Source organism: Streptomyces sp. NBC_00009 (assembly GCF_045040855.1).
Taxonomy (GTDB): Bacteria; Actinomycetota; Actinomycetes; order Streptomycetales; family Streptomycetaceae; genus Streptomyces; species Streptomyces aureus.
Genome location: NZ_CP108312.1, coordinates 7,128,382 through 7,185,399, shown reverse-complemented (window position 1 = coordinate 7,185,399; position 57,018 = coordinate 7,128,382). Strand labels below are relative to the sequence as shown.

Annotated in this window: 50 protein-coding genes and 1 pseudogene (2 of these 51 cut by a window edge); 27 read left to right on the top strand and 24 right to left on the bottom strand. The window is 71.5% G+C overall.

Annotated elements, in window-relative coordinates; genetic code table 11:
- On the bottom strand, positions 1-63 hold the start of the coding sequence (locus OHA58_RS32550; protein ID WP_405483195.1) for an FUSC family protein. Its footprint begins 1,686 nt before the window's first position; only the first 63 of its 1,749 coding nucleotides appear in the window; the start codon lies at positions 61-63; the stop codon falls past the left edge of the window.
- A 218-nt stretch (positions 64-281) separates the two neighbouring features.
- Between OHA58_RS32550 and OHA58_RS32545 the strand changes: the two genes are divergently transcribed.
- The 3 genes from OHA58_RS32545 (at position 282) to OHA58_RS32535 (ending at position 2,675) form a co-directional block, all read left to right on the top strand.
- Complete coding sequence (locus tag OHA58_RS32545; RefSeq protein WP_405483193.1) at positions 282-830, top strand: DUF5134 domain-containing protein; 549 nt, start codon at positions 282-284, stop codon at positions 828-830.
- A gap of 160 nt (positions 831-990) precedes the next feature.
- Positions 991-1,926, top strand: coding sequence for a M56 family metallopeptidase (locus OHA58_RS32540; protein WP_405483191.1), 936 nt, complete (start codon positions 991-993; stop codon positions 1,924-1,926).
- Positions 1,927-2,000: 74 nt separating this feature from the next.
- A complete protein-coding gene (locus OHA58_RS32535; protein WP_405483189.1) occupies positions 2,001-2,675 on the top strand; it encodes a phosphatase PAP2 family protein in 675 nt (224 codons plus the stop codon).
- Positions 2,676-2,787: 112 nt separating this feature from the next.
- Here OHA58_RS32535 and OHA58_RS32530 read toward each other — a convergent pair whose 3' ends face one another.
- Entirely contained in the window at positions 2,788-3,033 is a 246-nt protein-coding gene (locus OHA58_RS32530) for a DUF2630 family protein (RefSeq protein ID WP_356288891.1), read from the bottom strand.
- Positions 3,034-3,151: 118 nt separating this feature from the next.
- Positions 3,152-3,730 (bottom strand): GNAT family N-acetyltransferase, encoded by a 579-nt coding sequence (locus OHA58_RS32525; RefSeq protein WP_405483187.1) that lies wholly within the window; start codon positions 3,728-3,730, stop codon positions 3,152-3,154.
- A gap of 258 nt (positions 3,731-3,988) precedes the next feature.
- Here OHA58_RS32525 and OHA58_RS32520 point away from each other — a divergent pair, with 258 nt between their 5' ends.
- Positions 3,989-4,684 carry a TetR/AcrR family transcriptional regulator gene (locus tag OHA58_RS32520; RefSeq protein ID WP_405483186.1) on the top strand — a complete coding sequence of 232 codons (696 nt, stop codon included), beginning with the start codon at positions 3,989-3,991 and terminating at the stop codon, positions 4,682-4,684.
- Here the strand turns inward: OHA58_RS32520 and OHA58_RS32515 are convergent.
- Positions 4,672-6,174, bottom strand: a complete 1,503-nt coding sequence (locus tag OHA58_RS32515; RefSeq protein ID WP_405483185.1) for an LVIVD repeat-containing protein — start codon at positions 6,172-6,174, stop codon at positions 4,672-4,674. The genes OHA58_RS32520 and OHA58_RS32515 overlap by 13 nt on opposite strands.
- Positions 6,175-6,291: 117 nt before the next feature.
- Between OHA58_RS32515 and OHA58_RS32510 the strand changes: the two genes are divergently transcribed.
- From OHA58_RS32510 to OHA58_RS32500, 3 genes are all read left to right on the top strand, one after another.
- The gene (locus tag OHA58_RS32510) at positions 6,292-6,936 is read left to right on the top strand and encodes a DUF305 domain-containing protein (RefSeq protein WP_405483184.1); all 645 of its coding nucleotides are present in this window, start codon (positions 6,292-6,294) and stop codon (positions 6,934-6,936) included.
- Between the two features lie 95 nt (positions 6,937-7,031).
- On the top strand, positions 7,032-8,381 hold the full coding sequence (locus tag OHA58_RS32505; RefSeq protein ID WP_405483183.1) for an FAD-dependent oxidoreductase: 1,350 nt from the start codon (positions 7,032-7,034) through the stop codon (positions 8,379-8,381).
- 162 nt (positions 8,382-8,543) lie between these two features.
- The gene (locus tag OHA58_RS32500) at positions 8,544-9,905 is read left to right on the top strand and encodes a nucleobase:cation symporter-2 family protein (protein ID WP_405483181.1); all 1,362 of its coding nucleotides are present in this window, start codon (positions 8,544-8,546) and stop codon (positions 9,903-9,905) included.
- On the opposite strand, the gene OHA58_RS32495 is transcribed toward OHA58_RS32500, so the two are convergent.
- Positions 9,861-10,250, bottom strand: a complete 390-nt coding sequence (locus OHA58_RS32495; protein ID WP_405483179.1) for an ArsR/SmtB family transcription factor — start codon at positions 10,248-10,250, stop codon at positions 9,861-9,863. The genes OHA58_RS32500 and OHA58_RS32495 overlap by 45 nt on opposite strands.
- 166 nt (positions 10,251-10,416) lie before the next feature.
- Here OHA58_RS32495 and OHA58_RS32490 point away from each other — a divergent pair, with 166 nt between their 5' ends.
- Positions 10,417-11,496, top strand: a complete 1,080-nt coding sequence (locus tag OHA58_RS32490; RefSeq protein ID WP_405483178.1) for an NADH:flavin oxidoreductase/NADH oxidase — start codon at positions 10,417-10,419, stop codon at positions 11,494-11,496.
- Positions 11,497-11,555: 59 nt separating this feature from the next.
- On the opposite strand, the gene OHA58_RS32485 is transcribed toward OHA58_RS32490, so the two are convergent.
- Together OHA58_RS32485 and OHA58_RS32480 are read right to left on the bottom strand one after the other, a co-directional pair.
- On the bottom strand, positions 11,556-11,810 hold the full coding sequence (locus OHA58_RS32485) for a type B 50S ribosomal protein L31 (RefSeq protein WP_116500281.1): 255 nt from the start codon (positions 11,808-11,810) through the stop codon (positions 11,556-11,558).
- Positions 11,811-11,946: 136 nt separating this feature from the next.
- Positions 11,947-13,500, bottom strand: coding sequence for a M81 family metallopeptidase (locus OHA58_RS32480; RefSeq protein ID WP_405483176.1), 1,554 nt, complete (start codon positions 13,498-13,500; stop codon positions 11,947-11,949).
- Between the two features lie 16 nt (positions 13,501-13,516).
- On the opposite strand from OHA58_RS32480, the gene OHA58_RS32475 reads away from it, so the two are divergent.
- The 5 genes from OHA58_RS32475 to OHA58_RS32455 all read left to right on the top strand — a co-directional run bounded on the left by OHA58_RS32475 (position 13,517) and on the right by OHA58_RS32455 (position 19,473).
- Positions 13,517-15,448 (top strand): dipeptide ABC transporter ATP-binding protein, encoded by a 1,932-nt coding sequence (locus OHA58_RS32475; RefSeq protein ID WP_405485297.1) that lies wholly within the window; start codon positions 13,517-13,519, stop codon positions 15,446-15,448.
- A gap of 92 nt (positions 15,449-15,540) precedes the next feature.
- Complete coding sequence (locus OHA58_RS32470; protein ID WP_405483174.1) at positions 15,541-16,629, top strand: WD40/YVTN/BNR-like repeat-containing protein; 1,089 nt, start codon at positions 15,541-15,543, stop codon at positions 16,627-16,629.
- A gap of 34 nt (positions 16,630-16,663) precedes the next feature.
- Positions 16,664-17,341, top strand: a complete 678-nt coding sequence (locus OHA58_RS32465; protein WP_405483172.1) for a uracil-DNA glycosylase — start codon at positions 16,664-16,666, stop codon at positions 17,339-17,341.
- Between the two features lie 62 nt (positions 17,342-17,403).
- Positions 17,404-18,390: an N-acetylglucosamine kinase gene (locus tag OHA58_RS32460; protein ID WP_405485295.1), complete on the top strand. Its 987-nt coding sequence runs from the start codon at positions 17,404-17,406 to the stop codon at positions 18,388-18,390.
- Between the two features lie 132 nt (positions 18,391-18,522).
- Positions 18,523-19,473, top strand: coding sequence for a sirohydrochlorin chelatase (locus tag OHA58_RS32455; RefSeq protein WP_405483170.1), 951 nt, complete (start codon positions 18,523-18,525; stop codon positions 19,471-19,473).
- An 85-nt stretch (positions 19,474-19,558) separates the two neighbouring features.
- Here the strand turns inward: OHA58_RS32455 and OHA58_RS32450 are convergent, their stop codons facing one another.
- The 4 genes from OHA58_RS32450 to OHA58_RS32435 form a co-directional block, all read right to left on the bottom strand.
- Entirely contained in the window at positions 19,559-20,620 is a 1,062-nt protein-coding gene (locus tag OHA58_RS32450; RefSeq protein ID WP_405483168.1) for a lactonase family protein, read from the bottom strand.
- Between the two features lie 51 nt (positions 20,621-20,671).
- The gene (locus tag OHA58_RS32445) at positions 20,672-22,069 is read right to left on the bottom strand and encodes a nitric oxide synthase oxygenase (RefSeq protein WP_405483166.1); all 1,398 of its coding nucleotides are present in this window, start codon (positions 22,067-22,069) and stop codon (positions 20,672-20,674) included.
- A 300-nt stretch (positions 22,070-22,369) separates the two neighbouring features.
- Entirely contained in the window at positions 22,370-23,881 is a 1,512-nt protein-coding gene (locus OHA58_RS32440; protein WP_405483165.1) for an FUSC family protein, read from the bottom strand.
- A 160-nt stretch (positions 23,882-24,041) separates the two neighbouring features.
- Positions 24,042-24,206, bottom strand: a complete 165-nt coding sequence (locus OHA58_RS32435) for a hypothetical protein (RefSeq protein ID WP_405485438.1) — start codon at positions 24,204-24,206, stop codon at positions 24,042-24,044.
- Positions 24,207-24,474: 268 nt separating this feature from the next.
- Between OHA58_RS32435 and OHA58_RS32430 the strand changes: the two genes are divergently transcribed.
- The 5 genes and pseudogenes from OHA58_RS32430 (at position 24,475) to OHA58_RS32410 (ending at position 30,399) form a co-directional block, all read left to right on the top strand.
- The gene (locus tag OHA58_RS32430) at positions 24,475-25,944 is read left to right on the top strand and encodes an aldehyde dehydrogenase family protein (RefSeq protein WP_405483163.1); all 1,470 of its coding nucleotides are present in this window, start codon (positions 24,475-24,477) and stop codon (positions 25,942-25,944) included.
- Positions 25,945-25,986: 42 nt separating this feature from the next.
- A pseudogene (locus OHA58_RS32425) lies at positions 25,987-27,088 on the top strand (APC family permease).
- Between the two features lie 20 nt (positions 27,089-27,108).
- Positions 27,109-28,653, top strand: coding sequence for a GMC family oxidoreductase (locus OHA58_RS32420; RefSeq protein ID WP_405483161.1), 1,545 nt, complete (start codon positions 27,109-27,111; stop codon positions 28,651-28,653).
- Positions 28,654-28,781: 128 nt separating this feature from the next.
- Positions 28,782-29,669 carry an LLM class F420-dependent oxidoreductase gene (locus OHA58_RS32415; protein WP_405483159.1) on the top strand — a complete coding sequence of 296 codons (888 nt, stop codon included), beginning with the start codon at positions 28,782-28,784 and terminating at the stop codon, positions 29,667-29,669.
- A gap of 154 nt (positions 29,670-29,823) precedes the next feature.
- Positions 29,824-30,399, top strand: a complete 576-nt coding sequence (locus tag OHA58_RS32410) for a dihydrofolate reductase family protein (RefSeq protein WP_405483157.1) — start codon at positions 29,824-29,826, stop codon at positions 30,397-30,399.
- 88 nt (positions 30,400-30,487) lie between these two features.
- On the opposite strand, the gene OHA58_RS32405 is transcribed toward OHA58_RS32410, so the two are convergent.
- The gene (locus tag OHA58_RS32405; RefSeq protein WP_405483155.1) at positions 30,488-32,710 is read right to left on the bottom strand and encodes an NADP-dependent isocitrate dehydrogenase; all 2,223 of its coding nucleotides are present in this window, start codon (positions 32,708-32,710) and stop codon (positions 30,488-30,490) included.
- A gap of 221 nt (positions 32,711-32,931) precedes the next feature.
- Between OHA58_RS32405 and OHA58_RS32400 the strand changes: the two genes are divergently transcribed.
- The 4 genes from OHA58_RS32400 (at position 32,932) to OHA58_RS32385 (ending at position 35,905) form a co-directional block, all read left to right on the top strand.
- Entirely contained in the window at positions 32,932-33,414 is a 483-nt protein-coding gene (locus OHA58_RS32400) for an Lrp/AsnC family transcriptional regulator (protein ID WP_405483153.1), read from the top strand.
- A 25-nt stretch (positions 33,415-33,439) separates the two neighbouring features.
- Positions 33,440-34,138 carry an HAD family hydrolase gene (locus tag OHA58_RS32395; protein WP_405483151.1) on the top strand — a complete coding sequence of 233 codons (699 nt, stop codon included), beginning with the start codon at positions 33,440-33,442 and terminating at the stop codon, positions 34,136-34,138.
- 85 nt (positions 34,139-34,223) lie between these two features.
- The gene (locus OHA58_RS32390; RefSeq protein WP_405483150.1) at positions 34,224-34,847 is read left to right on the top strand and encodes a transcriptional regulator; all 624 of its coding nucleotides are present in this window, start codon (positions 34,224-34,226) and stop codon (positions 34,845-34,847) included.
- An 80-nt stretch (positions 34,848-34,927) separates the two neighbouring features.
- Positions 34,928-35,905 carry a threo-3-hydroxy-L-aspartate ammonia-lyase gene (locus OHA58_RS32385; RefSeq protein WP_206301765.1) on the top strand — a complete coding sequence of 326 codons (978 nt, stop codon included), beginning with the start codon at positions 34,928-34,930 and terminating at the stop codon, positions 35,903-35,905.
- An 82-nt stretch (positions 35,906-35,987) separates the two neighbouring features.
- Here OHA58_RS32385 and OHA58_RS32380 read toward each other — a convergent pair whose 3' ends face one another.
- The gene (locus tag OHA58_RS32380) at positions 35,988-36,632 is read right to left on the bottom strand and encodes a hypothetical protein (protein ID WP_405483149.1); all 645 of its coding nucleotides are present in this window, start codon (positions 36,630-36,632) and stop codon (positions 35,988-35,990) included.
- An 88-nt stretch (positions 36,633-36,720) separates the two neighbouring features.
- Positions 36,721-37,812 (bottom strand): chemotaxis protein, encoded by a 1,092-nt coding sequence (locus tag OHA58_RS32375; protein ID WP_405483148.1) that lies wholly within the window; start codon positions 37,810-37,812, stop codon positions 36,721-36,723.
- A gap of 186 nt (positions 37,813-37,998) precedes the next feature.
- Here OHA58_RS32375 and OHA58_RS32370 point away from each other — a divergent pair, with 186 nt between their 5' ends.
- Both OHA58_RS32370 and OHA58_RS32365 read left to right on the top strand, forming a co-directional pair.
- Positions 37,999-39,459 (top strand): basic amino acid/polyamine antiporter, encoded by a 1,461-nt coding sequence (locus OHA58_RS32370; protein ID WP_405483147.1) that lies wholly within the window; start codon positions 37,999-38,001, stop codon positions 39,457-39,459.
- Positions 39,460-39,499: 40 nt separating this feature from the next.
- Positions 39,500-40,762 carry an arginine deiminase gene (locus OHA58_RS32365; RefSeq protein WP_405483145.1) on the top strand — a complete coding sequence of 421 codons (1,263 nt, stop codon included), beginning with the start codon at positions 39,500-39,502 and terminating at the stop codon, positions 40,760-40,762.
- A 21-nt stretch (positions 40,763-40,783) separates the two neighbouring features.
- Here OHA58_RS32365 and OHA58_RS32360 read toward each other — a convergent pair whose 3' ends face one another.
- The 3 genes from OHA58_RS32360 to OHA58_RS32350 all read right to left on the bottom strand — a co-directional run bounded on the left by OHA58_RS32360 (position 40,784) and on the right by OHA58_RS32350 (position 42,935).
- The gene (locus OHA58_RS32360; RefSeq protein WP_405483143.1) at positions 40,784-41,647 is read right to left on the bottom strand and encodes a 3-hydroxybutyryl-CoA dehydrogenase; all 864 of its coding nucleotides are present in this window, start codon (positions 41,645-41,647) and stop codon (positions 40,784-40,786) included.
- A gap of 66 nt (positions 41,648-41,713) precedes the next feature.
- A complete protein-coding gene (locus OHA58_RS32355) occupies positions 41,714-42,097 on the bottom strand; it encodes a Zn-ribbon domain-containing OB-fold protein (protein ID WP_405485293.1) in 384 nt (127 codons plus the stop codon).
- Positions 42,098-42,266: 169 nt separating this feature from the next.
- Positions 42,267-42,935, bottom strand: a complete 669-nt coding sequence (locus OHA58_RS32350) for a TetR family transcriptional regulator (protein ID WP_405485291.1) — start codon at positions 42,933-42,935, stop codon at positions 42,267-42,269.
- Positions 42,936-43,077: 142 nt separating this feature from the next.
- Here OHA58_RS32350 and OHA58_RS32345 point away from each other — a divergent pair, with 142 nt between their 5' ends.
- Both OHA58_RS32345 and OHA58_RS32340 read left to right on the top strand, forming a co-directional pair.
- Positions 43,078-43,863, top strand: coding sequence for an electron transfer flavoprotein subunit beta/FixA family protein (locus OHA58_RS32345; RefSeq protein WP_405483142.1), 786 nt, complete (start codon positions 43,078-43,080; stop codon positions 43,861-43,863).
- A 50-nt stretch (positions 43,864-43,913) separates the two neighbouring features.
- On the top strand, positions 43,914-44,876 hold the full coding sequence (locus tag OHA58_RS32340) for an electron transfer flavoprotein subunit alpha/FixB family protein (protein WP_405483140.1): 963 nt from the start codon (positions 43,914-43,916) through the stop codon (positions 44,874-44,876).
- A gap of 68 nt (positions 44,877-44,944) precedes the next feature.
- On the opposite strand, the gene OHA58_RS32335 is transcribed toward OHA58_RS32340, so the two are convergent.
- The 4 genes from OHA58_RS32335 to OHA58_RS32320 all read right to left on the bottom strand — a co-directional run bounded on the left by OHA58_RS32335 (position 44,945) and on the right by OHA58_RS32320 (position 49,703).
- On the bottom strand, positions 44,945-46,480 hold the full coding sequence (locus OHA58_RS32335; protein WP_405483139.1) for a DEAD/DEAH box helicase: 1,536 nt from the start codon (positions 46,478-46,480) through the stop codon (positions 44,945-44,947).
- A 331-nt stretch (positions 46,481-46,811) separates the two neighbouring features.
- Positions 46,812-47,015: a cold-shock protein gene (locus tag OHA58_RS32330; RefSeq protein WP_100598391.1), complete on the bottom strand. Its 204-nt coding sequence runs from the start codon at positions 47,013-47,015 to the stop codon at positions 46,812-46,814.
- A 289-nt stretch (positions 47,016-47,304) separates the two neighbouring features.
- Positions 47,305-48,402, bottom strand: coding sequence for an alkene reductase (locus OHA58_RS32325; protein WP_405483137.1), 1,098 nt, complete (start codon positions 48,400-48,402; stop codon positions 47,305-47,307).
- Positions 48,403-48,455: 53 nt separating this feature from the next.
- A complete protein-coding gene (locus OHA58_RS32320; RefSeq protein ID WP_405483135.1) occupies positions 48,456-49,703 on the bottom strand; it encodes an MFS transporter in 1,248 nt (415 codons plus the stop codon).
- A gap of 82 nt (positions 49,704-49,785) precedes the next feature.
- On the opposite strand from OHA58_RS32320, the gene OHA58_RS32315 reads away from it, so the two are divergent.
- Positions 49,786-53,037 (top strand): BTAD domain-containing putative transcriptional regulator, encoded by a 3,252-nt coding sequence (locus OHA58_RS32315; protein ID WP_405483134.1) that lies wholly within the window; start codon positions 49,786-49,788, stop codon positions 53,035-53,037.
- Positions 53,038-53,090: 53 nt separating this feature from the next.
- On the opposite strand, the gene OHA58_RS32310 is transcribed toward OHA58_RS32315, so the two are convergent.
- The 3 genes in view from OHA58_RS32310 to OHA58_RS32300 are tightly spaced (each overlapping or abutting the next) and all read right to left on the bottom strand, a layout consistent with a single transcriptional unit that may run on beyond the window.
- Positions 53,091-54,245 carry an XdhC family protein gene (locus tag OHA58_RS32310; RefSeq protein ID WP_405483133.1) on the bottom strand — a complete coding sequence of 385 codons (1,155 nt, stop codon included), beginning with the start codon at positions 54,243-54,245 and terminating at the stop codon, positions 53,091-53,093.
- Positions 54,238-56,376, bottom strand: coding sequence for a xanthine dehydrogenase family protein molybdopterin-binding subunit (locus OHA58_RS32305; protein ID WP_405483132.1), 2,139 nt, complete (start codon positions 56,374-56,376; stop codon positions 54,238-54,240). Before OHA58_RS32305 ends, OHA58_RS32310 begins: the two co-directional genes overlap by 8 nt.
- Positions 56,373-57,018, bottom strand: partial view of an FAD binding domain-containing protein gene (locus OHA58_RS32300; RefSeq protein WP_405483130.1) — the 3' portion only. It continues 347 nt past the right edge of the window; 646 of the gene's 993 nt are visible here — the last part of the coding sequence; its start codon lies beyond the right edge, outside the window — the gene reads right to left on this strand; it ends in the stop codon at positions 56,373-56,375. Before OHA58_RS32300 ends, OHA58_RS32305 begins: the two co-directional genes overlap by 4 nt.

The following is a 57,018-nucleotide window of genomic DNA, read 5'->3' as shown; positions in this document are numbered from 1 at the left end:
CGGGGACTGCGACGGTGACAGGGACGGGGACGGGGTCGAGGTTGGGGTTTCCGCGCTGCTCATACAGAGAAGTTTAGCAAGTGTTTTACCTGGAAACTTCCTCCCGGAGCTGCACCCGGTCACCGCACCCGCTCACCGACCGGCGGGCCGCGGGCCGCGCACCACCCGCGCACGGTCGCACTGCCGAACGCGCCCAGTGCTCCCCTGCGCTCGATTGCGCCCCGCCCCGCACGGGCATCTCGTCCCCGACGCGGTACGGCGTCCGACTGGGGGAGGTTCGCGTGCACGGACCGGGCTCGGCCGCCTGGCTGCTCGTCGCGCTGTGCGCGGCGACGGGGGCGTACTGCCTGCTGCGGATGCGCAGCGGAGTCGAGGAGCAGCGCCGCACGGCGGGCAGCGAGGCCCTCATGGGGTTCGGCATGGCGCTCATGGCGATACCCGCCGCGGTGATCACGCCGCCGCGCGCCGCCTGGGCGTTGTACGCGGTCGTGTTCGGGGCGGCGGCGCTGCGCGCGCTGTGGGCGTCCCGTTCGAGCGCGCACCACCTGCACCACCTGGTGGGCACGTTCGCCATGGCGTACATGGCGGTGGGGATGGCCGCGGCGCCGAGCGGGCACGCCGGCCACGAAGGGGCGGGCGCACCTCTGGTGACCGGACTGCTCCTGCTCTATTTCGCGGGGTACGTGCTGTGGTCGGGGGCGCGGCTGGTGCCGGTGGCGACGGCCGGGGGCGGCCCGCCGGCGTCCGGGTGGGGCGACCGCCCGGAGCTGGCGCGGGCCTGCCGCCTCTCGATGGGCATCGGGATGGTCGCGATGCTGCTGACCATGTAGACGCGCGGGCGGGGCCCTGGAGGTGCCGACGCGAGCCCGCACGGACAGGGGGCCGGGGAAACTGCTCCATTGCGGACAACTGCCCGCTCAAAACCGTGGCGTACGTCACTTGACGCGACAGCCCGTACCCTCGGGTAGCCCCGGCTCATAGGCTGAGGCCATGACGGTCCCCGTAGCACTGCTGCTGCTCGGCACCCTCGCCGCTGTCGTCGCCCCGCGCCTTCTCGCGCGGGCCGACTGGCCGGAGCGCGAGCCGGTGGTCGCCCTTTGGGTGTGGCAGTGCGTGGTGGCCGGTGTCCTCCTGTGCTGCGCGCTGTCGATGACGCTGAGCGCGGCCGCCGCCTGGCAGGCCGTCCGCGGCCATGTGTTCGCGTCCGCCCCGCACGCCGTCGTCGACGCGTACGCGCTGCGGGCGGCCGGCGGATGGGCGGCGACGCTGGCCGTGACGCTCGCGCTCGGCGGGCTGTGGACCGCGGCGATGCTCGCCCGGGAGATCTTCCGCTCGGGGGCCGGGCGCAGGCAGCGGCGCGCCGAACTCCTGGTGCGTTCCCCGCTGTTGCCGGGCGAGGAGCCGGGCAGCGACCGACTCGTCGTCCTCGAAGGCGAACGCCCCGACGCCTGGTGGCTGCCGGGCGCCGCGCCCCAACTGGTCATCACGACGGCCGCCCTGCGCCGCCTCAAGGGCCGCCAGCTGGACGCGGTCCTCGCGCACGAGATGGGTCACGCGCAGTGGCGGCACGACTGGTTGCTGCACTGCTCGGGGGCACTGGCCACGGGCTTCCCGCAGGTTCCGGTCTTCGCCGCGTTCCGCGACGAGATGCACCGGCTCGTCGAACTGGCCGCCGACGACATGGCGTCACGCCGCTTCGGGCGCCTGACCATCGCCCTCGCCCTGGTCGAACTCAACGAGGACCGCGGGGTGTTCGGCCCCTGCCCCACGCCGCAGGCCCATGTGCCACAGCGCGTGAACCGGTTGCTGACCCCGCCGCGGCGCCTCACCCCGGCCCGGCGTCTGCGCCTGACCGCGGCGGCCGCCCTCGTACCGGTGGTGCCGCTCCTGGTGACCTTCGTGCCGGGCCTGCGCGCGCTGGGCTGACCCGACGGCCGGAGCCGGACGCGTCCGCTCCGCCTGATGGCCGCCGGCGCCGTCCATGGGTGAGGATCTTCCCCATGCACCCGGCACCGGTCGACTCCCCGCCCCGCCCCCGGCATCCGCGGCGCGCACGCGCGACGGCGGTGCTCGCCGCCCTCAGCGCGCTGCTGCTGATCGCGGTGGCAACGCGCTGGGAACCACTGATGACGCTGGACGGCGAGCTGGCGCGCACCGCCCACCGCTGGGCCGTGGACGATCCCGGACTGACGCAGGTGAACCGGGTTCTGACGGACTGGTTCTGGGATCCGTGGACGATGCGCGCCCTGTGCGCCGTGGTCGTCGTCTGGCTTGTATGGAGACATGACGCCTGGTGGCTCGCGCTGTGGGTGGCCGCCACATGTGCGGTGGGCACACTGATCCAGCAGGGCCTCAAGGCGGCCGTCGGCCGTGACCGCCCGGTGTGGACGGACCCCGTGGACTCCGCTCACTACGCGGCCTTCCCCTCCGGGCACGCGATGACGGCGACGGTGGTGTGGGGGCTGATCCTCTGGCTGCTGGGCCGCTACGGCGCAGGCCGCGTCCTGTGGCGCACAGCGTGCACGCTCGCGGTGGTGTCGGTCGTCGGCGTCGGCCTCACGCGGCTGTGGCTCGGCGTGCACTGGCCCTCGGACGTACTCGGCGGCTGGCTGCTCGGGGCGCTGACGGTGACTGTGTCCGTGACGGCCTACGAGCGGCTCACCGCGAGCAGGTGACCCGTCAGGGCAAGACCGTCAGGGTGTGCCGTCACGACTGGACGTCACGACTGGACGTCACGACTGGACGTCACGACTGGGCCGTCACGACTGGGCTGTCACGACTGAGCCGTCACGACTCATAGCCCTCGACCTGGGACTCGGGCCTGGCCCTCGCCTCGTCGGGGTTCTCGCCGAACTCCGTCTTGGCCCGGCGCTGGCGCAGCAGGTCCCAGCACTGGTCGAGTTCGCGTTCGACGGCCGCAAGGCGCTCGTGCTCGGTCGCCCCGTCGATCTCGCCGGAGGCGAGCGACGCGCGGAGCCGCTTCTCGTCGTCGACCATCGCCGTGATCCGGGCCAGGATCTGCTCTTGGTCCATGTCGGTACGCCTCCTAGGGTCCGAACGGGAGGCCCGAGGTGGCCTGCCGTCACCCCTAGGGCCTTTCGTTTGGATCATGCCGGGCTCGCGGGGTCTGGCCTGATCCGAACGAAAGGCCCTAACCCACTGTAGGGAGGGTTCGCCCGGTGTGCGATCCGGCTCCGGTGGGCGCCCAGTACCGCAGCACCCCGTCGTCCTCGCCTGCTTCGTCCGCTACTCCACCGCAGGCCTCGATGACGCGCCGGGAGGCGGCGTTGTCCGTGTCGCAGGTGATCAGCGCCGGGTCGACGCCCAGTCGCGCGGCAAGCGGGAGCGCGGCGCGGAGCATCGCGGTGGCGTGTCCGCGGCCGCGGGCGCCGGGCCGTACGTCGTAGCCGATGTGCCCGTCGCGCAGCCAGGCCTCGGTGAGGCGGTGGCGGATCGCGAGGCGGCCGAGGTAGGCGTCCCCGTCGACGTACCAGAGGGTCGTGCACGCGACGTCGTACTGCAGGATGCTGCGCGGTCCGTGGGTGAGTCGCATGCGGGCGACGTATTGCGCGAAGACCGCCGGGTCCTGCCAGGTGTCTCCGTACGCGCGCAGGCTGAGCCCCGCGGTGGAGTCGTCGTCGGGTCCGCCGTGGCCCTCGGCGCGGGCCTCGTCCATGGCGGCGAGGAAGGAGGCGTGGACGCGGACGTCAGGAGCGATCAGCTGCGGCATCGGGCCAGTGTGCCCCTGGAGGAGTCCGCCGCGGCGGGAATTTCCGGCGCCGGCGGCCGGACCGGAATCCCCTACCGGGCGGGTGTCCGGACGGCGCCGACGCCGTCCGGACACCCGCCCGGTAGGGCCGGGCGTATCCGACGATCCCCCGCGTCGCCGGATACGCCCAGGAGGCCTGACAGAGGTTCCGCAAAGGGCCCTCTGTCAGGGATGCGCTGAGTATACTGGCTACGAGCCAGTCAACGCAGGAGTTACAGGATGTCCCCGCGCAGCGCATCGGTCAACGAGGAGTTGCGACGGCGATCCCGCGAGCGGCTTCTCCAGGCGACGGTCGAGCTCGTCGGGGAGCGCGGGTACGACGCGACGACACTCGGCGACATCGCGGACCGCGCCGGTTCGGCGCGGGGCCTGGTGTCGTACTACTTCCCCGGCAAGCGGCAGCTGCTCCAGTCCGCGGTGCACCGGCTGATGCACCGGACGCTGGAGGCGGCCCTGGAGCGCGAGCCGCACACCGAGGACGGGCCGGAGCGGCTGGCGCGGGCCGTCGACGCGATCCTTGGCCTGGCCGTCGACCACCCCGTCCTCATGCGGACGCACATGGCGGGGATCCTCCAGGCCGAGGGCTTCGTGCAGTGCCCCGAGCAGCAGCGGCTCGCCGAGCTGCTGCGCGACACCGTCCAGCGGAACGGCTCGCTCAGCGTCGAACGCGACTATCCGCTGCTGCGCTCCCAGCTGATGGGGGCGGTGTTCGCGGCGCTGGTCCCGGGGGCGCCGATGCCGCTGCCGACCCTTCGGGCGGAGCTGTTCGCCCGGTACGGGCTCGCGTGGGAGCTCGGAACCCCGCCGGACGCCCCGGCGCCCGGCGGGAGAAGCCCGGGGAGTGCCCCGGACCTCTCCCAGTACTTCGAGCCCGGAGGTCCCGGGTCCCGGTCGAACGGCTCTCAGTCGAAGTAGTCCGGCTGCGTCTGGACGTTCAGCTCGCCCGTGCGGACCCGCTCGGCCGGGTCGGTGCGCCGGTCGCTGAGCTTCAGGACGTCGAAGCCCTTGGCGATGTCGTTCGAGTAGATGTAGCCGTTGTAGTAGTACGCGGACCAGGAGCCGCCTACCCGCAGCGCGTCCGTGGTGAGCGGGCCGCGCTCGAAGTAGCCGATCTCCTTGGGCTTCGAGGAGTCGGTGAAGTCCCAGACCGAGACGCCGCCCTGGTACCAGGCCTGGACCATGATGTCCTTGCCCTTGACGGGGATCAGCGAGCCGTTGTGGGCCACGCAGTTCTCGGTGTCCGCCTGGTGGCGGGGGATCTTGAAGTAGTTCTTGAAGACCAGCTTGCGGTGGTCGCCCTTGCCGACGATGGCGTAGATGCCGTCGGCGCCGCGGTTCGGCCCGACGGCCTCGTTGCAGGTGGCCGCCCCGCCGCCGCCCAGCTCGTCCGTGAAGACGACCTTGTCGGCCTTCTGGTTGAACGTCGCCGAGTGCCAGAACGAGAAGTTGGTGTTGTCCTCGACCTGGTCGATGACCTTGGGGTTCTCGGGGTCCTTGATGGAGAACAGGATGCCGTCGCCCATGCAGGCGCCGGCAGCCAGGTCCTTCGAGGGCAGGACCGTGATGTCGTGGCAGCCGGTGGTCTTGGAGACGCCCGGGTTGGTGGGCCCGCCAGGGTTGCCGCCGCCGTCGGGTCCCTCACCGGGGAACAGGACGGGGAAGTTGACCATCGCGGCCTTCTCGGGTGCCTTGCGCGGCACCTTGATGACGGAGATCCCGTCGTGCGGTGGCTGGCAGTCCGGGAACGTCGCGCTCGGCGAGTACGAGGAGACGTACACGTAGACGTTCTTCTTCTCCGGGACCAGCGTGTGCGTGTGCGAGCCGCAGGCGGTCTCGACGGCTGCGACGTACTTCGGGTTCTTCTTGTCGCTGATGTCGAAGACCTTCATGCCCTCCCAGGAGGACTTCTCCGTGGCGGGCTGCGTGGTGCTGGCACAGGAGTTGTCGCTGCGCGACGAGTCGGTCGACAGGAAGAGCAGGTCACCGGAGACGGAGATGTCGTTCTGCGATCCGGGGCACAGGACCTGCGCGACCGTCTTGGGTGACTTCGGGTCGCTGATGTCGAAGATGCGGAAGCCGTCGTAGTTGCCCGCGAAGGCGTACGAGCCCTGGAACGCGAGGTCCGAGTTGGTGCCGGGCAGCACGTCCTTGGGGATGTTGGCGAGATGTTCGATGTTGTCGGAGTGGACGACCTCGTCCTGGGCGGGTATCGCGCCGCTCGCGATCGCCGCCCGGGTGTCGGCCGCCGCGCTCTTCGAGAGCCGCTCGGCCTTGGCCGGGGCGTCGCCCGGGTCGGGGGTCGCCGCCGCCGGACCGGCCATGAGCAGCGCGGCCAGCAGCCCGGCCGCGGTCGCGGCAACTCCCAGGCGTCTGCGGCGCGTGCGGGACTCGTTCAACAGGATCACTGCTGTCTCCCTCGTCGAGGACTTCCCCGCTTCCCCCGTTCATGCGGGAGCGGAGCACGGACCCCCACGAGTATCGTCTTCATCATGCACAGATCAACAGATGGCAACGTACTCGTCATGAAAGTTGTTCTGCCGTTGACGGTCGCGGTCGCCGCGCTCGTACTCGGCGGCTGTGACACGGCGCCGGACGGCGGGGGCGCTGACGCCAACTCCCGTGCGCAGCCCGGGCCTTCGGTGATCGCGCCGGGCAAGCCGGGCGAAGGCGCCGAGACGCTGTCGGCCGAGGACGCGCAGAAGCGCAAGCCGGACGACAGCCCCAACTCGGCCGACTTCAGCTACGCGCAGATGATGATCGCGCACCACACGCAGGCCCTCCAGATGACCGAACTCGCCCCGAAGCGGGCCGAGTCGGGCCAGGTCAAGCGCCTCGCGGAGCGCATCGCCGCGGCGCAGGGCCCGGAGGTCGGGGCCATGGAGGGCTGGCTCAACTCCCACGGCAGAGAACGCGAGAGCGGCGGGCACCACGGGCACGAGGCGATGCCGGGGATGGCGACCGAGGCACAGCTGAAGACGTTGCGCGCGGCGCACGGCGCGGCCTTCGACGAGCTCTTCCTGAAGCTGATGATCACGCATCACACCGGGGCGGTCACCATGGCGACGGACGTGCTGTCCGAGGGGAACAACGTCCAGATCGAGGAGATGGCGAACGACGTGATCGCGCAGCAGACGGCCGAGATCGGGCGCATGCGGAAGATGTCGTGACGCCCGGCGGGTGAGCTCCGTGCGCGTCACACCCTCCCGGCCCGGCCCCCTCGGTGTCATGCTGGAAGTCCGTCGGCCTGCGGAAGGAGTCCGCCGTGCTGCGCGTCGCCGTTGTGGGGTCGGGGCCGAGCGGGGTGTACACCGCGCAGAGCCTGGTCCAGCAGGAGCGGGTGCCGGACGTCCATGTGGACGTCCTGGACCGGCTTCCCTGCCCGTACGGCCTGGTGCGCTACGGCGTGGCACCGGACCACGAGAAGATCAAGTCGCTGCAGAACAATCTGCGCACGGTCCTGGAGCACGAGCGCGTCCGCTTCGTCGGCGGCGTCGAGATCGGCCCCGGCCTGCCGCCCGACCGGCTCCTGGAGATGTACCACGCGGTCGTGTACTGCGTGGGCGCCGCCACCGACCGCCATCTGGGCGTGCCGGGCGAGGAGCTGCCGGGCAGCTGGTCGGCGACCGACTTCGTCTCCTGGTACAGCGCGCATCCCGACGCGGTGGCCGAGGCGTTCGTACGGGACGTGGAGTCGGCCGTCGTCATCGGCGTGGGGAACGTCGCCGTGGACGTCACCCGGATCCTGGCCCGCGGCGCGGCCGAGCTGGCGCCCACCGACATGCCGCAGGCGGCACTCGGCGCACTGGCCGACAGCCGGGTGCGGGACGTGTACATGGTGGGGCGGCGCGGCCCTTCGCAGGCACGCTTCACGACCAAGGAGCTGCGAGAGCTCGGCACGCTTCCCGGGGTCGAAGTGGTCGTGGATCCGGCCGAGTTGGCGCTCGATCCCGCTTATCTCGACCCCGCGGGGCTGCCGGCGGCGAACCGGCGGAACGTCGAGGTGCTGCGCGGCTGGGCCGAGCGCCCCTCACCGGGTCTCCCCCGCCGCATCCATCTGCGTTTCTTCCAGCGGCCGGCGGCGCTCCTGGAGGGGGCGACGGGCCGGGTGTCGGGCGTGCGGTTCGAGCACACCGCACCGGACGGCTCGGGCGGCGTGAGCGGCACCGGCCGGTTCGACGACATCGACGCGCAGCTCGTCCTGCGGTCGGTGGGATACCGCGGAGTGCCCCTGGACGGGCTGCCGTTCGACGCGGCCACCGGAACCGTGCCGCATCGCGAGGGGCGCATCCTGCGGGCGGGCGAGGTCTCGCCCGGCGAGTACGTCGCGGGCTGGATCAAGCGCGGCCCGACGGGCGTGATCGGCACCAACCGCCCGTGCGCCAAGGAGACCGCGCAGTCACTGCTCGACGACGCCGCCGCGCTGGCCGCCCGGGACGTTCCCGGTGACGCGCTCCGCGGGCTCCGCGCGGCGGGCTGCGCGGCCGTCGAGTGGCCCGGGTGGCTCGCGATCGAGCGCGCGGAGGCGGAGCTGGGCCGGTCCCTGGGGCGCGGCCCGGTGAAGATCCCGGACTGGGCGGGCCTGCTGGCGGCGGCCCGCGACGGGACGACGTAGCGCCTGAGCAGCGACAAGCTCCGACGCAGGACGCCCGGGAGGCGCGACACATCCCGGCAACAGACGCGAAATCAACAAATCGTTTAAGCCCCCTACGGTCTCGTGCTGTCCACCCCGCCCCCCGCACCCACGTTCGCGTTCCGACATCCCCTTGGAGTGCCCATGGCAGCCCCGGCCGCCCCACCGTCCGTCCACCCCGTCGACGAGGTGCCGCCCGTGCGGCAGCTGGCCGCGTTCGGCCTTCAGCACGTGCTCGCCATGTACGCGGGCGCGGTGGCCGTGCCGCTGATCGTGGGCGGCGCGATGAAGCTGTCGCCGGCCGACCTCGCGTATCTCATCACCGCGGATCTGCTGGTGTGCGGCATCGCGACGCTGATCCAGTGCGTCGGGGTATGGCGGTTCGGCGTCCGGCTGCCGATCGTCCAGGGCTGTACGTTCGCTGCCGTCTCGCCGATGGTGATCATCGGAACGACGGGCGGCGGGCTTCCCGCGATCTACGGGGCGGTGATCGTCGCCGGGCTCGCGATGATGCTGCTCGCGCCGGTCTTCGGCAGGCTGCTGCGCTTCTTCCCGCCGCTGGTCACCGGCACGGTCATCCTGATCATCGGCGTCTCGCTGCTGCCGGTGGCGGGCAACTGGGTTGCGGGCGGCGCGGGTTCGAAGGACTTCGGCGCCCCGAAGAACGTCGCACTGGCTGCGTTCGTCCTCGTGGTGGTCCTGGCGGTGCAGCGGTTCGCGCCGCCGTTCCTGAGCCGCGTCGCCGTGCTCGTCGGCATCGTCGTCGGCACGGCCGTCGCCGTGCCCACCGGTTTCACGGACTTCAGCGGTGTCGGTGACGCGCACTGGGTGGGCATCAGCACACCGTTCCACTTCGGTACGCCGACGTTCCACGGCGCGGCGATCGTGGCGATGCTGATCGTGGCCCTGGTGACGATGACCGAGACCACGGGCGACTTCATCGCGGTGGGCGAGATGACGGGGCGGCCCGTCCAGCCGCACTCACTGGCGGACGGCCTGCGCGCGGACGGCCTCTCCACGGTCCTCGGCGGCGTGTTCAACACGTTCCCGTACACCGCGTTCGCGCAGAACGTCGGGCTTGTGGGCATGACGCGGGTGCGCAGCCGCTGGGTGGTCGCCACGGCGGGCGGGATCCTGGTGCTGCTCGGCCTGCTGCCCAAGCTGGGCGCGGTCGTCGCCGCGATCCCGGCGCCGGTGCTCGGCGGCGCGGGCCTGGTCATGTTCGGCACGGTCGCGGCGAGCGGCGTGCGGACGCTGGCCCGGGTCGACTTCGCCGACGGCCACAACCTGACGGTCGTCGCCGTGTCGGTGGCGATCGGGGTGCTTCCGGTGGGCGTGCCCGGGATCTACGCCGAGTTCCCCCACTGGTTCCAGACGGTCATGGACAGCGGGATCAGCGCGGGCTGCATCACGGCGATCACACTCAACCTGCTGTTCAACCACCTTCGGGGAAGCGGGAGTTCAGCCCCCGAGGCCGCCGGCACCGTCGGATCCCCCGTCACCTAGCCGGTCGTCCTGCCGGGCGGCCGCCGCGAGGACGCTGTCGAGAAGGCCGGGGAAGAGCACGTCCAGGTCGACGCGGCGCAGCACGCTCATCTTGGCGGTGCCCCGGTAGATCTGCCGGATCACGCCGCTCTCGCGCAGGACGCGGAAGTGGTGCGTGGTGGTCGACTTCGTGACCGGGAGGACGAAGTGCGAACAGGAGAGCTCGCTGTTCTCGCCCTCCTCCGCCAGCTCCCGCACCACCCGCAGGCGCATCGGGTCGGCGAGCGCGTGCAGCACGGACTCCAGCCGGATCTCGTCACGCGTGGGGTGAGCAAGCGCCCTGCTGCTCGGTGCGGCGGTCGTCACGGCGGCTCCACTTCGTTCGGCCCGGTGTGCGGATGGGGGGTGGCGGGTGCGTTGCGGTTGCGTCAGGCCCATTGTACGAGACCCGTCGTAGTTTGACAGGTGCCGTACTACGATGCCTATCGTACGAGGACCCGCCACGCCCGTCGTGAACGTATAGGAGTCTGCCGTGAGCGCGCTGTTCGAGCCCTACACCCTTCGGTCGCTGACCATCCCCAACCGGGTCTGGATGCCGCCGATGTGCCAGTACAGCGCCGCCCCCGAGGGCCCGGACACCGGCGCCCCGAACGACTGGCACTTCGCGCACTACGCGGCCCGTGCCGCCGGCGGCACGGGCCTCATCATCGTCGAGGCCACCGGTGTCAGCCCCGAGGGCCGCATCAGCCCGTACGACCTCGGGATCTGGAACGACACGCAGGTCGAGGCGTTCCGCCGGATCACCGCCTTCCTCAAGGCGCACGGCACCGTCCCGGGCATCCAGCTCGGTCATGCCGGCCGCAAGGCGTCGACCGACCGGCCCTGGAAGGGCGGCGGCCCCGTCGGAGCCGACGCGCACGGCTGGGACTCGGTGGCGCCGAGCCCGCTCGCCTTCGACGACAAGCACCCCGCCCCGGCCGAGCTCACCGTGGAGCGGATCCGCGAGATCGCCGCCCAGTTCGCCGACGGCGCCCGCCGCGCCCTGGACGCGGGCTTCGAGGTCGCCGAGATCCACGGCGCGCACGGCTACCTGATCGGCCAGTTCCTCTCGCCGCACTCCAACGTCCGCACGGACGAGTACGGCGGCTCCTTCGACAACCGAGTGCGCTTCGCCCTCGAGGTCGTCGACGCGGTGCGCGAGGTGTGGCCCGACGACAAGCCGCTCTTCTTCCGTATCTCCGCCACCGACTGGCTGGAGGAGAACGGCTGGACGCCCGAGGAGACCGTGCGCCTCGCCACCCTCCTCAAGGAGCACGGCGTCGATCTGCTCGACGTCTCGACCGGCGGCAACGCGTCCGGCGTCCGCATCCCGGTCGGCCCCGGCTACCAGGTCCCCTTCGCCGCGCGCGTGAAGGCCGAGACGGAGCTGGCCGTGGCCGCCGTCGGCCTCATCACGGACGTGGAGCAGGCCGAGAAGATCCTCGCCAACGGCGAGGCCGACGCCGTCCTGCTCGGCCGTGAGCTGCTGCGCAGCCCGTCGTGGGCGCGCTCGGCGGCGCGCGAGCTCGGCGGGGACGTGCACGTGCCGGACCAGTACCACCGCTCGGTCTGAGCCCCAGCGGTACGGTCCGATCCCCCAGCGGTACGGCGGTCAGTCAGGCGCCCGGGCGCTCAGCCTTTGTCCTGCTCGCCGTACCGCTTCTCGAACTTGGCGACCTGCCCCTCGGCGTCGACCACCCGCGCCTTGCCCGTGTAGAAGGGGTGCGACTCGGAGGAGATCTCCACGTCGACGACGGGGTAGGTCTCGCCGTCGTCCCACTCGATCGTCTCTTCGCTGGCGGCCGTCGAGCGGGTCAGAAAGGCATAGCCCGCCGACCTGTCACGGAACACCACGGGGCCGTAGGCGGGCTGTTTGTCCTGCTGCATCGTGTCTCCTTCAGCGCGCGGTTCAGCGCACCGGCTCGTCGACGGCCGGTACGGGCCTCTCAAGCCTCACCCGGAAGCGGCCGCGCCGCGACTCCGTCCGCTGCCGGTTCACAGCAGCGCGCCGGCCAAAGCGCCCCTACAGGAGCGTGGCCGTGAGGTCGGGGCCCGGCCCGTCCGCGTACGCGTCATCGTCGAACGGGTACAGCGGCCGCTCGACCCGGTTGTGGCCCAGGCGCAGGAGGTCCTGGTCGACGCCGCCCGGGGTGAGGGCGAGCAGCCAGTCGGCGGCCATGTCGTGGAGTTCGGGCTCCAGGTAGCCGATCTTGACGGCGACCAGGTCGTACATGCGCGGGTCGACGCCGAGGCCGCCCTCTGCGGGGCCCATGAAGTCGGCGAGCGTGTGGAACGGCTTGCGGCGCTCCACGAGGACGACGGTGAGTCCGCCGACGCGCACGGCCGCCATGTCGACGCCGCGGTCGTACGCGCCGCCCTCGGCCCGGTCCTTCTGCTCGGCGGCGCGCTGCAACGCCGTGACGGTGCCGGTGAGTTCGTACGGTCCGCCGTGACCGGCGTCGACCTTGCCGCCGACACTGAGGGTGACCTCGGCGCCCGCTCCCGCCTCGAAGCAGCGAGCCACGGCGACCGGGTCGGTGATGCCGGGGTGCACGGCCGTGACCTGGCCCGTGCGGATGGCGTCGTTGGCGAGGAGCTTGCCCAGCATGTACGCGAGGTCACCGGCGCCGCCCGCGGTCGGGTTGTCGCCGGAGTCACTGATGAGGAACGGGCGCCTGTCGGAGGCGACCGCCTTCTCGATGCACTCCTCGGCGCTGCCGGTCGGGCCGACGAAGACGAAGTCCCTGCGGGCATCCCAGTAGCGCCGGGCGAGCTTCTCGGCCTCTGCGGCGGCGAGTTGGGCGTCGTCGCCGGTGACGACGATGGCGGCCTTGCAGCGCGGCTCGTCCGCCCAGGCGTAGCCGACCCACATCGCCGCGTCGAGGATGCCTGGAAGCTTCTCCATCTCGGCGAGCGAGGCGTACAGGGACTTGGCGGGTTCGAGGCGGGTGCTGGTCTTCTCGCCGGGCAGCAGGACGGGGACCTGGACCCAGGCGCGGTGCGGGCGCGTGCCGTCGCGCAGGCAGCGTACGAGGTTGCGAGCGGCGCGCTCGCGGGTGTCCCAGGCGTCCTCGTGCGGGGCGAGGCGGTGGGCCGTGAGCAGGTCGCAGGGGTCGGCGAAGCGGCGCGAGACATTGCCGTGCAGGTCCATCGCGGCGGACAGCAGCGGGCGGGTGCCGTGCGCGTCGAGGGCGGCGCGGACCGCGTCCGTCAGGTCGCCCTCGGCATCGGTGAGGCCGATGACGCTCATGGCGCCGTGGATGTCGTAGACCATGCCGTCGAGGGGGCCCGCCTCGCGTATGCGGGTGACGAGCTCGTCCTTGAGGATCAGGTACGACTCCGCCTCGACCGGGCCGCCGGGCAGCGAGGTCGCGTGCAGCAGCGGCACCCACTCGACCGCGTCGGCGAGGTCGGAGTCGGGCCGGGTCCAGGTGTAGCGGTCGAGGAGGTCCTGGCCGCGGGTCTGCCGGAAGTCGTCCGTGGTGGAGCGGTGCGGGCAGAACGTGGAGGACTCGATGCCGATGCCGCCGATGCCGATGCCGATGCGCAGGCGGCGTGCGGGGGCCGTGCTGGTCATGTGTGTCCTTTCGTGGATACCCCCGGCGTCAGCCGGGGGTAGGAAACGAAACTGGTTTGATCCTGGACTGCTGCCGCCCGGCGGACGGATCACCGGCGGACGCGTCCTGTTCGACGGAGTGGACCTGGCCGCCGCGCCCGCCCCCGTCCTCCAGGACGTACGCGGCAACACCATCGGCATGGTCTTCCAGGACCCGCTGACCTCGCTCAACCCGACCATGACGATCGGCCGGCAGGTCGCCGAGCCGCTCCTCCTGCACCGCGGCGTCTCCCGCAAGGAGGCCTGGGCACGCGCCGAGGAGACCCTCCGGCTCGTCGGCATGCCCCAGCCCGCCGAGCGCATGAAGGCGTATCCGCACCAGCTGTCGGGCGGTATGCGCCAGCGCGTCGCCATCGCCATGGCGCTGGTCTGCGAGCCGAAGCTGCTCATCGCCGACGAGCCGACGACCGCGCTCGACGTGACGACCCAGCACCAGATCCTGGAGCTGATCGACGACCTGCGCGAGCGGCTCGGCATGGCGCTGATCCTCGTCACGCACGACCTCGGCGTCATCGCGAACCGCGTGGACCGCGTCGCGGTCATGTACGCGGGCAGAGTCGCCGAACAGGCCGACGTACGGGACCTGTTCGCCCGCCCGCGCCACCGCTACACGGAGGCCTTGTTCGCGGCGCTTCCGGAACGGGCGGGCGACGGCGGGACCGAACTGCACACGATTCCCGGGCTGCCGCCGAACCTGACGGTGCGGCCGGAGGGCTGCCGGTTCGCTCCGCGCTGCGTGTTCGCCACGGACGAGTGCCGCACCCAGGAGCCGCTGCTCGCCGACGACGAACTGCGGGGAGCGGAGCACCGGTTCGCCTATTTCCACCCGGTGCCGGACGCGTCCGCGCAGGGCGAGGCGGCCGACGTCATCGCGCCCGCTGCCATCTCCGCGCAGTCGGCGCCGGGCGCGCCGCTTCTCGAACTCGACGGTCTCGTCAAGGAGTTCCCGCTCAAGGGCGGCCCGTTCTCGCGCAGTCGCGGCACGGTCAGCGCGTTGGGCGGGGTGTCGCTGACCATCCGCAAGGGCGAGACGTTCGGCATGGTCGGCGAGTCCGGGTCCGGCAAGACGACGCTCGGCCGGATCGTCGCGGGTCTGGAGGACCCGACGGCCGGATCGGTGCGCTTCGGCGGCGAGGACCTCGCGGGCCTCACGCGGGCGGGGCGCCGGGCGCACCGCCGCCGGATCCAGCTCATGTTCCAGGACTCGACCGCGGCCATGGACCCGCGGATGCGGGTCGGCGAGATCCTGCGCGAACCCCTCGTCATCCAGGGCGTCGGCAGCCGCGCCGAGCAGGAGGCGCAGATCGACGGGCTCCTCGACGCCGTGGGGCTGCCGCGCGGAGCCGTGCACCGCTATCCGCACGAGTTCTCCGGCGGCCAGCGCCAACGCCTCGGCCTGGCAAGGGCGTTGACGCTGTCGCCCGATCTGGTGGTCGCGGACGAGCCGGTGTCCGCCCTTGACGTGTCCGTGCAGGCGCAGATCCTCAACCTGATGCGGGAGCTCCAGCGCGAGCGCGGCCTGACGTATCTGTTCATCTCGCACGACCTCGCGGTGGTGCGCTACCTCGCCGACACCGTGGGCGTGATGTACCTCGGCAAGCTCGTCGAGACCGGTCCCGCGGAGGAGGTGTACGCGCGGCCGCTGCATCCGTACACGCGGGGTCTGCTCGACACGGTCAACGTGCCCGATCCGCCGGCCACGGCCGGTTCCGGGTCTCCGCTGACGGGCGAGACGCCGTCCGCGGCGAAGCCGCCGTCGGGGTGCCGGTTCCGCACCCGCTGCCCACTCGCGCAGGACGTCTGCGCCGAGGTCGAGCCGCCGGTCGCGGCGCCGCGCGGGGCCGGCCATCAGGTGGCTTGTCACTTTCCGCTGCCGGTGCCGGAGGAAGTGGCCGCCCAGCCGGTGTGACCTGCGACGATGCCGCCTTCGGGGGTGACTGTCAGTGGTCGGGTGCAGACTGGGCCGTACGTGAGACAAAGGCGTCCTCGGAGGTGTCCGGCATGACTGAAGTGCTGCTGACGGTTGGCACGCGCAAGGGGCTTTTCATCGGCCGCAGGCGGGGCGGCGGCGCGTGGGAGTTCGACGAAGGACCGTACTTCAACTCCCAGGCTGTGTACTCAGTGGCGATCGACGCGCGGGGCGACGTCCCGCGGCTCCTTGCGGGCGGTGACAGTGCGCATTTCGGCCCGTCGGTCTTCCACTCCGACGACCTGGGGCGTACGTGGACGGAGCCGTCACGCCCCGCCGTCAAGTTCCCCAAGGACACGGGGGCCTCGCTGGAGCGCGTGTGGCAGCTGCACCCGGCCGCCGCCGAGCGGGACGTGGTGTACGCGGGCACCGAGCCTGCGGCGCTCTACCGCTCGGAGGACCGGGGCGAGACGTTCGACCTGGTGCGTCCGCTGTGGGAGCACCCGACGCGGTCGAAGTGGGTCCCCGGCGGCGGTGGCGAGGGCCTGCACACGGTGGTCACCGATCCGCGTGACGCGCGCGCGGTGACGGTCGCGGTGTCCACGGCCGGGGTGTTCCGCACACGGGACGGCGGACAGAGCTGGGAGCCCGCCAACTCCGGGGTCTCGGCGGTCTTCCTGCCGGATCCGAACCCCGAGTTCGGCCAGTGCGTCCACAAGGTCACGCAGGACGCGGCCGACCCGGACCGCCTCTACCTCCAGAACCACTGGGGCGTGTACCGCAGCGACGACGGCGGTACCCGGTGGAACGACATCGGGGCGGGCCTCCCCTCGACGTTCGGCTTCGCCGCCGCCGCGCATCCGCACCGCGGGGACACGGCGTACGTGTTCCCGATCAACGCCGACTCGGACCGCGTGCCCGCGGAGCGGCACTGCCGCGTCTTCCGTACGGAGGACGCGGGCAGGTCCTGGGAGCCGCTGACGGCGGGGCTCCCGGAGGGCGATCACTACGGGACGGTGCTGCGCGACGCGATGTGCACGGACGACTCCGACCCGGCAGGCGTCTACTTCGGCAATCGCAACGGCGAGGTGTACGCGTCGGCCGACGACGGGGACAGCTGGCGGCAGTTGGCCTCCCATCTGCCGGACGTGCTGTGTGTGCGAGCGGCCGTGGTCGGTTGATCGGCCCGTCCGTTACGGCAGTAGGGTGACGCCCGTGGCACCACGACCCTTGCACGAAATCGTAGAAGCCGGCTGGGCCAAGGCCCTCGAACCCGTCGCGGGACAGATCACCGCCATGGGCGAGTTCCTTCGCGCGGAGATCGCCGCGGGACGCACCTACCTCCCGGCCGGGGCGAACGTGCTGCGCGCGTTCCAGCAGCCGTTCGACGAGGTGCGGGTCCTGATCGTCGGCCAGGACCCCTACCCCACGCCCGGACATGCCGTCGGGCTCTCGTTCTCTGTCGCGCCCGAGGTGCGGCCGCTGCCCGGCAGCCTCATCAACATCTATCGCGAGCTCAACACGGACCTGGGCCTGCCCCAGCCGTCGAACGGTGACCTGACGCCGTGGACGCAGCAGGGCGTTCTCCTGTTGAACAGGGCGCTCACCACGGCTCCGCGCCGCCCCGCCGCGCACCGCGGCAAGGGCTGGGAAGAGGTGACCGAGCAGGCGATCAGGGCGCTGGCCGCGCGCGGCCGTCCGCTCGTGTCCGTCCTGTGGGGCCGCGACGCCCGCAATCTGCGGCCCCTCCTCGGCGACCTGCCGTCCGTGGAGTCCGCGCACCCCTCCCCCATGTCGGCCGACCGCGGTTTCTTCGGCTCGCGCCCGTTCAGCCGGGCCAACGACCTGTTGGAGCGGCAGGGCGGGCAGCCGGTGGACTGGCGGCTGCCGTGACGCGCGAGCCCGCCGCTGCCGAGCCCGGTCCGGGCCATGGCGGGGACGATCCTGCGGGCCCCGTGTGGGTTCTCGGCGTCGACTCCGGCGGTTCCGGTCTGCGCGTGGCGCTCGCGTCGGCCGGGGACCTCACACGTCCCGAGACGACGGTGTCCCGCGAGCCCGTGCGGACCGGGGCTGCAGGCATCGACGCCGGGCATCTGCTCGAACAGATGCTTCCGATGGCCCGGGAGCTGCTCGCCCGCGTCGGCGACCGCGGCCCTGGCGTGCCGTGGCTGAGCGCGGTCGCCGTCGGCGCGGCCGGCATGGCCACGCTCGGCGACGGACTGCGGGCCGAACTCCCCGGCGCACTCGCGGCCGAACTGGGCGTACGGCGGCTCGCGTTGGCCGCGGACGGTGTCACCGCCTACGCGGGCGCGCTCGGCCAGCGGCCCGGCGCGGTCGTCGCCGCGGGCACGGGCATGATCGCGCTCGGCACGGACCTCACCTCCTGGCACCGGGCCGACGGCTGGGGACATCTCCTCGGCGACTGCGGTGGCGGTGCGTGGATCGGGCGTGCGGGCCTGGACGCGGCGATGCGGGCGTACGACGGGCGCCGCGGGGGCTCCGCCGCGCTGCTCGCCCTCGCCGAGGAGCGGTTCGGCCCGGCGGCCGGACTGCCCGCCCGGATCTACCCGCGCACGGACCGTCCCGCCGTCCTCGCCGCCTTCGCGCCCGACGTGGCCCGCGCCGCACTCGACGACTCCGTCGCCGCCGGCATCCTGCGCGAGGCGGCCGGACACATCGCCGAGGCGGCGGCCGCGGTGTGCCCGGCGGGTGACGGCAGTGAAGTGGCGCTCACCGGCGGCCTGTTCAAGATGGGCGAGCCGCTGCTCGCCCCGCTCCGCGCCGAGCTCGCGGAGCAACTCCCGTACGCCGGCGCGGTGTCGGCGACCGGCGACCCCCTGCACGGTGCGCTGGTGATCGCCTCCGCGCTCGCCGTCGACGCCCTGCGCCTGCCGTGCGACGGCCGCCTCCTCCACGTCCCCCAGGAGGCCGCCGACCGCTGACGGCGGTCCTTGCGCCCCTTCTGACCTGGACAGTTGAGCCATTCGTAACCGAAAGGATAAATACGGACGGATACCGCTCAGCTGCCCCCTCCCCGAACAACGGAGACCCGTGAGCCAGTAGCATGCGGCGGCATGAGCTCCCCCACTGGGCCTGCATCCGGCCTGCCTGTACGAATGCCGCGACCCCGTCAGCCCGGTCGGCACCGCCGCCCGGAACCCGTGGCCGCCCCCGAGGGCGCACCCGCACTCGTCCTCGCGGTGCCCGGCACGCCCAGCAACGCCTCGCGCAGCCTCGCCGAAGAGGTCGTCAGCATCGCCCGCTCCGAGCTGCCGGGCCTCGACGCCCGCATCGGATACCTCGACGGTGACGACTCGGAGGCCGCCGAGGCCTCGGCGTTCGCCGAGTTCCCCTCCCTGCGGGCCGTGCTCTCGCGCGCCGCGAAGGAGCGCACCGCCCGTTTCGAGCAGGCCCGTGCCGCGGGCGCCGACGTCGCGGAGCCCGACGGACCGGTCGCCGTGGTCGTGCCCCTGCTCGCGGGCCCGGACAGCGCGCTCACGCGCCGCATCCGGCAGGCCGTGATCGACAGCCGTACGGCCGCCGAGCTGACGGATGTCCTCGGCCCGCACCCGCTGCTCGCGGAGGGCCTGCACGTGCGTCTGTCGGAGGCGGGCCTGGCCCGTGCCGACCGCGCCCGGCTGTTCACGGTGGCGACCGCCGCCGACGGCATCATCCTCGCCTCGGTCGGCGGCGACGAGGCCGTCCAGGCGGCCGGGATCACCGGCATGCTCCTGGCCGCGCGCCTCGCGGTGCCGGTCATGGCGGCCGCGCTCGACGAGGAGGGCGCCATCGCGGCGACCGCCGAGCAGCTGCGCGGATCCGGCTCGCAGCAGCTGGCGCTCGCCCCGTACCTGATCGGCCCGGAGATAGACGCCAGCCTCCTCGAAGGAGCGGCGAACGAGGCGGGCTGCGCGTCCGCCGAGTCGCTGGGCGCCTACCCGGCGATCGGCAAGCTGGCCCTGTCGAAGTACACGACGGCGCTGGGCATCGCCCCGCAGCAGCCTCAGGGCGCGCCGGTCCTCTAGCGGACCCGGACCGTACACAGGCACTGGCGACGGGCCCGAACCCCGGTGGGGTCGGGCCCGTCGCCGTACCCGCTCGGGAACGGTCTCAGCCGAAGATCACGCAGGACGCGGCGGGCGCCTCGATGGAGCCGCTGCGGCGCGGGAGGCCTGTCTCGCGGTCCACGGAGAACCACGTCACGTCGCCGGACCGCTCGTTCGCCGCGTACAGGAAGCGGCCCGAGGGGTGCAGGGCCAGGTCGCGCGGCCAGTCGCCGCCGCAGGAGACGGTGGCGCGCAGCGTCGGCCGGTCTCCGGTGGCGTCGAGGGCGAGGACGGAGATGACGTTCGCGCCGCGTGTGGCGGTCCACAGGAAGCGCCCGTCGGGCGATACGACGGCCTCGGACGGGAACGCGTCGCCGTGCGGCGCGTCCGGCAGCACGGAGGTCTCGCCGAGCGGCTGCAGGGCGCCGCCGTCGGCGTCCCAGTGGCAGACGGTGACGGTCGGCGTGAGCTCGTTCAGGATGTAGGCGCGGTCGCCGCGCGGGTGGAAGGCGAGGTGGCGCGGTCCCGAGCCGGGCCGCAGGGCGACCTCGCGGTGCACGTCCAGGCGCCCGCCCCGCATCGAGCAGACCCGCACGGAGTCGGTGCCGAGGTCCACGCTGACGGCCCAGCGGCCGCTGGGGTCCGTCGTCACCTGGTGGGCGTGCGGGCCCTGCTGGCGCTGGGGATGCGTGCCCGAACCCTCGTGGCGCAGCACGTCGGCGGACTCGCCGTCGAGGGTGCCGTCGGCGCGCAGCCGTACCGAAGTGACGCTGCCGGAGCCGTAGTTGGCGGTGAGTACATGGCCGTCGTACAGGGCGAGGTGGGTGGGGCCCGAGCCGCGGACGAGCACACCGCGCCCGGCGGGTTCCGGCTTGCCGTCCCCGGTGCGGAACGCGGCGACGGCCCCCTCGGCGGTCTCGCTCACCGCGTAGAGGATGTCGCGCGCGGGCGAGAGCGCGAGGTACGAGGGGTCGGGAAGCGTGTCGATGGCGCTGAGCACGGTGAGTGAGCCGCTGTCCATGTGGACGGACGCGGTGAGGATCCCGGAGCCTCCCGCGGCGGTGAAGGATCCGATGTACGCCCGTCCGCCCTGCCTGTCGCCCACGCGAATCCCCTTGCGCCGCATGCACGGTGAGCCCGGTGCTCGCCGTTCGTGCGGCCGACGGTAGCAGCGGGTCTAGACCAGGAAGTCGCCGGACGCCCTGGCGAGTGCCTCGGGATGCTGTACGTACGCCGGCGTGCGCTCCGTGGTGTCGTACGTGCGGTGGAAGACGGGGGTGGCCGAGCCGGAGATCGGCGGCACGATCCAGGACCAGTCGGCGCCGACCGTGCGGCCCTTGCGCTCCTCGCGGTCGAGGTGGGTGAGGAAGCGCCGGGACTCGGTGTGATGGTCCGTGACGGTGACGCCGGCGCGGTCGAACGAGTACAGGACGGCGCGGTTCAGCTCGACGAGGGCGCGGTCCTTCCACAGGGAGCGGTCGCTGGTGGTGTCGAGGCCGAGACGTTCCGCGATACGCGGCAGGAGGTCGTAGCGGTCGGTGTCGGCGAGGTTGCGGGCGCCTATCTCGGTGCCCATGTACCAGCCGTTGAAGGGGGCGGCCTGGTAGCAGATCCCGCCGATCTCCAGGCACATCGTGGACAGGGCGGGCACGGCGTGCCAGCGCAGGCGCAGCCCGGCCCACCAGTCGTGGTCCTCGTGCTCGATGGGGACTTCGAGGACCGCGTCGGGCGGCAGATCGAAGCAGCGCGGCTTGTCGTCGGTGCCCTGGACGATCAGGGGCAGTACGTCGAAGGGGGTGCCGTCGCCGCCGCGCCAGCCGAGGCGCCGGGCGAGCGCGGTGAGGCCCTCGTTGCGCGGGTCGCCGACGACACGGCCGTCGCGCTGCACGTACCCCGCGTACCGGATGAGCTGTTCGTTCCAGATGCGCGGTCCGGGGCGGTCCGGCGCGTCGGGTGCGAAGACGGTGATCAGGGGGCGGATGCGGCCACCCTGGGAGGCCCCGCGCAGATGGTCGGTGCAGGCGGCCGCGATGTCCTCGGCGGCGGTGAGGTGGCGGCGGTCACGGACGTGCAGGGAGTTCCAGTAGAGGCGGCCGATGCAGCGGTTGGCGTTCCGCCAGGCGACGCGGGCCCCGAAGGTGAGCTCGCGCTCGGTGTGGCGATACGTTCCTGTCTCCGCGATCTCGGCGTATGCCTCCGCCAGGCGGGGGGTCGGGTCGCCGAGCCGCTCCTCGGCGTGGTGGGCGCGGATGAAGTCGGATGCGGCGGGCCAGAGTTCTGGGGTGCAGGGGGCTGGGTTACGGGGGTTGGGGCGGCGGGGGTGGCCGATGCCGGCGGGGGCGGAGGGCTGACGGCGGGCGGCGCCTTCCGGGCAGCGATCGTGCCGCTCCTGGAAGCCTCCGCCCCAGGCGATGGCTCCGTCTCCGCTCGCGACTCCGTCCCGCGCCGCGCCAACATCCCTTGCCTGGGCTCGATTCCTGGCCTCGGCTCCGTCCCACGCCGCGGCTCCGTCTCTTGCCTCGGCTCGGTCCAGCCAGCCGGCGGGACCGTCGGTTCGCTGTGGTGTATCGGGCATGGCGCACTCCCAGGGGGTCCCCGGCCGCGGGCCCTCCCGCGGGGCCGCGCACTCCGTGCGTCCACATGATGCCGCTGCGTCACCCATCCGGGGGCCGATCCGTCGTCTACGTGACAGGCGCATCCGCCCCGGGCCGCGCCGGGCCGTCCGGCTCGCGGGGCGTTGCCGCAGGTGGGACGAGTGCCATTGGGCCGCGACCGTACGCGTGATCAGACCCCGACCAGTGGGGAGCGCGAAGAGCACTACAGGGGCGTGAAATATCCAGCGCGCGCCCTTCCGGTGGGCCGGAGCCGCGAGGGCTCAGGCGCCGACCGCGACCCGGTTGGATCCGCGCAGCGGGACGGCGAGTTCGAGCAGTGCCTGCTCCAGGGCGTGGAGATGGGCGAGCACGGGTTCGCCCTCGACGAGCTGCGGCAGCGTCGCGGATTCGGTCTGGCGACGCGCCCCGCCCGCCGACGTGTCCGTGAGCGCCTCGACGGCGGTCTCCACGCGCCAGCAGGCCGCGGCGAGCCGGGCGTCGTGCGAGGCCTCCGGGTCGGCGACGACGGAGGCGAGCCCGCGCACCTCGCGCGCACAGTCGTCGAGCAGCGCGAGTACGTGCCGGGCCCGGCCCATCCGCGCCCGCATCGGGCTGAACGGATGCACCAGCGGCGCGAGCGAGAGCCGCACCCTGCCGAGGATCGACTCCAGTTCGGCCACGCGCCGGGTCGGGTCGGCCGTCGGTGAGCCCGCGAGCCGGGCGGCGGCCTCGGCGGTGCAGGCGTGGACGCAGCGCAGGGCCCGCTCGACCCACGCGTCGGTGACGGAGTGCGTGGTCACCGGCAGCACGAGGAGCACCGCGAGCACGGCGCCGAGCGCCCCGACGGCGGTCTCGCCGACCCGCAGGGCGAGCAGCGCCGGGTCGAGCACGCCGAGCAGCCCGTACAGCATGCTCGCCATGACGGTGACGGCGAGCATCATCCACGTGTACGAGACAGCGGCGGTGTAGAAGATCCCGAACACGCTGAGCGCGACGATCACCGCGGCCGCGACCGGCTGGTCGTGCAGCGGCACGGCTACGGCGAAGCCGAGCACGATGCCGAGCACCGTGCCGAGGAACCGCCGGAATCCGCGTACAACGGTCTCCCCGCGGGACGTCGTGTTCACGAACACCCACCACGTGGCGCCCACGGCCCAGTACCACCGCTGGTCGGACAGCACCTGACCGGCGGCGAGCGCGAAGCCGGCGCCCACGGTCGCCTGCACGGCCTGCCGCGTCGTGATGCGCGCGAGCCGGCTCCCGCCGGTGGGCGCCGCCACCGCCGCGGGCGCCGGCAGCCGGCGCTCGTAGCACCACAGGCCGAACCGCACGACGGACGCGGCGGCGAGCGAGAGGAGTACGGCCGCGTACAGCTCGGGGAGCTGGTCCGGCACGGTGTGCAGGAACTGCGCGGCGAAGAAGGTCATGAACGCGAACACGCCGAGGGAGTGCCCGCGCGGCCCCCACCGCCGCGCGTACACGCCGGCGCCCACAACCGCGAGGAACGCCAGGTCACGGGCGACGGGCACGTCGTGCAGCACGGCCGCGAGCCCGAGCAACGGGAGGCCGACGGCCGGGAGCAGCGCGGTCGTCACAGCCTGTCCGCGCACCGTCGCGTCGGTCACCGTGAACAGGGCGAGCAGCGCGGCCAGGCCACCGGTGATGGCCGCGACGAGGGAGTGTCCGGCGAGCCCGCACAGGGCCACCGCAAGGCTGATACCGAGGACGCCACGGGCCGCGAAGCGCAGCCGCAGCCGCCCCGGATCCGGAGCCACGAACACCCTCTTCAGCACAGCCACCCACCCTTTCCGCGTCACCGCGGAACTCCGCATGAAAAAGGCGCCGCGGAGATCCCGCAGCGCCATCGACGGGAACATCACAGCACCTCAAGGGCCTATGGATCAACAGCAGGCGAAAGCCTTGGGCCAATGGCCCAGTCAAAGGCTCCGCGCGTCAGCCGGGAGGGGACCAACGGACCACGCCGATCATGAAGATCGGCATCATCGACATGACGGGGCCCGGCTGGTCGGCGCCGACGACGTCCGCGAGCCGGCCCCACTGGAACCTGCTGACTTCCCTGACGTGGCACGCGCACCGTCGGGTGGTCGCGCCTGCCACCACCCGACGGAACCTCTCTTGCCGTGGCCACCTTTCCGCCCGGTTCTCGTCCCGCGATCTCCCCTTCCGACGTCGCCGCACTCCGGCGTCGGTGGGTGCCCGGCAACGGGATGCCCCTCATCTCACCGCTGGCCCCCGCGGTGCTGCACAGACGACGCTGCGTACTTACTGTCGGTCAGTGGAGAACCACACCGCGTGCTCGGGAGCAGGGTCGGAGGACCGATCGTGCTCGGGAGCTGGATCGAACGTCCGACCCAGAGGAGTCTGCATGCCTGAGCTGTTCATCGGTGGCAGGTGGATCGCTGCCGTCGACGGGCGGGTACGCGAGATCCGCTGCCCGGCCGACGGCACGCTGGTCGCCACGGTCGACGAGGCGGGTCCGCAGGACGCGGCGGCGGCGGTCGCCGCGGCCCGTGAAGCCTTCGACCGCGGACCCTGGCCCGCCACACCGGCCGCCGAGCGCGGCGCGCTGCTGCTGCGTGTGGCCGCCCTCCTCGAGCGTGACAAGGACGCACTCGCCCGCGCCGAATCCCTGGACACCGGGAAACGGCTCGTGGAGAGCGCATACGACATGGACGACATCGCCAACTGCTTCCGCTACTTCGGCAATCTGGTGGCCTCCGGCGGCACCGACCGGATCGTCGACACCGGCAACCCCGGCGTGGACAGCCGAGTGGTGCACGTGCCGGTCGGCGTGTGCGCGCTGATCACTCCCTGGAACTATCCGCTGCTGCAGACCGCATGGAAGGTCGCCCCCGCGCTCGGCGCGGGCAACACCTTCGTCCTCAAGCCCAGCGAGCTCACTCCCCACACCGCGATCATCCTGATGCGGCTGCTGGCCGAGGCCGGACTGCCCGACGGGGTCGCCAATCTCGTCCTGGGCACCGGTCCGGACGCGGGAGCACCGCTCACCGAGGACCCTCGGGTCGACATGGTGTCGTTCACCGGTGGTCTCGTCACGGGACGGCGCATCATGGCCGCGGCCGCGGCCACCGTGAAGAAGGTGGCTCTGGAGCTCGGCGGCAAGAACCCCAACATCGTGTTCGGCGACGCCGACTACGAGTCGGCTGTCGACTACGCCCTGATGGCCGTGTTCCTGCACTCCGGTCAGGTCTGTTCGGCCGGGGCGCGGCTGCTCGTCCAGGACGAGCTGCACGACAGGTTCGTCGAGGACCTGGTGGCGCGGGCCCGGGCGATCCCGATGGGCGGCCCGTTCGACGAGGATGCCCGCACGGGTCCGCTGATCTCCGCCGCCCACCGCGACAAGGTCGAGGCATATGTGGCCGCGGGTGTTGCGGAGGGTGCGGTGCTGCGCTGCGGTGGCGTCCGGCCCGAGGGCCCGGCGCTGCGGGACGGTTACTACTATCCGCCGACCGTCCTCACCGAGTGCACCCCGGGCATGTCGGTGGTGCGCGACGAATCCTTCGGCCCGGTCCTGACCGTCGAGCGGTTCCGCGACGAGGCCGAGGCGGTCGCCCTCGCGAATGACACCGTCTACGGCCTGACCGGAGCGGTCTGGACGCAGAACGCCGAGCGAGCCGAGCGGGTCGCGTCCCTGCTGAACGCCGGGACCGTATGGATCAACGACTTCCACCCGTACGTACCGCAGGCCGAGTGGGGCGGTATGAAGCAGTCCGGCGTCGGCCGGGAGCTGGGCCCGACCGGCCTCGCGGAGTATCAGGAGGCCAAGCACATCTGGCGTAACACCGCGCCACGGCCGCAGCGGTGGTTCGAGTGAGTCCTGGGCACGCCACCACCTGCACGGGAGAGGAGAACGGCGATGCCGGACCTTCCGCCTGATGGACCTGGTCACGCCGCGAGTACTCACGACCAGGACGCCGCGCTCACGGAGCTGGGCTACAAGCCCGGACTCAAGCGCACCCTCGGCAATTTCCACACCTTCGCCGCCGGAATCAGTTACATCTCCATCCTGACGGGCACCTTCCAGCTGTTCTACTTCGGCGTCGGCTTCGGCGGGCCGGCCTACTGGTGGTCGTGGCCGATGGTCTTCATCGGGCAGCTGATGGTGGCGCTGAGCTTCTGTGAACTCGCGGCGCGCTTCCCCGTGGCGGGGTCGGTCTACAACTGGGCCAAGCACACGGGCGGTCCGCACATCGGCTGGCTGGCGGGCTGGATGATGACGATCGCGACCATGGTGTCGCTGGCCGCCGTGGCCCTCGCGTACCAGCTGACGCTGCCTGGCCGAAGAGCTGTCGGTGGACGGTCTGCAGTACGTGGTGAAGGCCACGCTCGGCGAGACGGTCGGCCAGGCCGTGCTGTGGTGCGTCGTCATCGCCATCACCGTGTGCGCCTTGTCCGTACAGACCGCCGGCCTGCGATTGGCGTTCGCGATGGCCCGTGACAACAACCTGCCGGCCGGCTCCAAACTGGCCAGGATCAGCCCGCGGTTCAAGACACCGGTGGTCGCCACGTGCCTGATCGGGATCGTGGCGATCGCCATCCTCGTCGTCAACATCAAACAACCGCAGATCTTCTCGGTTGTCACCAGCATCGCCATCATCATGATCTACATCGCGTATCTGCTGGTCACGGGGCCCATGCTGGTACAGCGGCTGCGCGGCGAGTGGACGCCCGCGTCCGGCTACTTCTCACTGGGCCGCTTCGGCCTGCCGGTCAACATCCTGGCGGTGCTCTGGGGCGCCGCGATGTCGGTCAACCTGCTGTGGCCGCGCGCCGCGGTCTACAACGCCACCGGACCCCAGCACTGGTATCTGCGATGGGGCGGCGTCCTGTTCGTCGGCGTCGTCGCGGCCTCGGGCTTCGCCTACTACTGGTTCGTGCAGCGCAAGAAGACCGGCGTGATCGCCGAACACGCCGTCGGAGAACCGCCGGAGCCCGCACCGGCACACGGCGGAGCCTGAATCGAGAAGGAGCAGCAGAGGTGGACGAGTTCGATTACGTGGTGGTCGGCGGTGGTACGGCCGGGGCGGTCGTGGCCGCGCGGCTGAGCGAGGACCCGGCCGTCACTGTCTGCGTGCTGGAAGCCGGTCCCTCCGACGTCGGCGACGACAGCATCCTGCGGCTCGAGCGGTGGATGGCCCTGCTGGAGTCCGGTTACGACTGGGATTACCCGGTGGAGCCGCAGGAGAACGGCAACAGCTTCCTGCGGCACGCCCGCGCCAAGGTCCTCGGCGGCTGCTCGTCGCACAACTCCTGCATCGCGTTCTGGGCGCCGGCCGAGGATCTCGACGAGTGGGGGGCGCTGGGCTGTACGGGGTGGAGCGCCGCGGACTGCTACCCGCTCTACCAGCGCCTGGAGACCAACGACGCGCCCGGGGACCACCATGGCCGCTCCGGCCCCGTCACCATCCGCACGATCCCGCCCAACGACCCGTGCGGCAGGGCCCTGTTGGCCGCCTGCGCCGACGCGGGCATTCCGACCACGCCGTTCAACACCGGCTCCACGGTGGTGCGCGGCGCGCACTGGTTCCAGATCAACGCCCGCGAGGACGGCACCCGTTCGTCCGCGTCCGTGTCGTATCTCCATCCGATTCTCGACAGCCGGCCGAATCTGGAGATCCGTACCGGGCTCCAGGCCAGGTTGCTGCGGTTCGACGACAGCAATCGCTGCACCGGTGTCGATTACTTGGAGCCCGACACCATTCACAGCGGCTCGGTCGCGGCGCGGCGTGAAGTCATCGTGAGCTGCGGGGCCATCGACTCGCCGAAGCTGCTGATGCTGTCGGGCATCGGCCCGGCCGGGGATCTGCGCGACTGCGGCGTCGACGTGCGGGTGGACTCCCCCGGGGTCGGCTCGCATCTCCAGGACCATCCGGAGGGTGTGATCATGTGGGAGGCGAAGCAGCCCATGGTCACGAGGTCCACCCAGTGGTGGGAGATCGGCATCTTCGCCGGAACCGAACCAGGCCTGGACCGGCCCGACTTGATGTTCCACTACGGCTCGGTGCCCTTCGACATGAACACGTACCGGCGCGGCTACCCGACGACGGACAACGCGTTCTGTCTCACGCCGAACGTCACCCGGGCCCGGTCCATGGGCACGGTGCGGCTGCGCACCCGCGACTTCCGTGACAAGCCCAGGGTCGACCCGCGGTACTTCACGGATGAGCACGACATCCGGGTGATGATCCACGGGCTTCGGCTCGCGCGGGAGATCACGGCGCAGGCGCCGATGGCCGCGTGGGCGGGTGCCGAGCTCGCCCCGGGCCCGGCCGCTCAGTCCGACGACGAGCTGTTCTCCTACATCAAGGAGACCCACAACACGGTGTATCACCCGGCGGGAACGGTCCGGATGGGCTCGGCGTCCGACGCGGACTCTCCGCTCGACCCGCAGCTGCGGGTCAAGGGGGTCAGCGGGCTGCGGGTGGCCGACGCGTCGGTCATGCCGTTCCTGCCTGCCGTCAATCCGTGCATCACGACGATGATGATCGGCGAGAAGTGCGCCGCCATGATCAAGGCGGGTTGATCCGGGGAGGGTGCCGAACTCGATCACCCACGTCAGGCACATCGCATACATCACGCGGAATACAAGATCACCTACGAGGGTTGCGGCAGACGTCGAACATTGATCCACCTGGCATCGGGAGACAGCTCATGAGCCTCAGCGACAGCAGCAGCACGCAGGCATCTGCGATCGGCAGGTACGGCCTGTGGAACTCCGGGCTGCGCGACCCGGACCCTGCCCGGGCGGCCGAACTCGCCGAAACCGCAGCGGAGTTGGAGCAGCTCGGCTACGGCGCGCTCTGGCTCGGCGGCAGCAGTGGCATCGAACACGCCGCCCCGCTGATCGAGGCCACCTCGAAGATCACCGTCGCGACCGGCATCCTCAGCATCTGGCAGCACGAGGCGCGGGAGACCACCGACCGCTGGGCCGCCCTGGAGGCCGCCCACCCCGGCCGGTTCCTGCTCGGCCTCGGCGTGAGCCACGCGAAGCTCACCGCGCAGTACAAGCGTCCGTACGGCGCCATGGTCGACTACCTCGACGCGCTGGACGCCGCGGGGATCCCGGCCGACCGCCGCGTGTTGGCCGCGCTCGGCCCGCGCATGCTGGAGCTCTCCCGGGACCGAGCCGCCGGCGCCCACCCGTATCTGGTCACCCCGGAGCACACCGCGCAGGCCCGTGAGGCGCTCGGCCAGGGGCCGCTGCTCGCACCGGAGTTCACCGTGGTCCTGGAGGCCGACCCGGACCGCGCCCGGGCGACCGCCCGCGAGATGCTCGCGCTCTATCTGCAGCTGGCCAACTACACCAACAGCTGGCTGCGTCTCGGGTTCACCGAGGACGACTTCGCGAACGGCGGCAGCGACCGGCTCGTCGACGCCCTCTTCGGCTGGGGTGACGAGCAGCGGGTGCGCGAGCGGATCGACGCCTTCCTGGACGCGGGCGCGGACCACGTCGCCATCCAGGTGCTGGCCTCGGGCGAGGACCGGGCCGGCCTTCCCCGGGAGCAGTGGCGGCGGCTGGCGGCCGTACTGGAGCTCTGAGTCCAGGGGCGTGAAATCCTCGCGCGAAATCCCGTGCCTCCCAGGTCTACCCCTGTCGCACGCCCAATGCGCCGCGCACCCTCATACGGTTGAAGGATGACCGGCGGCAGTGATCCGCCCGGCCACAACCACCTCGAGAAATGAGTGAGTTGGGATGCGAGACATCGTTCTGGGCATGTCGGTGTCCCTCGACGGCTATATCGAGGGACCGGACCGGGACATCAGCTGGCATCTGGTCGACGAGGAGATGCACCGGTACTTGAACGCGGAGCTCGGGGCGATGAGCGCCTTCCTGGACGGGCGGGTCACCCACGAGCTGATGCTGTCGGTCTGGCCGACCGCCGACGCCGACCCGGACTGCAGCGAGTGGACGGCCGAGTTCGCCGCCATCTGGCGGAACATGCCGAAGATCGTGTTCTCCAGAACGCTGGAGAACACCGACTGGAACACGACGATCGTGCGGGACCTCGTCGTGGAGGACATCCTGGCGCTGAAGGAGCGGCCCGGCGGGGACATGGCGCTCGGCGGGGCCGGTCTCGCGGCGGCCTTCATGGAGCACGACCTGGTCGACGAGTACCGCCTGTTCGTCAATCCGGTGCTGATCGGGGGCGGGAAGCCGCTGTTCCCGGCGTCGGGCCGCAGGGTCCCGCTCCGGCTGGTGCAGAGCCGGACGTTCGGGAACGGGGTCGAGCTGCTGCGCTACCGGCGCGCCTCGGAGGCGGCCACGTAGTCACCCGTACCTCGGATACGGGACCGCCCCGGTCGGCTGGTGCCGACCGGGGCGGAACGTGTCACACCGGGAGTGCTGCCTGAAGTGCTCAGGCGAGCGACGCGATGGCCTGGTTGAACGTGGCCGACGGGCGCATGATCGCCGCGGCCTTGGCGGCGTCGGGCTGGTAGTAGCCGCCGATGTCGGCCGGGTTGCCCTGGACCGCGATCAGCTCGTCGACGATCGTCTGCTCCTGCTCGCCGAGGGTCTTGGCGAGCGGCGCGAACGCCTCGGCGAGCTGGGCGTCGTCGGTCTGCTTGGCCAGCTCCTGCGCCCAGTACAGGGCGAGGTAGAAGTGGCTGCCGCGGTTGTCGATGCCGCCCAGCTTGCGGCTCGGCGACTTGTCCTCGTTGAGGAAGGTGCCGGTCGCGCGGTCGAGGGTGTCGCCCAGGACCTTGGCGCGGGCGTTGCCCGTGGTGGTCGCGAGGTGCTCGAAGGAGACGGCGAGGGCGAGGAACTCACCGAGGCTGTCCCAGCGCAGGTAGTTCTCCTTGACGAGCTGCTGGACGTGCTTCGGGGCGGAGCCGCCGGCGCCCGTCTCGAACAGACCGCCGCCGTTCATCAGCGGGACGACGGAGAGCATCTTCGCGCTCGTGCCCAGCTCGAGGATCGGGAAGAGGTCGGTCAGGTAGTCGCGCAGGACGTTGCCGGTGACGGAGATGGTGTCCTCGCCGCGGCGGATGCGCTCCAGGGAGAACGCGGTGGCCTCGACCGGGGACAGGATCTTGATGTCCAGGCCCTCGGTGTCGTGGTCGGCCAGGTACGTCTTGACCTTCTCGATGAGCGTGGCGTCGTGCGCGCGGCCCTCGTCGAGCCAGAACACGGCCGGGTTGCCGGTCGCGCGGGCGCGGGTGACGGCGAGCTTGACCCAGTCCTGGATCGGCAGGTCCTTGGTCTGGCAGGCGCGGAAGATGTCGCCCTCGGCGACCTCCTGCTCCAGGACCACGTTGCCCGCGGCGTCCACGAGGCGGACGGTGCCCGCGGCGTGGATCTCGAAGGTCTTGTCGTGGCTGCCGTACTCCTCGGCCTTCTGCGCCATGAGGCCGACGTTCGGCACCGAGCCCATGGTCGACGGGTCGAAGGCGCCGTTGGCGCGGCAGTCGTCGAGGACGACCTGGTACACGCCGGAGTAGCTGCTGTCGGGCAGCACCGCGAGGGTGTCGGCCTCCTCGCCGTCCGGGCCCCACATGTGGCCGGAGGTGCGGATCATGGCCGGCATGGACGCGTCGACGATGACGTCGGACGGTACGTGCAGGTTGGTGATGCCCTTGTCGGAGTCGACCATGGCGAGGGCGGGGCCCTCGGCGATCTCGGCCTCGAAGGACGCCTTGATCTCGGCGCCCAGGTGGGGCACGGAGTCCAGGCCCTTGAGGATGGTGCCGAGGCCGTCGTTCGGGGACAGGCCGGCGGCGACGAGCGCCTCGCCGTACTTCGCGAAGGTCTTCGGGAAGAAGGCGCGCACGACGTGGCCGAAGATGATCGGGTCGGAGACCTTCATCATCGTGGCCTTCAGGTGCACGGAGAACAGCACGCCCTCGGCCTTGGCCTTGGCGATCTGCGCGGTGAGGAACTCACGCAGGGCGGCGACGCGCAGGACGGAGGCGTCGACGACCTCGCCCGCGAGGACCGGTACGGACTCGCGCAGGACGGTGGTGGTGCCGTCGGCGGCCGCCAGCTCGATGCGCAGGGTGCCGGGCTCGGCGATGACCGCGGACTTCTCGGTGGAACGGAAGTCGTTGGCGCCCATGGTGGCGACGTTGGTCTTCGACTCCGGCGTCCACTTGCCCATGCGGTGGGGGTGCGCCTTGGCGTAGTTCTTGACCGACGCGGGGGCGCGGCGGTCGGAGTTGCCCTCGCGCAGGACCGGGTTGACGGCGCTGCCCTTGACCTTGTCGTAACGGGCGCGGACGTCCTTGTCCTCGTCCGTCTGCGGGTCGTCCGGGTAGTCCGGCAGCGCGTAGCCCTGGCCCTGCAGCTCGGCGATGGCCGCCTTCAGCTGCGGGATGGAGGCCGAGATGTTCGGCAGCTTGATGATGTTCGCGCCGGGCGTCTTGGCCAGCTCGCCGAGCTCGGCGAGCGCGTCGTCGATGCGCTGCCCCTCCTCGAGGCGCTCCGGGAAGCTGGCGATGATCCGCCCGGCCAGCGAGATGTCGCGGCTCTCCACACTGACGCCGGCGGTCGAGGCGTAGGCCTCGACCACGGGCAGGAACGAATACGTCGCGAGGGCCGGGGCCTCGTCGGTGTGCGTATAGATGATGGTCGAGTCAGTCACCGGGTGCTCCGCTCCACAGTCTGCGTCTCTCGTCTGCAACATTGCTCGACATCAAGATATCTCGTGACCGACCCCCTCTCGACAGGACCCCGCACCGGATCCCGCACCGGATCCCGGGCTGCTCCCCCCGGCGTGCTCCGCCGGCCCGCACAATCCCGGATCCACTGGACCATTGGTACAGTCGTCCGGCGATCACCGCCCCGCGAAGGAGGCCGCAGCCCATGGCCGTGGACGAGTTGGACACCCGCATCCTGCGTCTCCTCCTGGAGCAGCCGCGTACGAGTGTGCGCGAGTACGCCCGCATCCTCGGCGTGGCCCGCGGCACGCTCCAGGCGCGGCTCGACCGGCTGGAGCGCGACGGCGTGATCACCGGCACCGGCCCGGCCCTCTCCCCCACGGCGCTCGGGCACCCGGTCCTCGCGTTCGTCCACATCGAGGTCACGCAGGGCCATCTCGAAGACGTGGGCGACGCGCTCGCCGGCGTGCCGGAGATCATCGAGGCTTTCTCGATCACCGGCGGCGGAGACCTCCTGACCCGCGTGGCGGCCCGCGACAACGGCCATCTGGAGGACATCATCCAGCAGCTCAACCGGCTGCCCGGCGTGGTCCGCACCCGTACCGAGGTCGCGCTGCGCGAGCGGGTGCCGCACCGGGTCCTGCCGCTCGTCGAGGCGATCGGCCGGGCCGTGGCCGAGCGCCGGTGACCGCGGCCTTGGCATCCTGGAGCGCATGAGCACCCTGGGCAGCACCGCGGTCGTCCTCGACCTCGACGGAACCCTCGTGGACAGCGAGCCGAACTACTTCGAGGCGTGCCGGCGCACCCTCGCCGAGCACGGCGTCCCGGACTTCACCTGGCAGGAACACGAGTCGTACGTCGGCATCAGCACCCAGGAGACCATCGAGATCCTGCGCCAGAAGTACGGCATCCAGGCCCCGGTGGCGGCGCTGCTCACAGAGATGAACACCCGCTATCTGGCGCTCGCGCGCGCCGGCACGCAGGTCTATCCGCAGATGCGGAAGTTCGTGGAGCGGCTGCACGACGAGGGGGTCCCGATGGCCGTCGCGTCCGGATCGTCGCCCGAGGCCATCGACGCGGTCCTGTCGGGTACGGGCCTGGCCGCACAGCTCAGGATCTACGTCTCGGCGGACGAGGTCGCCCACGGCAAGCCCGCACCCGACGTGTTCCTGGAGGCGGCGTGCAGGCTCGGCGCGATGCCCGCGCACTGCACGGTGATGGAGGACGCGATCCCTGGAGCCGCGGCCGCGTATGCCGCGGGGATGCGCTGCATCGCGATCCCGTACGTGGCCGCGCAGTCCGACGATCCCGCGTTCGCCACGGCGGGGCTGCTGTTCCGGGGCGGGCAGCGGGAGTTCACGGCCGAGGCCGCGTACGACTGGCTGGCGAGGACGGCGGCTCCGAGCACGTGACCACGTGCCCACGTGCCCACGTGAACTCTCCGCACAACAATCGATCTCTCTGGACGAACAGTCCAGCTCTTTATAAACTGTCAGCATGTCCGAACCCGGTCACACCCATCTCATGGAGCAGCTCCAGCAGGTCGCCAAGGGGCTCGCGGCCACGTTCGCGCCGTTCTGCGAGGTCGTCGTGCACGATCTCGACGACCCGGACCACGCGATCGTCGCCATCGAGAACAACCTGTCGGGCCGTTCCGTGGGCGACCCCGCCACCGAACTCGGGCTCGCACGGCTGGCCGACGACGCGTACCCGCAGGTCGTGGCGAACTATCCGAACCGGTTCGCGGACGGCCGCCGGGTCAAGAGCACGTCGATCGGCATCAAGGACGAGCGGGGCCACTACGCCGGCGCGCTCTGCCTGAACATCGACATGACCGTCTTCGACGGCATCGGCACCGTACTCGACCACTTCGGCCGCTCCGACGGCTCCGCGGCCCCCGCCGAGTCGCTCGACCCGGCGGGCGGCGACGCCATCCGCGCCCGCATCGACGCGTTCGCCGCCGACCGCGCGACCACGCCCCGCGCCCTGCGGACGACCCAACGCCGGGAACTCGTAAGGGAGTTGAAGGCCCAGGGCTTCATGGAAGTACGCCGGTCGGCGGGCATCGTCGCCGACCACCTGGGTGTGTCGAGGGCGACGGTGTACTCGGATGCCAAATGAGCGGATGCCACATGAGCGGATGCCACATGCCGCATGCCCGGACGCCGGATGAGCAGCTGCCAATTGAGAGGAAGTCCCCCATGGCCGATCTGACGCCGACCGACCTGCCGACCTACGAGGACGTCGTGCGCGCGCACGAGCGGGTCGCCCCGCACGCCCACCGCACCCCCGTGCTCACCTCGCGCCTCACCGACGCCGAACTCGGCGCCTCCCTCCACTTCAAGTGCGAGAACTTCCAGCGCATGGGCGCCTTCAAGTTCCGCGGCGCGTTCAACGCGCTGTCCAGGTTCTCTCCGGAGCAGCGCCGCGCCGGCGTCGTCGCCTACTCGTCCGGCAACCACGCGCAGGCCGTGGCCCTGTCCGCCGCCATCCTGGAAATGCCCGCGACCATCGTCATGCCGCACGACGCGCCCGCGGCCAAGCTGGCCGCCACCAAGGGGTACGGCGCGGAGGTCGTGATGTACGACCGCTACTCGGAGAACGTCGAGGAGATCGGGCACCGGGTCGCCGCCGAGCGGGGCCTGACGCTGATCCCGCCGTACGACCACCCGGATGTGATGGCGGGTCAGGGCACCGCGGCCAAGGAGCTGTTCGAGGAGGTCGGTGAACTCGACGCGCTGTTCGTGCCGTTGGGCGGCGGCGGGCTGCTCTCCGGGTCGATCCTCGCCGCCCGCGCCCTGTCCCCGGGCTGCGCGGTCTACGGCGTCGAGCCCGAGGCGGGCGACGACGGCAGGCAGTCGCTGCGCGAGGGCCACATCGTCGACATCGACACCCCGCAGACGATCGCGGACGGCGCGCAGACACGGCACCTGGGCAAGCACACCTTCGCCGTCATCAAGGACGGCGTCGACGACATCCTCACCGCGACGGACGACCAACTCGTCGAGTGCATGCGGATCTTCCACACCCGGATGAAGACCGTCGTCGAGCCGACGGGCTGCCTCGGCTTCGCCGCCGCGCGCGCCCTGGCCGGGCAGCTGCGCGGCCGCCGCGTCGGTGTCATCGTCAGCGGCGGCAACGTCGACGTCGAACGCTTCACGCAGTTGCTCCGGCCCTGAGGCGCTTCTCTGCAGCGCCGCGCTCTCGGTAGCGCTGCTCGGTCTCAGAAGCGCTGCTCGGTCTCAGTAACGCTGCTCGGTCTCAGTAACGCTGCGCCTTGGCGACCTTCGCCGTCAGCTTCATCTCCGGGGGCTTGCGGCTGATGGCGAGGGGCTGGGCCCGCTCGCCGGGGTCGAGGTTCTCGGCGCCGACGTACCGGGTCTCGACGACCTTGCCGTCGCTGTCCTTGAAGTCGACCTGCACGGCGTAGGACGCCTTCTTGTCGGTGCGGTTGGTGATGTTGACGACGACGGCGAACACGCCGCCCGTCTGGGACCGCGGCTTGCCGGTGAGGGCGACGTCGGCCGTGGCGTTGCCCTGACCCTCGACCTTCATGAGTTCACTGGCGGCCGCGGCGTTGGCCCGTTCCACCTCGGCCGACACGGACGCCTCGAACTCGGAGGCCCTGGCCGACGCGGAGCTCGCCGCCGCCGAGGCCTCCGCCTTCGCCGAGGCGACGGCCGACTTGGCGGCCGACGCCATCGCGGAGGGCGGGGTCCCGGAGAAGGAAGCCGTATTGGGGGGTGTCGCGCGCGGGCTGACGCTCGACGAACTGTTGTTGCCGCTGTCCGTGCTGCACGACACGAGGGCCACGGCGCTGGTCGCGGCGGCGAGCACCGCGAGGACGGCCGTCATGGACCGCCGCCGGCGCGGCGCTGGCTTCTTCCCGGGGGAACCGGCACTCATTCAGACGTCTCCTTGAATCTCTCCGAAAGCTCTGGCTCTTTGGAAGCTCTGGCTCTTTCCGGCACCTCTGACAGGGGTGCCGGAGAGGTCAATAGCGCATGATTCCGACGATTCCCGTCCCCTCCGGGAGGGTTCCGTCGGGGACGAAGCGCACCTCGGCGCCCGTCTCCAGGGCCCGTTCGACGATCTCGTCGACGATGTCGTCGTGGGCGTCCAGGTCGCCGGGCTCGGCCGGGACCAGGTGGTCGCCGTCCTGCCGGACAGTGGTGCGGAAGTGCTCCTCGACGACGAGTGCGCGGACCCGCCCGGCGGCGACGTGCTCCCACACCTCGTCCACGCCCGCGGCGAACTCCTTCCAGCCCCGGGCGCGCTCGATGTCCGCCAGGGTGGCGGCCACGCTCTGCTGCTCCTGTGCGGTGACGGCGGGCCGCACCGCCTCGCGCACGGCTTCCGCTCCGGCGTTCGCGAGCCCGCCGTGGGCCACGGGGACGGCGTGCTCGGTGGCGGTCCCGACCTCGTTGAGCAGGGTGACGGCCGCCTGCTCACCGGCGACGTACAGCCGCGCCGTCGGAGCCAGGGCCTCGTCGAGCGCCGTGTCGACCTGCCGGAGGAACTGGCGGGTCTGCTCGTCGCCGTAGGTGCTCGGGAGGTCCCCGATGCGCTCCTTGCGCTCCGCGTCGGGGTCGTCGAGGCTCCGGGTCAGCGGGAATCCCGCGATGTGCTGTTCCACGAGGCGCCTCGCGTCGCCCCTCCACAGCGCGGCGCGGTCCGCCGAGACCGCGAGGACCCAGTAGGGCTGTTCGGCGGTGTACGCGGCGACGAGATTGCGGGTCAGATACGTGTCGGCGAGGACGACCCGTTCGGGGACGGTACGCGGCAGCGACCACACGTGGTGCTCGCCCGGCGAGGCGAAGATCGCCAGACCGTCCTCGGCGTGGTCGAGGTCGATCTCCGCGAGCGCCAGATCCAGCTGCTCGACGACGTCCTGGCGGCGCTCCGGGGTCACCGCGGGATCGGCCTCCAGCTCCTTGGCCGCGCCGGCCAGCAGATTGCGCAGCCGGATGGGGTCCTGCGCATTGTCCGGCTTGCGCCGGTGCGTGGGCACGAGGACCGACACCGCCGGATAGTGCCGGGGCCGGCGCAGCGACGCGAGCACGGCGGGTGTCAGGTCGGGCTGCATGCGAGCGCCTTTCCGGAGGCGTGAGGCTTCACAAGGCTTCCTCGATGCACGATATGCCCGAAATTCCGGTTCGGCGCGCGGCGCTACTCCCCTTCGCCGCCCGCACGCCCCCAAGGGGGCATACCGGACATTTTATGAATATGGTCGTCCTCTGTCGGTTCCAACGCCCCACGGCCAGAGGAAGACATGACGCAGGCAGAAGGCTCCCTCGCCGCCGACCGGCCCGAGCAGTCACCCGCGGCCAAGCTGACCCTGCTCACACTGACGACGATGGTCGTCGGATCCATGGTCGGTGCCGGCGTCTTCTCCCTCCCGCGCCGCTTCGCACAGGAGACCGGCGTGGCCGGCGCGCTGATCGCGTGGGCCATCGCCGGCACCGGCATGCTGATGCTCGCCTTCGTCTTCCAGAAGCTCGCCGTCCGCAGGCCCGACCTGGACGCCGGTGTGTACGCGTACGCCAAGGCCGGGTTCGGCGAATATCTGGGCTTCTTCTCGGCGTTCGGCTACTGGGCCAGCGCCTGCGTCGGCAATGTGACGTACTGGGTACTGATCATGTCGACCATCGGCGCGATCGCCCCCGCCCTCGGCGACGGCGACACTGCCCTCGCGATCATCCTTTCCTCCGCAGGGCTGTGGGCGTTCTTCTTCCTGATCCGGCGGGGCGTCAAGGAAGCCGCCACGATCAACCGCGTCGTCACCGTCGCGAAGGTCGTGCCGATCCTCGTCTTCGTCCTGCTGGCCCTGTTCTGCCTCAAACCGCATGTCTTCGCGGAGAACTTCGGCGGCGCCGACTACGCGGGCTCACTGTTCCACCAGGTCAGAGGGACGATGCTGGCCACGGTCTTCGTGTTCCTCGGCGTCGAGGGCGCGAGCGTCTACTCCCGCCACGCCAAACGCCGCGAGGACGTCGGACGCGCGACCGTGCTGGGTTTCCTGAGCGTCTTCGCCGTCTTCGCCTCCGTCACGATCGTGTCGTACGGCATCCTGCCGATGAGCGAGATCGCCGAGCTGCGCCAGCCGTCCATGGCGGGCGTCCTCGAGGAGGCGGTCGGCACCTGGGGCAAGGTGTTCGTCAGCGTCGGCCTGATCATCTCCGTGCTCGGCGCCTATCTCGCGTGGACGCTGATGGCGGCCGAGGTCCTCCTCGTCGCCGCCAGGGACAGTGACATGCCGCGGTTCCTGGCCCGCACGAGCCGCGCCGACGTTCCTGTGCCCGCACTCGTGATGACCACCGCCCTCTCCCAGGTCGTCCTGGTCATCACCTCGTTCTCCGACGACGCGTTCAACTTCGCGCTCGATCTGACCAGCGCCCTGTCGCTGATCCCGTTCCTGCTGGCCGCCGCGTTCGCCGTGAAGATCGCGGTGCGACCGGACGCACTCACGGTCGGGGCCCACGACGCGCGCGGCGAACTCGTCGTGGCGGGCATCGCGACCGTCTACACGGCGTTCCTTCTCTACGCGGCCGGGATGAAGTTCGTCCTGGTGTCCTTCATCATCTACGCGCCCGCCACGGTCCTGTTCGTGATGGCCCGCCGCGAACAGGGCAGACGCCTGTTCTCCCCCGCCGAACTCGCCATCCTCGCGGTGTCCGTGGCCGGAGCGGTCCTCGGTGTCATCGCCCTGGCGGCCGGCTGGATCAGCCTCTGACCGGCCCGCCCGTCGCACCGACTCCCTGGAAAGGCACATCGTGACCAGCAACGACACCACGGCCGGGCCGGCGCTCGGCGTCTACTCCGAGGTCGGCACGCTGCGCAAGGTCCTGGTCTGCGCGCCCGGCCTCGCCCACCGCAGGCTCACCCCGACCAACTCCGACGACCTCCTCTTCGACGACGTGATGTGGGTGGAGAACGCCCAGCGCGACCACGCCGACTTCGTCAACAAGCTGCGCGGACGCGGCGTCGACGTCGTCGAACTGCACGAACTCCTCACCGAGACCATGACGATCCCCGAGGCGAAGGCCTGGCTCCTGGACCGCAAGATCGTCGCGAACGAGGTCGGCCTCGGCCTCATGGACGACACCCGGGCCTTCCTCGACGAGCTCAGCCCGCACCGTCTCACCGAGTATCTGATCGGCGGCCTGGCCACCACCGACCTGCCGGACGAGTTCCGCTCCGACTACGTCGCCCTGGTCCGCGAGTCGACGGGCGTACGCGAGTACCTCATGCCGCCCCTGCCCAACACCCTCTACACCCGCGACACGACCTGCTGGCTGTACGAAGGCGTCACCCTCAACCCGCTCTACTGGCCCGCACGCCACGACGAGACCCTGCTGATGAAGGCGATCTACACGTTCCACCCCGACTTCACCGGCTCCACCGTGTGGTGGGGAGACCCCGAACGGGACTGGGGCCAGGCCACGTTCGAGGGCGGCGACATCATGCCCGTGGGCAACGGCGTCGTCCTGATGGGCATGAGCGAACGGACCTCACGCCAGGCGATCACTCAGGTGGCGGCCGCGCTGTTCGAGAACGGCGCGGCGGACCAGGTCATCGTCGCCGGCATGCCGAAGCTGCGCTCCGCCATGCACCTGGACACCGTCTTCACCTTCGCCGACCGCGACATCGTCACGCTCTACCCGGCCATCATGGACGCCGTCCACACCTTCACGCTGCGCCCCGGCGACGATCCGTCCGGCCTCCACATCACCGACGAGGGCTCGCGCCCGTTCGTCGACGTCGTGGCGAAGGCGCTCGGCCTCGGCGCACTGCGCGTGATCGAGACCGGCGGCGACGTCTACGCCTCCGAGCGCCAGCAGTGGGACAGCGGCAACAACGCCGTCGCGGTCGAGCCGGGCGTCGTCATCACGTACGACCGCAACACCCAGACGAACACGCTGCTGCGCAAGGCGGGCGTCGAGGTCATCACCATCGTCGGCGCGGAACTCGGCCGCGGCAGAGGCGGCGGGCACTGCATGACATGCCCGCTGATCCGGGACCCGGTCGACTTCTGACCGGCGCCGAGTGCGCCCGGCTCAACTGTCGTACGCGTAGAAGCCGCGCCCCGACTTCCGGCCGAGTGCGCCCGCAGCGACCATGCGGCGCAGCAGCGGCGGGGGCGCGTACAGCGGCTCCTTGAACTCGTCGTACATCGACTCCGCGATGGACTGGGCCGTGTCGAGGCCGATGAGGTCGAGGAGGCGCAGCGGGCCCATGGGATGCGCGCAGCCGAGCACCATGCCGTTGTCGATGTCCTCGGCGGACGCGGCCCCCGACTCCAGCATCCTGACGGCGGAGACGAGGTACGGGATCAGCAGGGCGTTGACGACGAAGCCCGCCCGGTCCTGGGCGTGGACGACGGTCTTGCCGAGCCGCCGCTCGGCGAAGTCCGTCACCGCGTCGGTGACGCTCTGCGCGGTGAGCTGCGTCGGGATGACCTCGACGAGGCGCTGTACGGGTACGGGGTTGAAGAAGTGGACGCCTACGACCTGCTGGGGGCGCGAGGTGACCGCGGCGAGGTCGATGATCGGGATGGAGGAGGTGTTGGAGGCGATGATCGCGTCCCCGCCCCCGAGCACCCGGTCGAGCTCCTTGAACACGGCGGTCTTCACGTCGGGCTGCTCGGCGACGGCCTCGACGACCAGGTCACGGTCGGCGAACTCGTCGAGGTCGGTGGTGAACTCCAGCCTGGCGAGGGCGGCTTCGCGCTCGTCCGCGCTCAACTTGCCGCTGCGCAGGCCGCGGTCGAGGGACGCGGTGATACGGGACCGGCCCGCCGCAAGCGCCTCTTCGCCGCGCTCGGCGACCAGGACGTCGAGACCGGCGCGGGCGCAGACCTCCGCGATGCCCGATCCCATCAGGCCGCAGCCCACCACGCCCACTCTTCCGAACTCACGCATCGAAGATCGTCCTCTCTTACGGCCGCCCGCGGTTGCCGGGCCACCAGTTGTCGCAATACGGCAGCGTCACTGCCAGTCGGTGCGTCCGCCCGTGTCGCACAGCTCGAAGACCACTTCCCCGGCGTCGGGGTCGCTGCCGGCCACGGGTCGCACCCGGGCGCCGATCCACACCAGGTTCGGGGCGGCACCGACGACACGGCACCGGAACACGAAGCCTTCGGGGAAGCGGACGAGGGACTCGTTGCGCGCCGTCCCCGTGTACCGGTTCACGACGCTGGACTGCACGACGACGCCAAGACCGTCGCTGTGTTCGGCCTGCAGATCGCTCGACGCGCACACCGGACACAGCAGCCGCCGGAACGAGGCGGTGCCGCACCATCGGCAGCGCTGGATCGTCAGGCCGGTCCCGTCGGGCCCGGTCGGCGCGGTGTGGGACACCTCGTGCCCGATCGGCGCGGTGTGGGTTGCTGTTGCTGTCTCGGACACGGCTCGGCCCCCTGCGCTCGGCTCTGATGCGCCGCACCATCGCGTCGGCGCCTCCGCACCGTATGGCACTGAGTTCCGAGCTGTAAAGGTACTGAGTGCCAAACCCAGTCGGATCCGCCCCCGGATCGAGCCCTCAGCCCTGCCGGAAGGCCGATTCGATCCGCTGCACGACCTGCCACATCGGGGCACCCTTCGGGGCGACCATCACGACGACTTCGTCCTCGGCGGCAGGCTGGGCCGCACCCTGATCCGCGCCACTCCACACACCGCGCACCATCCCCAGAGCGTGGTCCACGGCCGCGTACGGGTCTCCCTCACCACCCGAACGGAGCCAGGAGCGGAGCCCGTTGTTATGGGCGGCGACGACGGACGCGGCGATCACCTCGGCCCGCAGCGCGCCGTCCCGCTCCCCCTCGAAACGCTCCCGCAGATAGCCCGCCAGGGTGCGCTCGTAGCGCCGCACCACCGACAGCTCGTACGTCCGCAGCCCCGGCACCTCGCGCGTGAGGCGATAACGCTGCACGGAGAACTCAGGGTTGGCCGCGTACATGCGCAGCACGAGGCGCGCCGCGTCGGAGACGGTGCCGACCGGGTCACTGCCGTCGGCCTCTTCGAGGAACGCCGTCATGTCGGCGAGGCAGCGCTCGTGATCCGGGAATACCGCGTCCTCCTTGGACGGGAAGTACCGGAAGAACGACCTGCGCCCGACACCCGCACGGGCGACGATGTCGTCGACCGTGGTCTGCTCGAAACCCCGGTCGAGGAAGAGCTGGAACGCCGCCTCGGCGAGCACCTCGCGCATCGGCGCTTTCTTGGCCGGTCTGGTCGCCTCAGTCATGCCGGGAACGTAACACCGAAGTGGCCCATCTGGCACCACGTACCTTGCCAGAGGGTACTGAGTGCCATAGTGTCGCTTTCAGGAACCAGAGGGTAGGAGAGCCGGCGTGAGCTTGAGGATCGTTGTCACCGTGAAGTATGTGCCGGACGCGACGGGGGACCGGCATTTCGCTGATGACCTGACGGTGGACCGTGATGATGTGGACGGGCTGCTGTCGGAGCTGGATGAGTACGCGGTCGAGCAGGCGTTGCAGATCGCGGACGGGGCGGACGATGCGGAGGTCACCGTGTTGACGGTGGGTCCGGAGGACGCGAAGGACGCGTTGCGCAAGGCGTTGTCGATGGGCGCGGACAAGGCGGTCCATGTCGAGGACGACGATCTGCACGGCACGGACATCGTGGGCACGTCGCTGGTGTTGGCGAAGGCGATCGAGAAGGCCGGTTTCGATCTGGTGGTCTCCGGTATGGCGTCGACGGACGGCACGGCGGGTGTGGTCCCGGCGCTGCTCGCGGAGCGGCTGGGTGTGCCGCAGGTGACGCTGCTCTCCGAGGTGTCGGTCGAGGGCGGTGTGGTCAGGGGCCGTCGTGACGGTGACACGGCCTCGGAGCAGGTGGAGGCTTCGCTGCCGGCGGTGGTGTCGGTGACCGACCAGTCGGGCGAGGCGCGTTACCCCTCGTTCAAGGGGATCATGGCGGCGAAGAAGAAGCCGGTCGAGTCCTGGGACCTCTCGGATCTGGACGTGGAGGCCGACGAGGTGGGTCTGGCGGGTGCGTTCACGGTCGTGGACGCGGCGGCTGAGCGTCCGGCGCGCAGCGCGGGCACGATCGTCAAGGACGAGGGCGAGGGCGGCAAGCAGCTCGCCGAGTTCCTCGCGGGCCAGAAGTTCATCTAAGCCCCGGCCGTCCCCTTCCGTCTCACTCTTTCGCATGCAGGAGAAGTCCCATGGCTGAAGTTCTGGTCTACGTCGATCACGTGGACGGTGCCGTCCGCAAGCCCACCCTTGAGCTGCTGACCCTGGCCCGTCGCCTCGGTGAGCCCGTCGCCCTGGCGATCGGTGCCGGCGCCGCCGACACCGCCGCCACCCTCGCCGAGCACGGCGCGACGCGTGTCCTGACGCACGAGGCGTCCGAGTACGCCGACTACCTGGTCGTGCCGAAGGTGGATGCACTGCAGGCCGCCTACAACACCGTCGCCCCGGCCGCTGTCCTGGTGCCGTCCTCCGCGGAGGGCAAGGAGATCGCCGCGCGTCTCGCGGTGCGCATCGGTTCCGGCATCATCACCGACGCCACCGACATCGAGGCCGGCGACTCCGGTCCGGTCGCGACGCAGTCCGCGTTCGCCGCCTCCTTCACCACCAAGTCCCGCGTGGCCAAGGGCACCCCGGTCATCACCGTCAAGCCCAACAGCGCCCCCGTCGAGCCCGCCGCGGCCGCCGGCACCGTCGAGCCGCTCGCCGTCTCGTTCTCCGACAAGGCGACCGGCACCAAGGTCACCGCCCGCACCCCGCGCGAGTCCACCGGCCGCCCCGACCTGACCGAGGCCGCGATCGTGGTCTCCGGCGGCCGTGGCGTCAACGGCGCCGAGAACTTTACGGTCATCGAGGCCCTCGCCGACTCCCTCGGCGCGGCCGTCGGCGCCTCCCGCGCCGCCGTCGACGCGGGCTGGTACCCGCACTCCAACCAGGTCGGCCAGACCGGCAAGAGCGTGTCCCCGCAGCTGTACATCGCCAACGGCATCTCCGGCGCGATCCAGCACCGGGCCGGCATGCAGACCTCGAAGACCATCGTCGCGGTCAACAAGGACGCCGAGGCCCCGATCTTCGACCTCGTCGACTACGGCGTCGTCGGCGACCTCTTCGACGTCGTCCCCCAGCTCACCCAGGAAATCAACACCCGCAAGGGCTGACAGCAGCAGAACGGCCGGAGGCCCTGGACCGAAATCGGTCCAGGGCCTCCGGCCTTCGTGCGTATGTCTCAGCCGGCGCGGCGGACCCGCGCGGCCTTGCGGGCGTCGGCGAGCTGGCGGGCCTCGGAGGTGCGGCGCGAGTCACCACCGGCGCGACCGGGGCGCGAGCCCATGCCGCGGAACGGGGCACCGCCGCGCTTGGGGCGCTCCGTGGCCGGCGCGGTGCCGGTGATCGGGACGCCGGAGGGCGCCTGAGCACCGGTGATACGGCTCAACTCGGCCTCGCCCGACCGGACTTGGGTGATCTGCGGCCGGATACCGGCGTCGCGCATCAGGCGGCTCATGTCGCGGCGCTGGTTGGGCAGGACCAGGGTGACGACGCTGCCGGACTCACCGGCACGGGCCGTACGGCCGCCGCGGTGCAGGTAGTCCTTGTGGTCGCTCGGCGGGTCGACGTTGACCACGAGGTCGAGGTTGTCGACGTGGATGCCGCGGGCGGCGACGTTGGTGGCGACGAGCGCCGTGACCGTACCGGCCTTGAACTGGGCCAGGGTGCGGGTGCGCTGCGGCTGGGACTTGCCGCCGTGCAGCGCGGCGGCCCGCACGCCGCTGCCGAGCAGGTGCTTGGTGAACTGGTCGACGGCGTGCTTGGTGTCCAGGAACATGATGACCCGCCCGTCGCGGGCCGCGATCTCGGTGGCGGCGGCGAACTTGTCGGCGCCGTGCACATGCAGTTCGTGGTGTTCCATCGTGGTGACCGCGCCCGCCGACGGGTCGACGGAGTGGACGACCGGGTCGTGCAGGTAGCGGCGCACGAGGAGGTCGACGTTGCGGTCGAGCGTGGCGGAGAACAGCATGCGCTGACCCTCGGGGTGCACCAGGTCGAGCAGCTCGGTGACCTGCGGCATGAAGCCCATGTCGGCCATCTGGTCGGCCTCGTCCAGGACGGTGATCTTCACCCGGTCCAGACGGCAGTCCTTGCGCTCGATGAGGTCCTTGAGGCGTCCGGGCGTCGCGACGACGACCTCGGCGCCACCGCGCAGGGCACTGGCCTGACGGCCGATGGACATACCGCCGACGACGGTGGCCATCCGCAGCTTCAGCGACCGGGCGTACGGGGTGAGCGCCTCGGTGACCTGCTGGGCGAGCTCGCGCGTGGGGACGAGGATCAGGCCGAAGGGCTGCTTGGCGTCGGCGCGCTGACCTGCGAGGCGCGCGAGGAGCGCGAGCCCGAAGGCGAGCGTCTTGCCGGAGCCGGTGCGGCCGCGGCCGAGGACGTCCCGGCCCGCGAGCGAGTTCGGCAGGGTGGCCGCCTGGATCGGGAACGGCACGGTCACACCGAGGCCGGTGAGCGTCTTGAGGATCTCGGCCGGCAGGTCGAGCTCACCGAAGGTCTCTACGGCGGGGAGGGCGGGCGTGACGGTGACGGGCAGCGCGAACTCGCCCTGCGGCGCGGCGGGCCTGCGCCCGTAGCCGCCGGAGCTCTTGCCGCCGGGGCGTCCCTGGCCCTGACCCTGGGGTCGAAAACGGGCGCCCCGGTCGCCGCCGGCGGAGCCCCTGCGGGGGTTGGAGTAACGGTCGTTCGTGCGAGCTGAACGGTTCATGGAGAACCTTCCTCGATATGGCACGTATCGAGGAATTCCCGGCGCATGAGTGCCGGACGAATTGCAAGAACGAGCCGAATAACAGACTGAAAATCAGCCGGCGCGCCGGTACGGAGAATGGCGACGCCTGACGTCGGAATGCTGGGATTCCGCTGCGGCAGGCGGCTCTCGGACGGGCCGGATCAATGGGGTGCGGGGGTCTTGGCGCCCCGCCGGGGTGGTGTGCCACCCCGGCGGTCGTGCCTACCCGGGCGGGATACCCCCCAAACAGCAACGAGCTGGTGCCCGTACCACCAGGGTACGGGCACCAGCTGCGCTCAACGCTTCAGCGTCAGGCAGGAACGATGTTCTCCGCCTGCGGGCCCTTCTGGCCCTGCGTGACATCGAAGTTCACCTTCTGGCCTTCCTGAAGCTCACGGAAGCCCTGGGTGGCGATGTTCGAGTAGTGGGCGAAGACGTCGGGGCCGCCACCCTCCTGCTCGATGAAGCCGAAGCCCTTTTCCGAGTTGAACCACTTCACGGTGCCAGTAGCCATATGCAAATTCTCCTTCGGGGCAGTGCCCGTGGCCCACACTGTGCGGACCTCGGCGTCGCCGCAATGATTGCCCCGCCCGGAAAAAATGCATCCGGAAATAGAAAAGCGCCCGGCAACGTGAAGTTACCTAAGGCACTTGAAGTATCTATGGGAACCACAACTGCAACTGAGATCAAGACTAGCACGGAACTGGCTTCGGAGCACGGTGAGCCAGAACATTTCGCGCGCCGCCGTGAATCTTCACCCCGGATTGAGCAAATCCGGGGGCCCCGGGCGCCGAATATTCACCTCACCGGCGGCCGTCGGACAGGAACGGATAGTCCGTGTAGCCCGTCTCCCCTCCCACGTACATCAGGTACCTGTCCCGGACCTGGTTGAGCGGCGCGCCCATGCGTAGCCGCTCGACCAGGTCCGGGTTGGCCAGGAACGGGCGGCCGAGCGCCACCAGGTCGGCGCCGGCGGCCAGGAGGCGCTCGCCCTCGCTTCTGCCGCCGTCGGCGGGAATCCGCTCCCGCGGCAGCACGGGGTTGGCGATCAGCGTGCCGGTCCAGCGCTTGCGGAGGTCCTGGAAGAGCGGATTGTCCGGGTCGGCGAAGACGATGTGCAGATAGGCGAGGTCCAGGTCCGAGAGGGCGTCGACGAGTGCGGGGTAGATGTCGTCGGTGTCTCCCTCGTCCATGCCGTTGACGGTGAGTCCCGGAGAGATCCGCAGGCCCACCCGCTCGGGGCCGATCGCGTCCGCGACGGCACGTACGACCTCGACCACGAACCGGACGCGGCCCTCGACCGTTCCTCCGTAGGCGTCGGTGCGGTGGTTGGTGCCCTGGCCGAGGAACTGGTGGAGGAGGTAGCCGTTCGCGCCGTGCACCTCGACGCCTTCGAAGCCCGCCGCCACGGCCTTGCGGGCGGCCTCGGCGAAGTCGACCACGGTAGTGCGGATGTCGTCGGGCGTCATCTCCCTCGGTACGAGGGCGGGCTGGTGACCGGTCGGGGTGTGGATGGTGTCGGGGAGCGGCACCGGTGAGGGGGCGACCGGGGTCAGGCCGCCGCTGTTGTCGGGGTGGCCGATCCGGCCGCCGTGCTGGAGCTGGAGGAACATCCGGCCGCCGGCGGCGCGGACCTCGTCGGTCACGTGTCGCCAGCCCTCGACGTGGGCCGCGTTGTGGATGGCCGTGATGTTGGCGTACGTCTGCCCGACGGCGTTGGGCGTGGACGCCTCGGCGATGATCAGGCCCGCGGTGGCGCGCTGGGCGTAGTAGGTGGCCATGACGGGCTGCGGGACGCCGTCCGCGGAGGCGCGGTTACGGGTCATGGGCGCCATGACGAGGCGGTTGGGCAGGGTCAGGGCGCCGAGGCGGGCGGTGTCGAACAGGCGGGACGTCGTCATGGCGGTGCTCCTCGAATCGGGGTGAGTGGTGTGACGGGGTGCGGTGCGGGCGTTCATGAGGTCCGCGCCGTGCGGCGGGCGGGGAATCCGTGGGTGCGGGCGGCGACGACCACGGCGAGTACGGGAACCAGGAGCAGGAGGACCGTCCAGGGGAAGGAGCGGGATCCGACCAGGTCGAGGAGGATCCCGCCGGCTATTCCGCCGCCGGCCATGGCCACGTTCCAGAGGGTGACGAGCATGGCCTGCGCCGCGTCCGCCGACTCGCCTCCCGCCTCGCCCGCGGCGGTCTGCAGGAGCGTGGGGGCGCCGCCCCAGCCGAGGCCCCACAGCGTCACGGCCACGTACACCAGGGCGGGGCTGTCGGACCGCAGGGCCAGGACGGCCGCCGCCGCGGCGACCAGCAGGGCGGCCGCGACGGTCAGGGCGCGCAGGTGCCGGTTGATCAGTGCGCCCACGATCCAGATGCTCGCCAGGGACGCGGCGCCGAAAACCAGCAGCACGAGGTCGGTGGAGTTCCCCATGCCGACTCCGTCGAGGAACGTCGCGACGAACGTATAGAGGACGGTGTGGGCGAGGACGAAGACGAGGGTGACGAAGAGGACCGGGGACACGCCGGGGACGCGGAGCGCCCGCAGCATCGGCGGCCGGGCCCCCTGTCGCAGTCCTGGCTGGTCGGGGACGGCCGCGGCGATCCAGCCGAGGAGGGCGACGGTGAGGACGGTCATGCTCAGGAACGCGATCTGCCAGTTCACGGCCTTGCCGAGGAACGTGCCCGCGGGAACGCCCAGGGACAGTGCGACCGGGATGCCCGCCATCGCGATCGCGATGGCCCTGCCCTGGAGGTGGGCGGGCGCGAGGCGCCGGGCGTAACCGGCGAGCAGCGCCCAGGCCAGGCCGGCCGCGACCCCGGCCACGAACCGGGCCACCATCGTGAGGGGGAAGTTCGCCGAGAGGGCGGTCACCGTGTTGGCGACGCCGAACCCCGCCATCGCCGTCATCAGGAGCCGCTTGCGGCGCCATCCGGCGGTGACCGCGGTGAGGGGGATCGCTGTGAGGGCGGTGCCGATCGCGTAGACCGTCACGGTCTGCCCGGTAGCCGATTCGCCGACGCTCAGGTCACGGCTCATCGCGGGCAGCAGACCCGCGGGCAGGGTCTCCGTCAGGCTCGTGATGAAGACGGCGGTGGCGAGGGCGAGCAGGGCGGGGAGGGGCAGCTTTCGGTTCTCGGGGGCGAAGGCGGTGGCTGGTGCGGCGGGTGGTGTGCGGGTCGGCTCTGTTCTGGTGACGTCTGTTCCGGTCATGCGACGACAGTGCAGGTCGGGCCTTCGGGAACGCTGACGGTCCGCTGACGGTCGGCGGCTACGGCGTGTGTACGGTGATCACATGCGGTTCGGGGTGCTTGGTCCACTGACGGTGCGGGACGGCGACGGGGAGCCGGTCGCGGTTCCCGAGGTCAAGGTCAGGGCCCTCCTCGCCGCCCTCCTGGTCCACGAGGGGCGGCCCGTCTCCGCCGACCGCCTCATCGACGGCCTGTGGGGCGACGATCTTCCTGGGAATCCCGCCAACGCCCTCCAGGCGAAGGTCTCTCAGCTACGCAAAGCGATCGGCCGCGACCGCGTGGTGCGCCAAGCGCCCGGCTACCGGCTCCGTCTCGACGAGGCCGGGGACGAGGTGGACGCCGACCGCTTCCTGTCGCTGGTGGACCGGGCGGGATCCGCGGCGGGTCCGCGCGAACGGGCCGAACTCCTCACCGAGGCACTGGAGTTGTGGCGTGGTCCGGCCTACGCCGATTTCGCGGACGAGGAGTTCGTACGTACTGCTGCGCAGCGCCTGACGGAGCAGCGGCTGGCCGTCCTCGAGGAACGGGCCGAGGCGCTCCTGGAGTCGGGCGACCTCACGCTCCTCACCGGGGAGCTGGCGGGCCTCGTCGCGCGCCATCCGCTCCGGGAACGGCTGCGAGCCGTCCAGCTGCGAGCGCTGTATCTGGCGGGCCGGCAGAGCGAGGCGCTCGCCTCGTACGCGGAACTGCGGGGCCGGCTCGCGGACGAGCTCGGCCTCGACCCGAGCCCCGAACTGGCCGCGCTCCACGAGGCGATCCTGCGCCAGGACCCGTCGCTCACCCCTCCCCCTGCCTCTCCTGCGGGCGCCGCGCCGTCGCTGTCCGAACGCCCCCGGTCGAACCTTCCCGCCCCGCTCACGGCGCTCGTGGGCCGTGACGATTCCCTGGCCGAGATCGGTCAGCTCCTCGCCACGGAACGCCTGGTCACGCTCACCGGCCCCGGCGGGGTCGGCAAGACACGGCTCGCGGTCGAGGCGGCCCGGCGGATCCAGGACGCCCCCGACGGGGTGTGGCTCGTCGAACTCGCCGGTGAGCGCGGGAGCGTGGCCGATCTCGCGCAGGTCGTCTCCGCGGCGCTGGGCCTGCGGGACGACGCGCTTTCGGGTCCACCGGGCCAAGGCGCGGCGGCCGCGCCCGAGCAACGGCTCGCCACGGCCCTGCGGGACCGCAGGACGCTGCTCGTCCTGGACAACTGCGAGCAGGTCGTCGAGTCGGTGGCGCGGCTCGCCGAGACGCTGCTGGGCCACGCACCGCACCTGCGGGTCCTGGCCACCACCCAGGAGCCGCTGTGCGTCGCCGGGGAGACGGTCCATCTGGTCGAGCCGCTGCAACCCGCGGACGCGGTACGCCTGTTCACGGCGCGCGCAGCGGCGGCCTCCCCCGGCTTCTCGCTCGACGAAGCCACTCCTGAGACGCGTGCGGCGGTTCTGGAGATCTGCCGGCGCCTCGACGGCATTCCGCTCGCGCTCGAACTGGCAGCTACGCGCGTACGGGCCCTGGGCGTAGGGGAGTTGGCGGCCCGGCTCCAGGACCGTTTCCGGGTGCTGACGTCGGGACGACGGGGTGCGCCGCCGCGTCAGCAGACCCTGCGGGCGGTGATCGACTGGAGCTGGGAGCTGCTCGGCGTTTCCGAGCGGATCGTGCTGCGCCGCCTGGCCGTACATCGCGACGGCTGCGCTTTGGACGCGGCGGAGGAGGTGTGCGCGGGCGACGGGGTGCGCCGCGACGAGGTCCTCGACCTCGTGACGCGACTGGTCGACCGGTCGCTGGTCGTCGTGGTGACCGGCCCCGACGGCACCGGCCCCCGCTACCGGCTCCTCGAGTCCGTCGCCGCGTACGCGAAGGAGCGCCTGCATGAGACGGACGAACTCGCCGCGGTACGCCACCGCCATCTGCGGCACTACACGGACATGGCCGAGCGCGCCGAGCCCCGCCTCCGTGGCGGCGGGCAGCGCGAGTGGCTCGGCCGGCTCGACGCCGAGACCGCCAATCTGCGGGCGGCGCTCGACGAGGCGACGGGCCGCGCGTCGACGGGTGGCACTACCGACGACGCGGTGCGCCTGGCCACCGCCCTGTCCTGGTGGTGGCTGCTGCGCGGCCGCCTGAGCGAGGCCCGTCGGGCCCTGTCGGCCGTGCTCGCCGCGGTGCCGTCGGCGGTCGAACTCCGGGTGCTGAGCGTTGCGTTCGGGCTGATGACGGGTGAGCAGCCCTCGGCGGCGCCGCGCCCTGACGTGGCGATCGCCGATCCTGTGCGGCGGGGGCGCGCCGTGTGGTTCTCCGCGTACGGCCTGTTCAGGTCGGGTGACCTCGCCGCCAGTGAGGAGGCCGTCTCGCGCGCGCTCGCTCTCTTCGCCGCCGCGGACGACCGGTGGGGTACGGCCGCGGCACTCGGGCTGCGGTCGATGCACTCGCTGATCCGTGGCGACCTGGACGCCCTCGGGCGCGACGGGCTGCGCAGCGCGGCGCTCTTCCGTGAACTCGGCGACCGGTGGGGCGAGTTGCAGACGGTGGAGCCACTGGCGGCGCTCGCCGAGATCAAGGGTGAGTACGCGGAGTCCGCCCGGCGCCACGAGGAGGGACTGCGTATGGCGCGGGAACTCGGCCTGGACGCCGAGGTCTCCGCCCGGCTCTCCGGCCTGGGCCGGCTCGCGCTGCTCGACCGCGACTGGGACCGGGCCGCCGAACTGCACGAGCAAGCTCGGCGATCAGCGTCCGAACAGGGCTACAAGTACGGCGAACTCCATGCGGAGATGGGCCTCGCCCTTGGCGCACGCCGCTCCGGCGACCTCGATGCGGCGCAGGCGCATCTGCTGCGTATCCGCGACGGGTTCGGTGACGTGTCGTCGGAGGCGGGGGACCATCTGCTCCAGGCGGAACTGGGCTTCGTCGCCGAGCTGCGCGGGGATGCGGCCGGGGCGGTCGCCCACCATCTCCTCGGCCTGGACGTCGCCTGCGCCATCGGCGAGCCGCGCGCCGTGGCCCTCTCCCTGGAGGGCCTGGCAGGCGCGGCAGCACTGGCTGAGGACGGGGGCCGGGCGGCCGCACTCCTCGGCGCCGCGGACGCGGCCCGCCGCAGCGCGGGCGCACCGCTCCCGCCCGCAGAACGCGGCGACGTGGACCGCATCACGGCGAGGGCGACGGCTGCGCTGGGCGACACGGCCTTTGCGGCGGCGTACGGGGAGGGTGCGAACCTGTCACCGGAGAAGGCGGCCCATACGGCGCGGCTCCACTTCCGAGCTGCCGCGTCAGGCCCGGACCCTGGGGGCTTCAACACACCTCCCCGCACGGGTCGTTGAGGCCCGACATGCCGAATATGGCCCACCCTCTCCAGCTACGGTCGTGTCGTACCTCAGATCCGCCCCGACATGATCTGGCGCCGCTCCCCCGCCTCGCCGTCGTGATGGATCGGTGTCCGCGAGGCGGTCAGGGGTGCGCCCGTGCCGCCCTGTCTCGACGCGATGATTTCCGCCGCGATGGACAGGGCCGTCTCCTCGGGTGTGCGGGCGCCGAGGTCCAGGCCGATCGGTGAGTGCAGGTGGGCCAACTCCTCGCTGGTCAGGCCGACTTCGCGGAGGCGGCGGTCGCGGTCCTCGTGGGTCCGGCGTGAGCCCATCGCTCCGACGAATGCGACGGGCAGCCGTAGCGCGATCTCCAGGAGCGGAATGTCGAACTTCGCGTCATGGGTGAGCACACACAGGACCGTGCGTTCGTCAGTCGTGGTGCGCCGCAGGTAGCGGTCCGGCCAGTCGACGACGATGTCGTCGGCGTCGGGGAAGCGGGCCCGTGTGGCGAAGACGGGGCGTGCGTCGCACAACGTCACGTGGTAACCGAGGAACTTGCCCGTACGGACCAGAGCCGCGGCGAAGTCGACGGCGCCGAAGACGATCATCCGGGGCGGTGGCACGCTCGACTCGACGAACAGCGTCAGGTCGGCGCCGCAGTGGGAGCCGTCGGCCGAGAGGTCGAACGTGCCGGTGCGGCCCGCGGCGACGAGTGCCCGCGCCTCGCCCGCCACGGTGCGCTCGAGACCGGCGCCCCCGGCGAGCCTTCCCTCGTACGACCCGTCGGCCCTCACCAGCAGTGCCCCGCCCCGCAGTTCGGCCGGTCCGCGGGACACCCGGGCGAGCGCGGCCGTCTCGCCGCGGGCGGCGGCCGCGAGCGCCGCCGCGAACACGGGCCTGTCCGGCGCGTCGGCGCGCACCGGCGTGACCAGGACCTCGATGACGCCGCCGCAGGTGAGCCCCACGGCGAAGGCGTCCTCGTCGCTGTAGCCGAACCGCTCCAGGACGGACCCGCCGTCCTGGAGCACCTGCACGCACAGTTCGTAGACCGCTGCCTCGACGCAGCCGCCGGAGACCGAGCCGATGACCGTGCCCTCGCTGTCGACGGCGAGCGCGGCGCCGGGCGGGCGGGGTGCGCTGCCGCCCACCGAGACGACCGTGGCGACGGCGAAGTCCCGGCCCTGTCCGGCCCACCGGTTCAGCTCGTCGGCGATGTCAAGCATCGCTGTCACCCTCGGCCGGGGCCCCGGCGGACAGGACGCGGTCGGGCCGGATCGGCAGGTGGCGGTGGCGGGCGCCGGTCGCGTGCCAGACCGCGTTGGCGACGGCCGCGGCCGCCCCCACGATGCCGATCTCGCCGATGCCCTTGATCCCGACGGGGTCGTCGGCGTCCGGGTCGTCGACCCAGTCCGCCTCGATCAGTGGTACGTCGGCGTTCGCGGCGAAGTGGTAGCCCGCGAGGTCGGCTCCGACGTGGCCGCCCGTGACCTGGTCCCGGATCGCCTCTTCGTGCAGCGCCATGGACAGTCCCCAGGTCATCCCGCCGATGAACTGGCTGCGCGCGGTCAGCGGGTTGACGATCCTGCCTGCCGCGAAAACGCCGAGCATGCGCCGTACGCGCACCTCGCCGGTGGTGACGTCGACGGCGACCTCGGCGAACTGGGCGCCGAAGGAGTGCCGTTCCTGCTGCGCGAGTGCGCCGACGGCGGCGCTGGTGTCGGACCGCACGGTGATGCCCTGCGGCGGGATGTCGCCACCGAGAGCCAACTGCTCGCGCAGGTCTCGCGCCGCGGCCGTGACGGCCCAGCCCCAGGAGCGCGTGCCCATGGAGCCGCCCGAGATCGCCGCCGGGCCGAAGTCGCTGTCGCCGATGCGTACGTGGACGCGTTCCTGGGCCACGTCGAGGGCTTCCGCCGCGAGCAGGGTCAGCGCGGTCCGCGCTCCTGTCCCGACGTCCGACGCGGTGATCCGCACGGTGAAGGTGCCGTCGGCCTCCGCGGTCACGGCCGCCGTGGACGGCATGACGATCACCGGGAAGGTGGCGGCGGCCGTGCCGGTGCCGAGCAGCCAGCGCCCGTCGCGCCGCAGGCCGGGACGCGGGTCCCGGTCCGCCCAGCCGAACCTGCGGGCCCCTTCCTCGAAACAGGCCAGGAGGTTGCGGGAGCCGAACGGCAGCCCGGAGACAGGGCCCACGTCCGGTTCGTTGCGGGCGCGCAGCGCGATCGGGTCCATGCCGGACCGCTCGGCGAGTTCGTCGAGCGCGGACTCCACGGCGAAGGAGCCCGGAGCCTCGCCCGGCGCGCGCATGAAGGTCGGGGTCGGCACGTCGAGGCGCACCACGCGGTTGACGCTGCGGTGGGCGTCGGAGGCGTACATCGGCCGGGCGAACCCGGCGCTTCCCTCGACGAATTCGTGGACCGTCGACGTGAGGCTGTGCGCCTGGTGGTCGAGGGCGCGCAGTCGTCCGTCGGCGTCGGCGCCGAGTCGGACGCGCTGGGCGGTGGGGCTGCGGTAGCCGACGAGCGAGAACATCTGACGCCGCGTCATAACGACCCTGACCGGGCGGTCGAGTGCGGTCGCCGCCATCACGGCGAGGATCTGGTGCACACGCACGCCCTTGGAGCCGAACGCGCCGCCGACGTGCTCGGACCGCACCCGCACCGACGCCGGGTCGAGGGAGAACAGGTTCGCCAGTTCCTGCGCGACCCAGGTGCTGCCCTGGTTGGAGTCGAGGATCTCGAGGCGTCCGTTGTCCCAGCGCGCCGTCGCCGCGTGCGGTTCCATCGAGCTGTGGTGCTCTTCGGGGGTGGTGTACTCCTCGTCCACGACGTGGACGGACGCGGCGAGTTCGGCCGCGAGGTCGCCCTTCTCCACCAGTGTGCCGTCGCCGTCCGGCATGTAGGTGTCGGGGTGCGCGGAGGAGAACTCGACGTCGTGCGGCTCTTCTTCGTAGTGCACCACCAGTGCCTCGGCGGCCTCCCTGGCCTGCTCGGAGGTCTCCGCGACGACCAGCGCCACCGGCCAGCCCACGAACGGCACCCGGTCGTGCTGGAACACCTCGACGATCGGGTCGGGGCGCCCCAGCATGCCGATGTAGTTCCCGTCGACACGCGGCGCGTTGCCGTGGTGCAGGACGCTGAGAACCCCCGGCATCTCGCGGACGGCGTCCGACTCGACGGAGCGGATGCGGCCGCGGGCGATGGTGGACAGCACCAGCCAGCCGTGGGCGAGTTCGGCGAAGGGGACGTCCCCCGCGTACCGGGCCGCCCCGGTGACCTTGTCCCGGCCCTCCACGCGCGTGTACGAGGTTCCGACGGCGCCCGCCACCGGGACGGTCGTGGTCGTCGTGGTCATCGGGCGGCCTCCTCGGCGAGCTCGGTCAGCACGGCCACGACGAGATTGCGCATCAGCGTCACCTTGTATCCATTGTGAGGCAGCGTCTCAGCGGCCGCGAGTTCGGCGTCCGCGGCGGCGGCGAAGGCCTCGGCGGTCGCGGGGCCGCCGGTCAGGACGCGTTCGGCCGCGCGTGCGCGCCAGGGTCGTGACGCCACCGCTCCGAAGGCGAGGCGCACTTCGTGGACAGTTCCGTCCCGGACGTCGAGCGCGGCGGCGACGGAGCCGATCGCGAACGCGTAGGACGCACGCTCACGGACCTTGCGATAGCGGGAGAGGGCGGCGACGGGCGCCGGGGGCAGGATGACGGCGGTGATGAGCGCGCCGGGCGGCAGCGTGGTCTCCACGTGCGGAGTCTCACCCACGGGCGCATAGAACTCCGCAAGCGCCAACTCGCCCGGACCGTCGACCGTTTCGTACGCGACGACGGCGTCGAGTGCGGCGAGCGCCACTCCCATGTCCGAGGGGTGGACGGCCACGCAGTGCGCGGAGGCGCCGAGGATCGCGGCGTTGTGGTGCTCCCCCGCGATGGCGGGGCAACCGCTGCCGGGCGTGCGCTTGTTGCAGGGTTTGGCCAGGTCGGTGAAGTAGCCGCAACGGGTG

Coding starts and splice junctions, on each gene's coding strand:
- OHA58_RS32380 (WP_405483149.1), bottom strand. CDS start 36,632: ATGAGTGCCGGTTCCCCCGGGAAGAAGCCAGCGCCGCGCCGGCGGCGG.
- OHA58_RS32390 (WP_405483150.1), top strand. CDS start 34,224: ATGTCCGAACCCGGTCACACCCATCTCATGGAGCAGCTCCAGCAGGTC.
- OHA58_RS32410 (WP_405483157.1), top strand. CDS start 29,824: ATGCGAGACATCGTTCTGGGCATGTCGGTGTCCCTCGACGGCTATATC.
- OHA58_RS32350 (WP_405485291.1), bottom strand. CDS start 42,935: ATGCGCGAGGTGCTCGCCGAGGCGGCGTTCCAGCTCTTCCTCGACCGG.
- OHA58_RS32385 (WP_206301765.1), top strand. CDS start 34,928: ATGGCCGATCTGACGCCGACCGACCTGCCGACCTACGAGGACGTCGTG.
- OHA58_RS32540 (WP_405483191.1), top strand. CDS start 991: ATGACGGTCCCCGTAGCACTGCTGCTGCTCGGCACCCTCGCCGCTGTC.
- OHA58_RS32525 (WP_405483187.1), bottom strand. CDS start 3,730: ATGCCGCAGCTGATCGCTCCTGACGTCCGCGTCCACGCCTCCTTCCTC.
- OHA58_RS32480 (WP_405483176.1), bottom strand. CDS start 13,500: ATGACCAGCACGGCCCCCGCACGCCGCCTGCGCATCGGCATCGGCATC.
- OHA58_RS32360 (WP_405483143.1), bottom strand. CDS start 41,647: ATGCGTGAGTTCGGAAGAGTGGGCGTGGTGGGCTGCGGCCTGATGGGA.
- OHA58_RS32445 (WP_405483166.1), bottom strand. CDS start 22,069: ATGCCCGATACACCACAGCGAACCGACGGTCCCGCCGGCTGGCTGGAC.
- OHA58_RS32320 (WP_405483135.1), bottom strand. CDS start 49,703: ATGACCGGAACAGACGTCACCAGAACAGAGCCGACCCGCACACCACCC.
- OHA58_RS32430 (WP_405483163.1), top strand. CDS start 24,475: ATGCCTGAGCTGTTCATCGGTGGCAGGTGGATCGCTGCCGTCGACGGG.
- OHA58_RS32470 (WP_405483174.1), top strand. CDS start 15,541: ATGACTGAAGTGCTGCTGACGGTTGGCACGCGCAAGGGGCTTTTCATC.
- OHA58_RS32450 (WP_405483168.1), bottom strand. CDS start 20,620: ATGCGGCGCAAGGGGATTCGCGTGGGCGACAGGCAGGGCGGACGGGCG.
- OHA58_RS32315 (WP_405483134.1), top strand. CDS start 49,786: ATGCGGTTCGGGGTGCTTGGTCCACTGACGGTGCGGGACGGCGACGGG.
- OHA58_RS32485 (WP_116500281.1), bottom strand. CDS start 11,810: ATGCAGCAGGACAAACAGCCCGCCTACGGCCCCGTGGTGTTCCGTGAC.
- OHA58_RS32375 (WP_405483148.1), bottom strand. CDS start 37,812: ATGCAGCCCGACCTGACACCCGCCGTGCTCGCGTCGCTGCGCCGGCCC.
- OHA58_RS32325 (WP_405483137.1), bottom strand. CDS start 48,402: ATGACGACGTCCCGCCTGTTCGACACCGCCCGCCTCGGCGCCCTGACC.
- OHA58_RS32335 (WP_405483139.1), bottom strand. CDS start 46,480: ATGAACCGTTCAGCTCGCACGAACGACCGTTACTCCAACCCCCGCAGG.
- OHA58_RS32455 (WP_405483170.1), top strand. CDS start 18,523: ATGAGCTCCCCCACTGGGCCTGCATCCGGCCTGCCTGTACGAATGCCG.
- OHA58_RS32370 (WP_405483147.1), top strand. CDS start 37,999: ATGACGCAGGCAGAAGGCTCCCTCGCCGCCGACCGGCCCGAGCAGTCA.
- OHA58_RS32330 (WP_100598391.1), bottom strand. CDS start 47,015: ATGGCTACTGGCACCGTGAAGTGGTTCAACTCGGAAAAGGGCTTCGGC.
- OHA58_RS32395 (WP_405483151.1), top strand. CDS start 33,440: ATGAGCACCCTGGGCAGCACCGCGGTCGTCCTCGACCTCGACGGAACC.
- OHA58_RS32415 (WP_405483159.1), top strand. CDS start 28,782: ATGAGCCTCAGCGACAGCAGCAGCACGCAGGCATCTGCGATCGGCAGG.
- OHA58_RS32305 (WP_405483132.1), bottom strand. CDS start 56,376: ATGACCACGACGACCACGACCGTCCCGGTGGCGGGCGCCGTCGGAACC.
- OHA58_RS32400 (WP_405483153.1), top strand. CDS start 32,932: ATGGCCGTGGACGAGTTGGACACCCGCATCCTGCGTCTCCTCCTGGAG.
- OHA58_RS32530 (WP_356288891.1), bottom strand. CDS start 3,033: ATGGACCAAGAGCAGATCCTGGCCCGGATCACGGCGATGGTCGACGAC.
- OHA58_RS32310 (WP_405483133.1), bottom strand. CDS start 54,245: ATGCTTGACATCGCCGACGAGCTGAACCGGTGGGCCGGACAGGGCCGG.
- OHA58_RS32520 (WP_405483186.1), top strand. CDS start 3,989: ATGTCCCCGCGCAGCGCATCGGTCAACGAGGAGTTGCGACGGCGATCC.
- OHA58_RS32510 (WP_405483184.1), top strand. CDS start 6,292: ATGAAAGTTGTTCTGCCGTTGACGGTCGCGGTCGCCGCGCTCGTACTC.
- OHA58_RS32340 (WP_405483140.1), top strand. CDS start 43,914: ATGGCTGAAGTTCTGGTCTACGTCGATCACGTGGACGGTGCCGTCCGC.
- OHA58_RS32500 (WP_405483181.1), top strand. CDS start 8,544: ATGGCAGCCCCGGCCGCCCCACCGTCCGTCCACCCCGTCGACGAGGTG.
- OHA58_RS32535 (WP_405483189.1), top strand. CDS start 2,001: ATGCACCCGGCACCGGTCGACTCCCCGCCCCGCCCCCGGCATCCGCGG.